Below are 57,671 nucleotides of genomic sequence, written 5' to 3'. Positions count from 1 at the left end.
ATAGCTAGTTGGGCCATCCGCAATGTGGATAAGGTGGATCTCACTTAACCCTTAACGCCTTCGCTTGTCCCAATTCGCTTTCATCTTCTCCTGAAGAACATCTTTAAAATGAACCGCCTTCTCCCGGGTGTCGACTTTTCTCGAAAGAGAATTGATCGCCGCCCTCGGATGCTGGGGATAACACGGTAAAGAATGGTGAACGATAATGTTCATCATTTATTCAATCCCTCCTCCTAGAACCCTACTTATAATGACCTATGTATAATCCTATTTATAATCTATATGCTCGAGCTAAGTAAGTTAATCTAACTTACCCTTTTTCCAGGCGTGTTAAACATAATTCAACTCCTTTTTTACGATTCATAAGCCTCACCTCCGCCAGTATGATGAAATATAGCAAATTTTATTGCCTGCACAATCTCCTATCTTTTATTGGACGGATAAATTTTAGCTGAGCTCCTCGTTATAGTTTAAAAATTTGTTTAAAATAAGGTCATTAACCCGGACATCCTCTACCGGAAAAAGGTTACAATATAGTTGTAGACATAAGGAGAGGTGGATGAATCATGCCAAACAACTCATTCCGGATCGAAAAGGACTTTCTCGGTTCCTTGGAAGTTCCAAAAGAGGCTTATTACGGCGTCCAAACGATGCGTGCGGTAGAGAATTTTCCCATTACCGGGTACAGAATATATTCCGAGCTCATCCATGCGCTCGCCCTGGTGAAGAAAGCAGCCGCCCAGGCGAACATGGACATCGGCCAGCTCGACCCTGCGATCGGCAATGCAATTATCCAGGCAGCGGACGAAATTATGGGCGGACATTACCATGATCAGTTCATTACCGACCCGATCCAGGGCGGCGCAGGCACTTCGATCAACATGAACGCCAACGAAGTGATCGCGAACCGCGCACTGGAGATTCTCGGAAAAGAGAAGGGCGATTATGCTGCAGTCAGCCCGAACAACCACGTGAACATGTCCCAATCGACGAACGACGCCTTCCCGACAGCGAACCATATCGCCATTCTGAACCTGCTCGACCGGCTAATTAAGACGACGCGGTCGCTGGCCGATACGTTCAAGAAGAAGGCGCAAGAGTTCGACAGCGTCATCAAAATGGGACGGACGCATTTGCAGGATGCCGTGCCGATCCGTCTCGGACAAGAGTTCGAAGCCTACCGGCGTGTGCTGGAAAGGGACATTCGCAGAATGGACCAGACGAGACAAGCTTTATTCGAAATCAATATGGGGGCTACAGCGGTCGGCACCGGACTAAACGCGGATCCGAAGTATATCCAACGGGTCGTCAAGCTGCTGGCCGAGCTGAGCGGTTATCCGATGTTCTCGGCTGCCCAGCTCGTCGACGCCACCCAGAACTGCGACGCGTATACGGAGACGTCGGCTGCGCTTAAGCTTTGCATGATCAACATGTCCAAAATCGCCAACGATTTGCGGCTGATGGCCTCCGGACCTAGAGCGGGGTTCAGGGAAATTTCCCTGCCGGCCCGCCAGCCCGGCTCCTCGATCATGCCGGGCAAAATCAATCCGGTCATGGCCGAGCTGATGAATCAGGTGGCCTTCCAAGTCATCGGTAACGACACCACCATCAGCATGGCGGCCGAAGCCGGCCAATTCGAGCTGAACGTGATGGAGCCCGTGCTCGTGTTCAACCTGATGCAGTCCATCAGCATCATGAACAATGCCTTCCAATCGTTCCAGAAATACTGCCTGGAAGGAATCACGGCGAATGTGGAGCAAGCCAAAGATTACGTGGATCGGAGCGTCGGCATCATTACCGCGCTCAACCCGCATCTGGGTTACGAAACGGTCAGCAAAATCGCTGCCGAAGCCATTGCGACGGGCCGTTCCGTGCGTGAGCTATGCCTTGAATATAAAGTGTTGACCCCGGAAGAGCTCGATGAAATCCTCGATCCCCATGAGATGACCTCGCCGGGAATTGCCGGGGCCAGATTCCTGCATCATACCCCTTCCTCCGGGAAGTAAGGGCTGGCGGGGATGACGATCTGCACCGTCGTCCCCATTCCCAGCCTGCTGCCGATCGTTACGCCGTATTCAGCGCCAAAATGGAGCTGGATGCGGCTATTTACGTTGCGGATGCCGAAGCCGACGTTCTGGCCTTCCACCGGGTCGAAGATCCGGTGAATGAGCGCAGGAGGCATGCCCAGGCCATTATCGATCACCTTGAAGACGATATTGTCGCCGATCTTCTTCACCTCAATCCGAATATGAAGGGCATCGCCGAACCAGGCATGCTCCAGCGCATTTTCAATAAAAGGCTGTAAAATCAATTTAATAGTCACATATCGCACGATCTCCGGATCGAGGTCATAGGAAATCGTCACCTTGTCCCCGTATTTCGTTCTCTGGATATTGAGGTAGGCTTCAGCCTGCTCCAGCTCATGGCGAATCGGAATCACCGTCCTTCCTTCATTTAAGGAAAGACGATAGAACTTGGCGAGATCAAGCACCATCTTCTGCAGCTTGTCGATTTCGCCAAATTTGGCCAACCGGCTGATAGAGGATAGCGTATTATACAGAAAATGCGGATTGATTTGCGCCTGCAAGGATTCCAGCTCCGCCTCCTTCTTCTCGATTTGCGTCAGATACACCTGTTCGATAAGATGATCGATGTTCTGTCCCATTTCATTCAGCGCGGAGGCGATTTGCGAGAATTCATCCTTGCCCTTGTAGCGCATCCGTTTGTGCAGGTCGCCTTCGCGGAAAGCGTTCAGTACGGAAACAATCTTCATGACGCGCACCGAGAAATACCGTGAAATGAACATGCCCGCGATCGAGAATACGATCAGTAAAACGACACATGTCCCCAATATAAACATGCTGACCCGCGCAGAATCCCGCTCCATAATCGTCATTGGCACATAGGCATACAGCTGCCAATTCCCGTCATTCAAGGTTTCCGTGATGGTTAAATAATCTTTCTCCGATAGTTCTTCCATTCTCCAGCCTGCGGGGACTTCGCCCGACTGATATAAAATCTTCCCCTGCTCATCTCTAAGCAGCAGTATGCTGCCCTCCCCGATTTTTAAATAGTCCATCGCTTCGAACAGCTCCTGAATTCGAGCGCTAAAACGCATAAACCCGACTTCCTTGACCTCCAGCGGGAATACGTCAACCATGCGCCGCAACAAGGATATACGGCCGAATTCCTCATCACGCTGCACCTTTTTCCAGACCATCGTTTTCCCGTATTCCTCTTCAGGATAGGTCCTGTACCACTCTTGATCAACTAGCCGGTCCAAATGATATATGTTGTATTTGCGTTCCAGCATATCCAGGTTCTCTTGCTCGAAGGAGCCATAATAGGTTTCGTTAAAATGCTGATTCTGCAAAAAAATGAACATGGCAATATTAATCCGCGCCGCCTGCATCGCGTTTTGGAACTTGGGCCTGAGAATTCTCATCGTCCTGTCATAGGTATCCCATCCGTTGTCGAAATGGCGCAGCTGAAAAACCAAGGAATAATCATCATATATAATCGAAGAAACTCGTTCCACATCCTCTAGTTTATATTCGATATTATCCCGAATTTGCAGCAGCGTGGCCTGCGTATTCGTCCGGGCATGCTTGCGGATCGACTCCTGATACATGGCATTCGAGAAATAGCCGATGGCGATGACAGGAATGACGATAAAGAACATATATGTAAGCATCAATTTGTAGCCGAACGGGATATACGGCCTTTGTCTTTTTTTCTCCATCACAGGGATCATCATGTCTTCCTCCTGCATTACTCTCGTTTGCGAAACTCCATTGGCGTCATCCGGTAGGTTTCTTTAAATTGCCTGCTGAAATAAGGGATATAACGATAACCAACCTGATCGGCTACCTCATAAATTTTGAGCGTCGAATTACGCAGCAGTTCGCTCGCTTTTTCCATTCTGAGTTGAACCAGCATTTCGCTGAAGGTCTTTCCCACTTCTTCCTTAAATAAATGGCCCAAGTAATTCGGCGAGAAGGAAAATTTATGAGCAATATCCTTCAATGTAATGTTCTCATGCATCTGTTCCTGCATCGTGCTCAATATATCACGGATCAGCCTGCTGCACTGGGAACTCCCCCTTTGCCGCAAAGTTTCGGAAATTTCGAAAGCTTTACGTACGAGCCAGGAGCGAATATCGTCCATCATTTCAAATTTCAATACAATATCCAGACTAGAAAGCTCGAAACCAAGCATTTTGGATAGATCTTCATCCAGCGTGCTCAAATAGTGCTCCAGCTTGAAGACGATATAAATCGCCAGGTTGTAGATCGTAAACTTGGAGCGCAGCGTCGAGACCGATTGGAATAAATTATCGATTTCATCATGTATTTTAACGAGCTCGTAATTGGACATGGCTTTAAACAAAGCGTCCAGGCGAATGTCTAGCGTTCTCGCATCCTTCATTTCCGGGGTACGTCGAACCTCTTCATATTTAATGAGATGCCCCCGGCCAATAAACATTTTGCCATCCAGCGCTTCAAGCGCCTGTTTATAGGATTGCGGGAGCATGGATATTTCCTGAACCGGCTCTCCAAGACCTATCGTTACGGAAACGGCCAGTTTCGAGTTAACCGCATCATATAATGCCGTAAAGCTTTCATTCACTCGATCTCCCTGCATAATGACGGCTAACCGCCGTTTGGACAGCTTGCAGGCATGCTCCATGCCGCACTCCTGCAGCAGCTTATGGATTTTCTGCAGCAAATGATCAGAGTGTCCGGTCTCTTCTGACCTGCTGCTCTGATGTTTCCAATCCAGTTCGTCAATTTCAATGACGGCCGCCCGCAATGGTCCTTGAAGTGCAAATAATCCATTGGCTGCAGCTAGCTGAGCCAAAGCCTCGGACTCATCCCCCTGCAGCTCGCCCTCCAGTAAGCGAATGAGAAGCTCATTTTTGGCCATGGGGATCATACTTTGGTAATGCTTCTCGGCTTCCTTTCGTTTACCTTCGAGCTCAAGCTCCTGCTTGATCGTCTGGAGGGATGCGATCAGTTCATCGTCATCCACCGGCTTTAGCACATAGCTGCAGGCCTTCATCGATAACGCCTGCTTTACGTAATGGAAATCCTGGTAACCGCTTACAAAAACAATGCGAATGTCCGGCTTCTTCTCGATGGCCTTTCGTGCCAGCTCCAGCCCTGACATGTTGGGCATATTGATATCCGTCACCAATATATCCACCGGCCGATCCTTGATCACTTCGCAGGCAGCGAATCCATTATTCACGGCATCAACCACCTCAAGCCCCAGCTCAGACCAAGGGATGAACTGCTTCATGCCTTCGAGGTCCAGCATTTCGTCATCCGCTAACAGCACTTTATACATAGCGCTACACCTCCAGAGCCATTTTCTTGGGTTCTATAACGATTGTCTCAACATGCAGGCAACACAATGAGGGGTCCCGCAGGCCCCCCCAAATGACAATTATTGGTTTCTATTAATCATAGCCTTATTCTCTTCCCACTTCATTGTATAATAGTCAAGCACCTTTTGAAATCCAGCTTTCATGGAGTCCTCATGGGCCTTATCCAGCAGAGCTAATGCCTCTTCATCCGTTTTCGCATACATGGACTGCGCTCTCACCTTCAACCAGATATCGCGAATGCGCTGGAAGGCGATTCCTTCCTCGGAATCCGGCATCGGGTGCATGTTTACAAACTCCGTGTAGTCGCCTTGCGTTTTCCAAGTAATTTTATATTGCCAGTAAGTGGCCCAGTTCCGATCCTCTTCCTTCAAGGTTTCTTCGTATTTCCCCTTCATATCGTCCAGGTATACGGTGTTGCCTACCCATTGAAACGGATCTGTCATTTTCTGATACTCCGCCAGTTCATCCCTTTGCGTTACATATTTCTCCGTAAATATCGGTGTAGTTCCATCCTCTTGCCAGCCTTGCCAATACTCCCCTTCAACTCCGTAGTATTGCAGGACCATACCCTCTGGTCCCGTCCACCAGTCAAGGAATGCGAATACAGCTTCAGGATTTTTGGCGCTGGTCGTAATCACCGCAGCGTTCCAGCCCAGTTTATTATAAGTACCCGGATAAATTTTGTTTTTGTCCAGGCCTTCCTTATGGATTGGCCAAACCATGAAATAGCCATCATTCGGATCTTTCTTTCTTAGCGCTACATCAGCTTCCATAGCATATACCGTAGGATTTCCGGAAGCATACACGGCTACGCGGCCGGATACAAGCTTCTCCTGAACCTGGTCGCGGGTTTGCGTCATGGCATCTTGTGTGATCAGGCCTTCGCGGAACAATTTAGCCGTATAGACGACAGATTCACGGAATGCTTCATCCTTATAAATCGATTCCATCTTGTCGCCAACAGGAACAGCGTAATATCTTTCGGCACTCAAGTTATTTTCCTTAAATGCGGAGTAAATTTGGCTAAGGCCATGTCCTTCCGAAGCCAAGTCCGTTTCGAATGGAATGACGTTCGGATATTTCTCTTTCACCATTTTCAAATAGCTGTACAAATCATCGGTCGTCTCCAGTTTAGGAGAACCGAGCTCCTCGTACATTTTCTTATTCACTACCCAGCCCGCGTTACCGTTCGGACGGTTTGTATACCAGTTCGGAAATTGATACAGCTTCCCGTCAGGTGAACGCAGCATATTCAATGCTACAGGGTCGATCCATTTCTGCAAATTCGGATATTTTTCCAAATAATCATCCAGTGGCACAAGGAGTCCAGCTTCCCGAAGACGCTCTACGTCTGCCCCTCGTTCTCCCCATACAATGTCCGGCAAGTCGCCGGAAGCAATCATTGTATTAAGCTTTTGAGCGTTATTGCCGCCGTTCGGAATTTCCTTGACCGTAACCTTTTTGTTGTCTTGAACCCATTTCGTCATGGGATCTGCTCCCCATTTCGGCATCGAATACCACTCGTAATTCCCGAAGATAGAAATTTCAAGCGGTTCTTTGCCAAGCTGATACAGGTTCGACTCCTTAGGGGCTTCCTCCCTTTGCTGTTCTCCTCCACTGTTGCTCGGTGCGGCCGTTTTGTTGCCGCCATTACCAGATGAGCACCCCATCATGAGCGAAAAGATCATTACCACAGACAAGATACTGATGAACCAGCTTCTTTTTTTCATCCTGCTGCTTTCCCCTTTCAAATTCTTATTTATGTTTAAAGCGTTATGCTCTAAACTAAAGTCCATTTCAAGCAGTTTTACGCTGTCTACTCTTTCAGTGAACCCACAAGAACTCCTTTAACGAAATGCTTTTGGACAAATGGATATACTGTGATAATCGGAAGTGTGGCTACCATCATCGTTGCCATGGACAAAGACTTGCTTGTAATCGTTCTCACCCTGTCCATATGCGCCAAAGCCGAGGAATCAAGTCCCCCCTGGTCCGATACAATATTCGAAAGCAGAATCTGCCGCAGAATCGTCTGAATCGGATATTTATCTACGTCAGAAATATAAATCCCCGCCAAAAACCATTCATTCCAATGCGCTACCGCCGTAAATAAAGACAACGTCGCGATGACCGGACCCGACAGCGGAATCACGATCCGAAAAAAAGTCCCCCAATTCCCGCAGCCATCTATTTTAGCCGATTCCTCAAGCCCTGTCGGAAGCCCCTGAAAGAAAGTGCGGAATATAATCATATTCCAGACGCCAATCAAGGAAGGGATAATAAATACCCAGAAGGAATTCATCAACCCAAGATTACGAATGAGCAAAAATGTAGGAATCAAGCCGCCCCCGAAGTACATCGTAATAATGCACATAATCATGTAATATTTGCGGCCGATCAATTCTTTTTTTGACATGCCAAATGCAAAGATCGCCGTACATAATATCGATGAAAACGTACCGATCACTGTACGCAGAACCGAGATCATAAAACCGTTAATCAGCCTTTCGTCTTTAAACACAACATTATAATTTTCCCATGTGAATACTCTGGGCCAAAGCGTAATTCCGCCTCTGGAAGTATCCATTCCTTCGTTAAAGGAAATGGCCAGCGCATTCAGGAATGGATACAAGGTTGAAAGCGCCAGTAAAGTCAAGAAAACATAAATGCTAATCACCATGATTCGATCGCCAAAGCTGTCACGTACCATATCCGCATTCCTCCAATTGTGTCTCACTTACCACAGACTATTGCCAGACCTTCTAGCTATCAAGTTAGCCAATGTCAAAAGTCCAACACTGATCACTGCTTTGAACAGCCCCACCGCTGTAGCGTAAGAGTAACGGTAGTTTTCAATCCCCACCCGCACGACATACGTATCGATAACATCGGAGACGTCCCTGATTGCCGGATTTGCAGCAAGGATCAGAATATCTTCAAAGCCTGCGCTAAGCAGATTGCCGATCGCCAAAATCATAAAGATCGTAACGACGGGCATGATCGAAGGAAGCGTTATCAAATAGATTTGTTTAAAACGGCTGGCCCCATCGATAGACGCCGCCTCATAAGTATGGGGGTCAACCCCGGCAATCGCCGCCAAGTAAACGATCGAGCCGAAACCAATCTCCTTCCACACATTTGTGGTTACGAGGATCCCCCAGAAATATTCGGGCAAGGACAAGAAATTAATCGGCTGGGAGATGAAGTTCAATCGCTCCAGCAGCATATTAACGGTGCCATTGTCTGCTGACAGCAGGGAGCTCACAAGACCGCCAACAATAACCCAGGACATAAAGTACGGCAAGTAAGTAACTGTCTGGACAGTTCTCTTAAAAGCCATCTTCCGGACTTCATTCAGCATCAATGCCAGGATGACTGGCGCCGGAAATCCAATCAGGAATTTAAGCAGGCTAATGATAATGGTGTTGCGCATGACCAGTCCGAATTCCGGTGAGCTGAAAAAATAACTGAAATGTTTCAATCCCACCCAAGGACTGCTTGAGAAGCTGCTGCCGATTTTATAATCCTGGAAAGCGATAATAATTCCGTACATCGGAATGTACGAGAAGATAAATATAAGCGCTAGAGCCGGGATGACCATTAACTGCAAATCCCATTGTTTTGAAAATCGCATCAGCCCGCTTTTTATTTTTGTCTGCGGCGGGTTTGGCTGCAAATTTTTCTCTATGGAAAGCTGTGACATATGTTGTTCCCTCCTACTCCGTTTTCCAACGTCACTGAAGTAATCCACACTTATATCTTAAAAAAGTCGGAGGGTATTAACTACTTGCCTAATCAACTAAATCTGATACAAATCACTGTCTTTATAAATCCTTAGTCAAAAAAAGAGATGCCCCTTTCGCCATCGTTGATGACTATTGGGACACCCCCTGATTATCGTAAAGTTTAAGCAAAAAAGTTCGGCAAATAATGGCGATGCGCTTCCAGCATCTCATTCAGGAGTATTTTGGCCGCCGAGACAGAAGGGACAAGCGGGTGGTGGACCAATGCTTGAAGCGCCCGCGCCCGATCACCGGTAACCGCTGCTTCTATCGCTAATCCTTCATAGGTCTTCACCGCATGCAATAGGCCCTTGATATGAGGCGGCACATGTTTTGGCACGAGCGGAATTGGCCCACCGGAGGTCACGACACAGTTTACCTCGATGGAGGCATCTTCAGGCAAGAAATTATAGATTCCCCCATTGGCCACATTCAGCGTCTGAATGTCGTTGCGCCCCAGGTAGAGCGACTGCATCAGCCTTACTGCCGACTCGGAATAATAAGCTCCGCCGCGTTGCTCCAGCTGCTTTGGCTTCTCCTCCAGCGTCTCGTCCTCGTAGAGCTCGAACAATTCCTTCTCTACCTGGCTGACGATATCCGCACGCGTTCCGTTCTGCTGCAGCGACTCTTGCATTTCCGCAAACATCTCATTTTGCATGTAAAAATATTTGAGATAATAGGTGGGCACAGCGGCCAGCGATTGCAGGAACTCTGGATCCCAGCCGAAAGTGGGAACGTTCGATGCGGTATACTCGCCGCCCTCCCCCGCGAGGAGCTCGGGCAGAACCTCCTTGCCGTTCACAAGGGCGGAGGTTACCCAGTGGAGATGGTTAATGCCAACGAATTCTGGCAGCACCTTCTCCTCCGGTACGTTATAGGCCGAGGCCAGCGACTTCTTGAAATTAATCGGCGAGTTGCACAGACCAATCGTTTTAACGTGCGAATATTTCTGAACCGCCTCGGTGATCATGCCCGCCGGATTCGTGAAGTTCAGCATCCATGCATGCGGAGCCAGCTCCTCGATATCGCGGCAAATGTCCAAAATAACAGGGATGGTACGCAGCGCCTTGAACATGCCTCCGGGGCCGGTCGTCTCCTGGCCGATCACGCCATGCTGGATCGGAATATGCTCATCGAGCTTTCTCGCTTCCAGCATGCCGACGCGCATCTGCGTCGATACGAAGTCCGCGTCCTTAATCGCTTCCCTCCGGTTCAGGGTCAGGTGCACCTGAATAGGCAGCCCGGCCTTGTGAACCATCCGTTTGGCGAGATTGCCGACGATATCCAGCTTCCGCTTCCCTGCCTCGATATCGACCAGCCAAATTTCAGCAATTGGCATTTCCTCATAACCGTTGATCAGCCCTTCCACCAGTTCGGGGGTATACGAGGAGCCCCCGCCGATGACGGCTATTTTGAGACCACGTCTGTCACTCATCCTTTGCCACTCCTTTCAGATCGCTGAAGCTTGTATTGCGCAAACGGCTCATGATTTCCTCACTCACCTCATGCCCCGCCTTATCCATTGCACTTAATACCGCGCCTGCTACCGGCTCCATCGTAATACGCGCAACCTTTGCCCGGGGAGCCGTCAGACGGACGGTCCTGGCCAGCGCGTCGGTCATAATCGTACTTCGGCCCTTGGCAAGAATGCTGCCGCCGAGCACGACCTCGAATTCATCCTTCTCCATGCCCAGTCGGCGAATCAGCGCTGCGGCCGCATTTCCCAGCTCGCTGCCCTGCTCCGCCAAATGGCTGGCGGCAACCTCGTCGCCTTGCTCAGCCGCAGCAAATACAACCTCCGCCAGGGATAGCGGAGGAACATAGCCTTGATCCAGCGCTGCGTCGAGCATTTGCGGGACGCTTCGGAAACCCGTCGCCATTAGTACGAGGTCATGCAGAGCCGTGGGTTTGCCGCGCAAATCCCAGGCCCTTACCGCAGAACGAAACGCGAAGTTTGCCAGATCTCTGCCCGAGCCCTGGCCATCGCCATAAATATATCCGAACCCGCCATACTGTAACTCTTCGCCGGCAAGATTTCGAGCGGCGGCATTGAACCCCGTACCGCTGATGACGACAGTCCCGTAGGGACGTGCCGTGCCCGAACGCATCGCAACCATCGTATCGCAGGCGATGGAATATTGTGGGAAGCCCAGCCTTCGAATCATCGGACGAAGCACCGCATAATCGGGCTCGCGATCCGCTCCGGCGAGGCCGAAATAAGCATGTGTAATATTTTCTGTGGATAAGCCTGCTTCCCGGAGCGCCTGATGGCAGGCTGAAGCAATATTATTCTCCGCGTGGACCGGGTTAGTCTGATGATTTCCATTGCCGCTTGCACCGCGGCCGAGTGTCTCGCCCTTCTCGTTGACGATGAGGCTGTAAGTCTTGCTGCCGCCAGCGTCGACACCCAAAAAGATGTTCATAGGTCATCTCTCCTTCTCTTTTAGGATACGAGGATAACCTGCCGATTTCTTCTGTAATCAAGCTTAAAACTAATACAATCTTACTGTTTTCGATCGCCCGGAGTTACGATTTTGGATCATCCGCAGAAGATTTGGCCGCCTCCTCCCCCTGCAGCCGCCTTCTCATGGCGGTCGGAGTTACGCCCAAATAATTCAGAAACAGCCGGTTAAAGTTCGAAAGATTTCTGAATCCGCACTGCTCGGCAATTTCCAGTACGCTTCGCTCCCCCTGCTCCAGCAGCTCGACCGCATGATCGAGCCGAAGCTGAACGAGATAGTGCAGCGGCGAGGTCCCGACCACCTGGTTAAACAGCGTGCTGAAGCGGGACGGGCTTAAGTGAGCGATCTCAGCCATCTCCTTCAACGTCCAGGGGTGGGAAATTTCGGACTCCAGCGCCACAATGACCGCTCTCATCTGCTCTAATTGTCTTCGGCCAGAGGCAGAGCGGCTTGTATTTATGCTTGTAGTTGTACTTGTGTTCGTACTTGTACTAGTACTAGGGCCTGTGTTTGTACTTGTGTTTGTGTTTGGGCTTGTACCCGGTCGGTTGCCTCCACCGGGGGTTATGTCTTGACGCTTGAAGCTTCGGTTCACCTCGCCAAGCAGCTGCAGCAGCAAACCGCGAATGATCGAGGCATGCGACGGCTTTTTGGCCGCAAATTCGGCATAGATCGTTTCGATGTATCCGGCCAGCCGCTTGCTTCCCGGCAGTTCATGCGAAATCTGATTTGAGAAATGAGACCCGATGTCGCGGAACGGAAGCAAAATTTCCGGATCATATCTTTGCTCGGTGGCAAGCAAGGCCGGCTCCATCATCAGGATGACCATCTCCAGGTCATTCCCTTCGTAGGCCCGATGCAAATCATCCGAATTGATCAGGAAAATATCGCCCGAGCTGAACGGATATTCCTGCCCATTGATGACATAAATTCCGCTGCCGCGAGTAATCCAGTTGATCTCGAGCGCACGGTGCCAGTGAAGTCGCTGAAACAGCGGGGATACCCCTTCTGTTTTCGAAACATGCAGCGGAAATTGCGGGGGCAGGGTGATTTGATCCCGCTGAATGGAATGGGTTGAGGGCTTCATTTTTTACCTCCTATCGCCGGGTTTGTTGTCTTGATAAATATGGAGCCTGAATATGAATTCTGTTAAAACTGTTGCCAACCGGAACTCCTTGGAACAGTCTTAACTATATAAGTTGAACTTATATAAATGGATTCGTAGTATTTAATTTCTGCGAAAAAGAAGGGAAAGTAAATTTAAATGTATCAGATGTCCTTAAAAGTAGGGAGACTTCCTATCATGGGCTGGATCCTTGATATTAGTGCATAGAATCCATCTAATCCCCTGAAACATTCGTTTAGAGCATAATTAGATACATGAATTCCATTTATTGCGCAACAACTTGGTCTATGCATCTTAGTGTGCGGTAGCTAAATATAAGACAGCTTGTTGAGCAACAGCTACCTTTTGAACATTTACGCACTTACCCCATTACCCACATCCATTATCACTAGTTCAACTTATATAGTTTTGTAAAAAATCAATTTCGCAAAGAGTTGGTCTTAGCATAGACATCCTGCAGTTTCATTGTATAAGGAGAAAGTCCCGCATTGTCAACTATGCTGAAGGCTAACATTTCCATAATCATCAGGTTCAATCCAGCGACTGCTAGCTTTCCAGCTGCGCGAAGCATGTTACAATAAATAGAGATCAATAAAACCGGGTGGGAGAAACCATGGAACTTCAACAGCTTCAAACCGAATATATTCCCTTAAAGCCGCCGCTGCGCATACGCTTTGGCCGCAGAATCCGCGAAACGTACCGCTATGATACCGCGTTTTGGCGAATGGCCGTTGTCGGTCCCTGGGGAGCGGCGATGTTCGTCTTTGCTTTGGTTGCGCTGGGCATGCCTACCGGCTTTGGCGCTTTGACAGATATACTGGCCTTTATTTCCGTGGGGACGACAGGGCTGTTTATCGCCGCCCATTTGGCTGCCGTGCTGCTTGCGATAATCGGCCTGCCGCTTCCCCGGCTGTATGCCGGCTCAGTGATCTATACGATTACGGTCATTTTCTTTATTTTTTGGCAGGATCATGATGTGGCAATTTCCGCTGTTACTGCAACTGTCCTCACGCTGGCGGGCATTGTAGCAGGAATCGGCGCCGGTCTGCTTCGTACCCGATTTAGCCGGCGTTTAAGATTCTTGGTCACTGCCGCACTTGGAGTCTTGTGCGTATCTGCTGCGGTGTGGCCGGCAGACAGCCCGGCGGCAAATCCGAGCATAACAAAACACGCAGCGCCCATTGAATCAGAGAACCCTGCTGAGCCGGGAAATTACGGCTATATCACGTTCGACTACGGAAGCGGAAACGACTATTGGCGAACGGAATTCGGCAAGAAGACCGACCTTATTTCGACCCCGGTAGACGCCTCCGCGTATATCGAGAAATGGTCTGCTTTCCGTACCCGTTACTGGGGATTCGACCAAAGCTCGCTTCCCCTGAACGGCAGGGTTTGGATGCCTGAAGGGGAAGGTCCCTTTCCGCTGGTGCTCATGGTCCACGGCAACCATCTGATGGAGGATTTCTCTGATGAAGGTTACGGCTATTTAGGCGAGCTCCTGGCTAGCCGAGGCTTCATCGCTGTATCGGTCGATGAAAATTATTTGAATTATTCCGTCTGGACGGGCATTCCGAACAACGACATGAAGGTCCGGGCCTGGATTTTGCTAAAGCATCTGCAGCAGATCGAAGGCTTTGCAGACGATGCGGCAACCCCTTTTTATCAGAAGGTGAACTTTGCGCAAATCGGATTAATCGGACATTCCCGGGGCGGACAGGCGGTGGCTATGGCGAAGGACGCGGGACACTGGTTCAGCACGGACGAGACGCTGGGGAGCTTGGAACGTTACAACATTCAAGCCATCATCGCGATTTCGCCCACGGACAAGAAGGTGGATGGGGAGCTTGCCAGAATTAAGAACGTCAGCTATTTGGCTATACAAGGGGCGCGGGATGCAGATGTGAACGATTTTGACGGTGATCGTCAGTATATTCGAACTTCCTTTACGAACCCATCGACTCATTTCAAGTCTTCCATATATATCGCAGACGCCAATCACAGCCAATTCAACACCGAATGGGGCTTTCGGGATATCAGCTTTCCGAAGGGAATCTTCTTAAATCAGCAAGCGATCATCGGGCCCAAAAAGCAGCGGGAAATTGCCAAAATATACGTTTCAGCCTTCCTGGAATCAACGCTTCACGGAAATGGGAGCTATTTGCCTTTATTCCGGGATTACAGGACAGGACTTCACTGGCTTCCGGCGGATACCGGATATTTCAGCCGCTTTGAGGGCGCCCTTTTCAATAAAATGGCCTGGTACGATGAAGATTTGAACCGGCGCACGCTTCCGAGCGGCGGCTTGGCCCAAGGCAATCATTTGACCTGGGTGGAAGAAGAGGTGAAAAACCGCAAATCCGTAAGCAAGGGAACCCGGGGCATAACCTTGGAATGGGTGGAGAGAGAATATAACGAGGAGCCTGCTTCCTATTCGTTATCATGGCACTCTTCCTTCCTGCCAAGGAGGATGACCAAACCGCCGGAAATCCTTTCGTTTTCAATTTCCGACCGCAGCTTCGAGCTCATCGAGCCTTCGGCATCCTCTGCCGGACTGCAGGCTGAGGTGGAACTGCAGAGCACGAACGGAGAGTCGGCCCGCATCCCGCTAACCGACTATGTAGAGATTGCATCTCCACCGGATGTTGCCTTCACCATTCTCCCTTGGGTGGAGAAGCGTCTGTCGGGCGGTAAATACAAATATCCGCAGGAGGCAGTATTTCAGACGGTAATGCTAAACTTGTCGGAGTTCGTCAAGGTCAATCCTCAGCTCGATTTGTCCGCGCTTAAGGGGATCACCTTTTACTTTTCCAAGGGTCCGGGCAAGATCATGCTTGATGATATTGGTATCTATTAAAAAAGCGCAGAAAACGCAGCAAAAAACCGCCATTCCTGCAGCATCGGTGCCGGGGATGGCGGTTTTGTTGCGGCTGATTGCCGGCTTAACTATAGGCCCTACTCTTTCGGAACAAGCTGGTATATCTCGCCGCTTTCCATCGCATCGATCAAACGGTCAAGCCACTCGTAGTATTTAACGGCATCGATCATTTTGTTGCGATCCTCCTCTAGAATAGCCGTTAGGGCTTCTTCCGGTTCAGAGGCCAGCCATTTATTTATCTCCTCGATCGACCTGCGGAGGATGAGGATGTTGGATTCCACCGCTTTTCTCCATTTGATCGCGAAATAATCTGTAAAAGTCTGATGCCAGTCGTACTCGACCTCATATAAATCCTTGCGGGAGCCTTTTTCCCACACTTTGTTCACCATTTTAAGATCAAGGAGAGTTCGCACGCCCGTGCTCATGCTTGTCTTGCTCATCTTCATCTCCAGACCCATTTCATCCAGCGTCATCGGTTTATCTGCAAAAAAGAGCAGACCGTAGAGATGACCTGTCGACAACGAAATCCCGTATAAATCCATGTTTCTGCCAATGGCTTCAATTACGCGCTTGCGTACTTTCATTATATCCGCCTGCTGCTCTGGGGTGAGCTGGTCCAAGCCCATGCTTGCAACCTCCTATCAAGATACTTCTTATATCTTAAAAAAAGGCCCGATAAAAGTAAAGTGGCGGCTTAGCGAGCATTTGTAAGGATAAGGGAGCATACGCACCATTCACTCCGTACAGTTTTTTCTGTACATTCTATATGAACCGTATTAACGGTTGTTTAGATTCCCTTTTTTTTGTTAGACTAAGTACCATGTGAGGCTACAGGCCCGTGTCAGCCTTAATATTTCATTAGAAAAGGAGTGGATAATTTGGATGAACCCATTCTAGAAGTAAAGCAAGTTACTAAATTGTTTGGCCCGAATGCAGAGCAGGGACTTCAGCTGCTTGAGCAGGGGCAAACGAAGGAACAATTGGCTGGTCGCGGCATCACTGTTGGTGTGAATCGAGTTAGCCTGGACATCCGTCAGGGAGAAATCTTTGTCATTATGGGACTGTCGGGGAGCGGTAAGTCGACCCTCGTCCGGATGCTGAATCGGCTGATCGAGCCGACCTCAGGTCAAATTCTCATTAACGGTCAGGATTTGCTGAAAATGAACAAAGCACAGCTGCGAAAAATACGTCAAAAGAGCATCAGCATGGTGTTCCAAAAATTTGCGCTGTTTCCACACCGGACAGTGCTGCAAAATGTCGAGTATGGCTTGGAAATCCAAAAGATCGACGCGAATACCCGGAAAATGAAAGCTGAGCAAGCTCTGGAACTTGTCGGGCTCAAGGGCTGGGGCGACAAAATGCCGGATGAACTCAGCGGCGGCATGCAGCAAAGAGTGGGCCTCGCCCGAGCCTTGGCCAATGACCCGGAGGTGCTGCTGATGGATGAAGCATTCAGTGCTCTCGACCCTTTAATACGCAGGGATATGCAGGATGAACTGATCGAGCTGCAGGATAAAATGAAGAAGACGATCGTCTTTATTACGCATGACCTCGATGAGGCCTTGCGGATCGGGGATCGGATCGCCTTGATGAAGGACGGCTCGCTCATCCAAATTGGCACGCCTGAAGAAATGCTCACTCAGCCGGCTAACGGTTACGTCGAACGATTTATTGAAGATGTGGATCTCTCCAAGGTACTGACCGCTTCGCATGTGATGCGCAGACCCGAGACGATTACGCTGGATCGCGGCCCCCGCGTGGCCTTGCAGTTGATGCGGGAACGGGGTATCTCGAATCTCTTCGTCGTCGATCGCTCCATGCGCTTGCTTGGCGTCATTACGGCGGAAGATGCGTCCGACGCGAACAAGACAGGCAAAACGCTATCGGATATTTTGATCTGCGATGGTCCGCAAGTATCGCCGGATACTGTTCTTAGCGACTTATTTGAAGCGACCAGCTTGGCTAAAGTGCCGCTGGCTGTCGTCGATGAACAACGGCGGTTGCTGGGCGTAATCGTACGGGGTGCCGTGTTAGGCGCGCTTGCAGGAGATGTGCGCGAGATGGAGGTGAAGCAGCATGAACTTCATTCCTAAAATGCCTCTCGCGGATTGGATCGAATTAATAGTAGATTGGATGGAATCAAACCTGGGTGGTTTTTTCGAGGGGCTGTCCAAGATCATTGAAAGTGCTGTCGAGTTCTTCTCATGGTTGTTTCTCTTACCTCACCCGCTTCTATTCATCGCTATATTCGGCGTCCTGGCCTACCTGATCGGAAGAGTGCCGCTCACGTTATTTACGGTGATTGGCTTCCTATTGATCGACAATCTCGGCTATTGGACGGAAACGATGAATACGTTAGGCCTCGTGGTCACTTCCGGCATTATTTCAGTGGTCTTAGGTATCCCTATCGGAATATGGAGTGCCTATAGCAAAACTACTCACCGCATTATTTCACCTTTGCTTGATTTCATGCAAACGATGCCTGCATTTGTTTATCTTCTGCCTGCTGTGACTTTCTTTAGTCTCGGGGTAGTACCGGGAGTCATCGCTTCCGTCATCTTCGCTATTCCGCCGACAATCCGCCTGACCTATCTCGGGATCAAGCAGGTTTCCGGCGAGCTTACAGAAGCTTCCGATGCCTTCGGTTCGACCTCGTGGCAGAAGCTCTTTAAAGTGGAACTGCCGCTGGCAATGCCTACGATGATGGCCGGCATCAACCAGACGATTATGCTGTCCCTTTCGATGGTCGTTATCGCTTCGATGATCGGCGCGCAAGGAATTGGAGCGACGGTATATCGCGCGGTAACCCAGCTCAAGATCGGTCAGGGCTTCGAAGCCGGATTGGCTGTCGTTGTGCTTGCTATTGTGCTGGATCGCTTTACGCAAAATTTATTCAAATCCAAAAAAAGAGGTGCATAATTTATGAGGAACAAAAAAACGAATTTATGGATAATGTTGAGCTTGGCAGCCGTACTGCTGCTGTCGGCCTGTGGAACTTCTGGAAATGCCGGAGGGAACACCGGCAATACTGCTGGAAACACCGGAGGCAAATCACTGGGCGAGCAAGTGAAACATGAAATTATCGGCATTGATCCTGGTGCCGGCATCATGAAGGCGGCTAACGCTGCCATCGAGGAATACGGCCTTTCTGACTGGACACTGATCGAAGGCTCCGGCGCGGCTATGACGGCAACGCTGGCGAAAGCGATCAAATCCGAGCAGCCGATCATTATTACGGGCTGGACGCCGCACTGGATGTTCGCCAAATATGATCTAAAATACTTGGAGGATCCGAAGAATGTATTCGGAGAGGCGGAGGAAATCCATACTGTCGTCCGCAAGGGGCTGAAGGAAGCTCATCCGGCAGCCTATGAATTTTTGGACCGCTTCGAGTGGACCTCGGACGAGATGGGTGAAATTATGACGGCCATCCAGGAAGGACAGGATCCAGCGGAAGCGGCTAAAGCTTGGGCTGAAAGCCACAGCGACCGTGTTGACGCTTGGACGGCGGATATTCAGCCAGTAGACGGCGACACCTTTAAGCTCAGCTATGTAGCCTGGGATTCCGAAATCGCCAGCACGAATCTGCTTCAATACGTTCTGGAGAACCGCCTGGGGTATAAGGTAGAAGCGCTGCAGGTGGAAGCAGGCCCGATGTGGACGGGCGTTGCCAACGGCGATGTGGATGCAACGGCTGCAGCTTGGCTGCCGCTAACCCATGCCGATTACTGGGATAAGTTCAAGGACCAAGTAGAGGATCTCGGCGCGAACATGACAGGAGTAAGAACAGGACTAGTCGTTCCTTCTTATGTAGAAGCCAATTCTATTGAGGACTTGAATCAATAATCAAAATCATTTAAGCCGGTTTAGCCAATAATCGGTTTAATGAATAATCGGTTTAAACAAATCATCAGCATAATTAAATAAATAGGCGCACTTAAGCATGGAACCCATCCCGCTAAGCGGGATGGGTTCCTTGTATAAGAAAAGGGAGTACATCTACCTTACCACCCCTTCCTTAAAGCAACATTACGGCAACCTGAAAACGAAATTAAAAAGATGAACGCATGGGGACCGCACCACAATTTGATCTTATCCTACAAATGCTTTATCTTGTCGAGCGTAACCTTCTCAAACTCTCCTAGTCTCCACAATACAAAGTTGTAGTAGCCCGATTGCCCGGCAACGTCAATCCACTGGGTTATCGTTTCCGCATCTGCATACCAAACCGTATGCTTCTCCCCGCTGCTATCCTTGTAAGTAAAATACAGACATCCGCTTGCGGCATCCCGCTTCGGTTCGGCCTTACTCTGCTGCAGCAATTCTACCGCCTGCTTCTCTGTCAAGGACTTGACCTGCCCTGAATCAGCCCAATCGAATCCGCCCACGGACAGGGCAATCGCGTTTTCTCCAGGCAGCTGCTCCATGCGGCTAGCCAGCTTGGCAATGAAGGCATGGTCTGCTTTCGGGCCTGGACCGCTATGGTTGCCAAACAAATTGTAGGCCATCATCACATATACCGGACCCTCCGGCAGCCTCAATCGCTCGATAGGTGTCCGCGGCTCAAGAATGACACGCAGCGACTTTTCCTTCGCCTGCAGCTGCTGATAGAGTTCTTTGTAAAAAATACACACGTTTTCCCAATCGGCTTCGCCAATTTTCTCGTAATCTATTTCTACACCGTCGAAGTCGTACTTATTTACTGCATTCATAATTTCCTTAATATGCTGGGCCCGACTTTCTTTCGTAGCCATAATTCTACTAACAATAGCCGGATCCTTTTGAACGGCCGTCCCGTCCTCATTCCAGCGGTCGTTGACAACCGTCAGATCAACATACGGCATGTTCTCTTTTCTGGCCGTCTCAAAAATACGAGGCAATCCCTTCTGGAAATCCTCCGTAAAATATAGCCGATCCTTACTGTCGAAATAAACAGCAAACATTTGCAGGCGGCTAAGATTGCCGGCGATTTGCTGAAAATCAGCCAAGCCGGACTCCCATTTCCAATCGACGATCCACGCGGATAAGTCCACTTCAGGCTTGTCATGGACAGCCTGAAGCGTCTGATCCGTTCGCCCCTGTCTCGTCATCCATATTACAGCAATTATAAGGATTATGATGAAGCCAGCTATAACGTATATCCATTTTTTTGTCATTAGTTTCTGACACCTTCCTCCACTTTCTTCAACCGGTCTTTTAGAAGGTGTCCATCACCCAGTTTATAGCAGTGTTGATGCCTTTTTTAATACGATGAACAATACCTTGGAATCCCTTAATTTGATTGCTGAATACTAGATTGGATTCACTGCCCTCTTGCTCTAGTAAGACCATCTCAATATCCTCGAATACGCCATCGTAAATATCATCCTTCTTATTCTGCTTGCTGTATTCCGCTTCAATGGCAAGGCCTCCTGAGCGAATTGAATCGTCAAACTCCTGTCGGTCAGCGATCACTTCGCCGTCTACCTGGACCGTCATCCGGTTCGCTTCCAATTCAATCTGCACCGCTCTGGTCTGTTGAATGTTAATCGGGTATTCCTCTTCCTTCGATCCCGCTGTGGCGACAATCTGCTCTTTTGTATAGACCGAAGCTTTATTAAAGGCGAGGTCCTCCTCACTCCATTGCAGCGGCTGCAGTTGGCCAGAGAATATGCGTTCGACCTCACCGCCTGCTCTCCTCTGTTCGATGTGCAGTTTATTGTCCGCGATAATCACCCGAACAAATGCCCCGCTCGCTTTGTCGTACCGGGCGTAAACCGTCTGCTTGCCTACTACGTTGCCCGCCAACTTCAACGCTATCACCGCGTCCTGGCTGTTCTCGCTTTGCTGCAAATACAGCATCCCCGGTGCGGCCGGAGGCGAGGTCAGTACGATCTGATTGTCGGTAAACTGCGCTGCTCCGCCAATAAGCTCCCATTGATCGGCAAGCTGATCATCACCGCGAACAAATGTCATCCCTTCACCGGTATCTTTCTGAATTTTCATCAGCAGATGATTGGTATACCAGTAAGGTGCTGCCTGAACTCTCGTTAAATCATGGACATCTCCATCGCGGGAATTAAAGGCTTCCCCTTCCCGGTTATAATGGATGCCGAACATTTCCTCGATATTTTTCGTGTTAGCATTCGCGACCAGGGGGTTCATTCCATTATACAAGGCGTTTGCATGCATGATCATATACACGTTCGGCACGAATCCCAGCTTGCTGCTGTAAATGTTCTTCATCGCCTCATAATCACTATGAATCCGCTCTTCCATTTCTGACCGGTTCTCTGCGGGAATCATATTCTCATCCCGGATAAAGTCCATCAAATAATGATTATAGTATTCAATATTCTCTTTGTTGGTCAGCTCATTCTCTTCCTTCATTCCAATGAAACGACCGTCATGATCGAAGATGTTAATATATGTAAGCCGATTCCCGTTCGTTCCAAGCTCCCAATAGCCTGACTTCATCATCTTCAGCATTTCTTTAGGCTGCACAAATTTGCGCTCGCTATTGCCCATCTTATTGGCGTAAGTGAAGAAGGTCGCTTTATAATTGTACTTTTCCAGCAGCGATTGGGAGAATAGGCTGGAATCATTCCGGCCATCTTCAAAGGATAGGAAAAGCGCCTTGTCCGGCAAAGGTTTATTACTTTGATAAAAGTCTATAACATCCTGCTGCGAAATCGTAACATAGCCCTGATCATAAAGTGCCTGAAGCTGTTGATCGAGCTGGCTCTTTGCCACTAATTTGGGAGTGGAATTTCGGCCTACACCAAAATAGGACAAGGCGATAAACCCTTCCTTATTCGTCCACTCCGCTTTGCTGGGCTCCTCGTACCTGCGAAGCCCGAATAGGGCATTGACGAGCAGGAAGCCCACAATCAACAATATCGCACTTTGCACAATAGTTTTTGTAACCTTACGCCGGTTTTTCTTGCGATAATCAAGGGCAGAACTCCGCTTCTTTTTTAACATTTCTGCCATCCTCACTATATGAATCTTCGGACGATTGCATTAGAACGGCAATCCGATTCTATTTTTATTTTTTTGCTTTCTTGCTTCTTTTTTCTGCCGTGCTTCAATATCCTGCGGCGTCTCCCTCGTCCCCCATGTCGACTTCCAGAAGGTGACCCAGGCGACAGGCATTTGCCATAGCAGCACCGCTTCGTAAAATAGACAGAACACCAGACCGTATAGCCACAGCTTGCTTTTGCGGAACAATAAATGAGCGAGACTCATAAGCATTCCCATCAATAGCAAGCCCATCAAGAAGGTACCGGGAAAAACATGATGAACGATCGGCACATAAACTAAGTTGTACAGGACTACAATAGGTGCGGCGATCGGCACGATTACACCTACGTAGAAGAACAGCGACATAAAAGGCTCCTTCCGCCAAATAAATCCGGCTGCGCGCAGCGACTCACGCAGCCACGACCGCTTCCAGCGCATTTGCTGCTTCAGGAAAACGCTCATTTTCGAAGGCACGATCGTAGAACAGATCGCGGCGTCCTGATATGCCGTGCGATGGGTTCTTAAAATGAAGTTCGTCATGCTGCGGTCGTCACCAAAGGTAGCCGGCTGTCCAAGAAACTTCTGATTCAGCCAAGCTTCGGAATGCTGCAAAATAAGATCCTTCCGATAGCAGGATAGCGGGCCGGACAAGCAGGTGACACTATCAAACCACGATTCCGCCGCTTTCATAATACGAAACGCGATATAATAGCGCACGGTTTGCAGCTTCGTAATCGAGTTTGTGTACTTGTTCTCTACGTCGGTCCGGCCAGCAACGCCGCCCATACGCGGATCCTGGAAAGGCTGCACCAGATGCTTGATCGCTGTCGGTTCCAGAAAGCTGTCGGAATCCACAAATACAACGAGATCATGCTTGGCCATTTCGACACCCTTGACTAAGGCAACTCGCTTGCCGCCGTTCTCCGGCAGCACGACCATCTTTAACCTTTCTTTCGTTGCATAGCGCTCCGCTTCATTGTGAACCATTTGAATTGTCTTTTGGATCTGCTCTACGGAGTTGTCGGTCGATCTGTCATCAACGACAATAACCTCCAGTTTGTCTATCGGGTAATCCTGGTTAATACAGCTTAATATCGTTCTGTGAATCCATTCGGCTTCATTAAAGCAGGGTATTACAATCGTTACACCGGGGGTGTAGTCCGGATTCACCGGCACATCCCGGTAAAATGCGCCAAACAAATAGCGGCTTAACAAAAATATAGCGGCGATCAGACTGTATAAATACAGCCAGAGATTATATTTGAAATAGATGACACTTTCCACGCGCATCAACATAATGACGGCGACAGCAACAAACATTAGCCCGCTTGCGGTATAAATCGAATAACCCCATCGTTTCTTCTGAAAATAATCCGTCAGCGGCTGCACGAATTGCAGCGCGGCCATCAGCTTCTCCTCACCATCCGCTTGCCGGGTAAATGTCCGGACGACATCCGCATCGATTTTCACCGAGGATTCAAACCCTTCCGGCATCGTTCCTTGAGGAATTTGAAAACGGACCTGCAGACGGTCTCCAGCCTCAAGCTTGCCTGCTGCGGGATCGATTTGAAGCAGCACTCCTGTGGATGAAATATCCACCGCCCGAGCTTTCAGGCCTGCTTTCCTTTTCTGCTTTTTTCCGATAAGCAGCACGTCAAAATCCGCGACATACCTTAAGCTGAGCAGGCGCAGCTTCTCCCTCGCTTCGAGGTCGTTGTCGTCTATATCCAGTCCCAGATCCCGCAAGCCGCGGCGGTCGAGGCGTCCGCGAATATTTTCCGGATCCGGTACGTGAGACAAAGTCCGCCTGTCCGTTTTGGGCACAGTCAATATTTCTTCCTTATTCCTCTTACTATTAATCACTGTTTGTGTCCCCAATCCATTTATTGGTCATAGCTACAACCTCCAATAATAAAACCCGTTTTGCTCATATTCTAACTTGGAATAAATCCCCTTAATATCGATCATAATTTTTATCTCGTTGCCATTGTACATTTCCTTGAAATCATCGATGCCCATCTCCGCAATCGCTGTATGGGGCACGGCGACAATGATGACGTTCAAATCCTTGAAGGAGGACATGTCTGACAGCTCAATGCCGTATTCTTCATACGCTTGACTTGGATCAACCAAAGGATCGGCAACCAGCGTCGTCACCCCATAGTCTTGCAGCTCCCGGATGATATCGGTTACCTTCGTATTCCGGATATCCGCGCAATTCTCTTTGAATGACAATCCGAGCAGACCGATTCGGGTATTTTTTATATCCAGCTGCAACCTGACTAATATTTTTATGATTTGATCGGCAATATAGGTTCCCATACTATCATTGATGTGGCGGCCGGCCAGAATGATTTTGGAATGATAGCCGGAGTCCTCCGCTTTATACGTCAAGTAATACGGATCAATGCCGATGCAATGGCCTCCAACTAATCCAGGTGTGAAGTTGAGGAAATTCCATTTCGTTCCCGCCGCGCTCAGCACAGCCTTCGTGTCGATGCCCATCCGATGGAATACCATGGACAATTCGTTCATAAAGGCGATATTGATATCCCGCTGCGCATTCTCAATCACCTTGGCCGCTTCGGCTACCTTGATGCTCTCTGCCCGGTATACTCCCGCTTCGATTACAAGCTCGTATACTTTGGCGATAATGTCCAGCGCTTCTTCATCTATACCGGATACAATCTTCACGATGCTTTCCAGCCGGTGAACCTTATCTCCCGGGTTAATCCGCTCGGGCGAATAGCCGACTTTGAAATCTTCCCCGCACCGGAGTCCCGACTCCGCTTCGAGAATAGGTATACAGACATCCTCTGTCACTCCCGGATACACCGTTGATTCATATACGACGACTGCGCCTTCGGTCAGTTTTTTCCCGACGATCCGGCTCGCGCTCTGCACATATTTCAAATCCGGGACATTTCCGCTCTGAATCGGAGTCGGTACGGCCACGAGGAAAAAGGGAATCCCCTGCAGCTTTTCCTCATCGGAGGTGAAATCAACCTCACATGCGCGGATGATGTCATCTCCCAAATCTCCAGTTGCATCGAATCCTGCCAAATAGCCGTTCACTTTAGCTTGATTGACATCAAAGCCGACCACCTTTGTCTTTCTGGAAAAGGCAACGGCTATAGGTAATCCAACATAACCAAGCCCAACTACGGCAATTCCCTTTCGCCGATCGACGATATCCTCATACAATCCCATTTTGCTCCATCTCCGTCTGTCAGATTGTTTACTCGATCAAATCTTTCATCTTCACGAATGTGTAGCCCTTGTCCTGTAATTTCTCCAATACTGTGGGCAATGCTTCTGCCGTATGGATTCCGTCGAGAATATGCAGCAGTATTACACTTCCGCTCTGCGTCTTCTTCATAATCCCTTTCACGATATCCTCCGCGCTATTGTTTACGTCCCAATCGAGTGTCGTGACATCATACATGGCAATTCGCGGATAACCTGTAGCGGCGATAATTTCTGCCGTTGCATCATCCACAACCCCGGTCGGCGGCCGGTAAAGCATAAGCGGCTGCTCTTGAATCGCCTCGGTAATCACTTGGTGCGCCTTGACTACATCTTCCTGCAATTGTTCAGGAGTTAACGTCGTCACTACCTGGTGGGCGTAGGAATGGTTCGCCACGTCATGCCCCTCTTCGATCATAGCTCTCGCCAGATTAGGATTTTGCTCCACCCCTTGCGCCCGCAAAAAGAAAGTGGCCTTGACGTCGTATTCAGCCAAAATATCCAAAATCTGTGTTACCGTTTTGTCAGTAGCCCAGTCGTCGAACGTAAGAGCGATTTCCTTCTTCCTCGTTTTAGCTTTGTAGACCAGTTCATAGGAAGTTCCTTTATAATCCGGATTGATTTTAGCCGCGTCATATCCGGGAATTTGCTCCAGCGGCTTACGCTCTCCGCCGCGCTCCACCAATTCGCTAAGCGTGACCAGCTTATAGCCGATATCCTCTGCAGCCTTAGCGATAAGGCCGACCGAAGGAATCACCTCTGGATTGATGTCGGTATTCAGTGAAATAATACTTCCCCTTGATATATACCTGGCTACATAATCACCGATTTCCTGAGCGCTTTTCATATCACGGTCCTTCGGATTGATATTGTAGCTGACAACTCCCTCCATGCCGAGCTGTGCTGCTACTAGACGTATATCATCCGAATAATCGCCTGACTTCGTTCGTATATACTTAGGAGTTATGCCTGTCTCTTTCTGAATGACCTCATTGCTGAGCTTGATTTCCTTATAAATCTGTTCATATTCCAATGTTGTCAAATCCAGATGGTTTAACGTGTTGTTCTCGATTTCATGTCCTCGGGAAATAATATTTTTGGCGATGTCCGGTTCCTCCGCCACTCTGATTCCCGGTAGGAAAAAAGTAGCTTTAATATCGTACTTGTCCAGCTCATCAAGCAGTCTTTCCATCGTCTGCTTGTCACCCATTCCATTAAATGTAAGACTGAAATCTTTTTTTGCAGTATACACATATGAAATGATTCTGCTTTTCTCACCCGTATAGCGTATAATTTCCTGTCCTGCCTGGCCTAAGTCCCCCTGACTGTCTGCCGAATTGCTGCCGGAACCAAACATACCGCAGCTGGTAAGCAATGCCAAAACAGTTAACAAAGCCGTTAATCGCGCAAACGAATGAGTTCGTATAACACCTTTATAACTCTTCATTCTCTTGCTCCTTTTTGCCAAATAATAGATTAGATGCTCTCTTAATTCCTTAATCGTCCTAAATATAACAATGCTTTCTGTACATTTTCTGAACATATGTAACGAGTAATTAAGGTATAAAATGGTGAAACAATTATTTCATAGGTAGTATAACCTATCATTTAGCGGATGAGGAGGTCCAAAGACTCAAGAAACCCCGTCCAAATTATGAAAATTACGGATTTCCCGATGATCAAGCCTATCCAAAAATATAGTATAAAACAATAAGGCTGCCTCCCGTCATGGGTGACGGAAAGGCAGCCTTATTGTTTACAACGTATGTTTACTGCGTATTTTCTACTGCTTATGCTATATTAAATCATGCGTTTTATGCTCAGATTTGGCATTGGACGGCAAGTGAATGGACTCGGTTACTCTATCCTCAGCGACATGAACTTGATATGTTCTGCCCATAGAAACGAATTTGAACAAGCCGTTGTTAAAATCCGTCCCTATCTCTTTGTAGAAAATCCCTTCATAACTAATGTCCTTTTGACAAGAGAAACACAGCCGGTAGCTGTCTCCCTCCTTCAATAAATAACTGCGCACTCCCGCTTCGTACTCAATTTCCTCTTCCGTTTTAATTGTCCGGTCCAAGGATACGATATGGATGTCGACGAAAGTGATCTCTCTTAGAAGTACATTGGCAAAGGAGCCCTTCGTAATTTCCTCCCAGCGGTTCTGGGCAGTTTGTCCGATTACAATTTGCGTAACATTATATCTATGGGCAACCTCAGCAATTGCTTTGGCGATCGGCCGCTTCTCATTATCCATAAGAATAAACTCTTCAACTTCACATTCTTCAGCCAGCTCTCTCCATCTGTCGATGTAGCCGGATTTTTCCGCGTCGAATTCATCATACGGCAGCGGATCTACCGTCAAAATATATAATGGACAGTTCAGCATGCTTGCCATTTTATGACCGCGTCTGATCAACCGTTCACCATTTGGACCGTAATATACACAAACGAGAATGCTCTCATCCATACGACCCTTTACTTTCTTCATGACAAAAATTCACCTCATTAAATAATTCATTAAATTTTGCTGCCAAATACTCCATAATAATGTAAGCAACGGACGACTTCTTGAACAACATCTATAAGAAAAGCTTATGCATGGAATGTACAATTGTACAGCATGCATATTTATATTGTATAATTATATTATTATTATAATTTTTCCTTATCATTTGTTAGGAGGTCCGAAGTTGTCGATTTAGCTGCTTTGAACAACCAAACTTAAAGCTGCCGGCTTCTTTCACAGAACTCCCAATTCACTTCCTAAGCGAAGTCCTCTCTTTGATACCATAGGCCATCACAGGACTTATGGTTTCCTATTATCCCGCTTATTGACATAGGAGTCAAGCCCTGCGGGAATCCTTCTTGAAATGCTGGTTTTACTGCGTTTGGAGAAGATCAGTCTAAGAGCTTACACTTTCATTTTATCTAAAAAAAAGTAAGCCATCCTGCACAAGTATTGTACCGTCGAAAAATGTGCAAACTTTAACTAATCATAAGCTGCAACCATCATGAAGAAATTGGAGGTTTGACTTTGTTATCTGTGAACTTAGCCATTATTATTCCTTTTCTTGCTGCTGTAATCATACCACTTCTGTATACAAAGGTTTCACGCAATCATATAGGCTGGTTCGTCCTTATTGTTCCGGTCGTTCTGTTTGTTGCCCTCGCCCGCTATATCCCGTCGGTGGCCCAAGGAGCAACTTATTTAAGTACTATGACGTGGATTCCATCCTACGACATTCATTTTAACACTTATCTCGACGGGCTCAGCCTAATATTCGGTCTCTTAATTACCGGTATCGGCAGTCTTGTCGTCATCTACTCCATATATTATTTGTCCTCGGAGGAGTCCCTTAATCACTTTTATATTTACTTGCTGTTATTTATGGGGGCCATGCTTGGCGTAGTCTTCTCCGACAATTTGATGGTGTTCTATGTTTTCTGGGAGTTAACGAGTATTTCGTCCTTCCTGCTGATCGCCTTTTGGTATCACCGCAAGAGATCCCGCTATGGAGCAAAGAAGGCTCTATTAACTACGGTCACTGGCGGCATCGCCATGCTGACCAGTTTTATTATGATTTATGTGATGACAGGCACAATGAGCATCCGGGAAATCATCGCGGACATCGATCCCAATCATATGCTATTTGTACCCGCGATGCTACTGCTTCTTGTTGGAGCCTTCACCAAATCGGCCCAATTCCCGTTCCATATTTGGCTGCCCGACGCAATGGAAGCGCCGACGCCAGTTAGCGCCTATCTCCACTCCGCCACTATGGTTAAGGCTGGTATTTATTTGGTCGCCAGGTTCACGCCCGTTTTCGGCAGCCATGAAACCTGGTTTTGGCTCGTCAGCAGCGTCGGGATCATTACGCTCTTCTGGGGCTCCTTCAACGCCGTACGCCAGACAGATCTCAAGGCTCTGCTCGCCTACTCGACCATTAGCCAGCTCGGTCTCGTAATGAGCTTGTTCGGTATCGGCTCAGCGGCATTGTCCATGGGAGCTGGCAAAGAGACCGTGATCTATACCCAGGCAACCTTTGCCGCTTTGTTCCACCTGGTGAACCACTCGACCTTTAAAGGAGCACTGTTTATGGTGATCGGCATTGTGAACCACGGAGCTGGCACCCGTGACATCCGGCGGCTTGGGGGGCTCATGTCACTGATGCCGATTTCATTTACGATCGCTTTGATCGGCAGCTTTTCAATGGCGGGCCTGCCTCCTTTTAACGGTTTTTTAAGCAAGGAGATGTTCTTCGAAGCCGTAGTTAGTGTAAGTCAAACCGGCATCTTCTCTTTGCATATATCGAAGGTATTGTTCCCTGCCGTCGCCTGGATTGCCAGCGTGTTTACATTTATTTACTGCATGATCATCGTATTCAAGACGTTCCTGGGTCCTTACCAGCCGGAAAAACTGGATCATGAAGCCCATGAAGCGCCGCTTGGCATGTTAATTTCGCCGATCATTCTGGCGATTCTCGTCGTAGGCATCTTCTTCTTCCCTAACGTGCTGGGCGACTATTTGCTGCGTCCGGCGATGGCAAGCATTCTGCCTTCACTGCAGCTCGAAGGCATGGTTAAGCCGATTTCTGCCTGGCACGGATTTAATACAGCTCTGCTGATGACGATAGGGGTCATCGTTATCGGTACGTTATTATATTTGTCGATCCGGCGCTGGAAGGGAATTTATTCGCTGCTGCCTGAAAAATGGACGCTCGACAACCTGTACAACAACAGCCTGATTCAAATAGAGAAAATCTCGAACCGGTTAACTTCCTTTTATATGACGGGTCATCTGCGAAGTTATTCGATTTATATTTTCCTTTTTTTCATCGCCGCAGTCGGAGGTACGCTGCTGTTGACCGGAGCCTATTCTTTCGACTTTGCGGGCGATGCCGCGATCAGTGTATATGAAGTCGTTCTCGTACTTATCATGATCGCTGCCGGGCTAGCGATTCCAATGGCAAAATCGCGTGTGAACGCCATACTCCTCAATGGAGCACTCGGGTATTCCATGGCCCTGTTCTTCGTTGTGTTCCGCGCGCCTGACCTTGCGCTGACCCAGCTTGTCGTGGAGACAGTATCGACGGCCTTGTTCCTGCTCTGCTTTTATTATCTTCCTGAATGGAAGAAAGAGAATGCACCCCGCCGGACGAAACGAAACAACCTGATCATTTCCATCGCTGTAGGCGCGATCTTTGTATTAGTTGCGCTCGCGGTTCGGGGCGGCAAGCTGTTCGAGACGATCTCCGGCTACTTCGAGAACGCATACGAGCTTGCCGGCGGCAAGAACATCGTCAATACGATTCTCGGCGATTTCCGTGCGTTCGATACAATGCTTGAGGTTATCGTTCTCTTCATCGGCGGTTTGGGCGTCTATACGCTAATTAAGCTAAAGGCAACGAAGGAGGAACAGAAACTTGAAGATCAATGACGTTATTTTACAAACGGTTACGAAAATCGTCGTGTTCATTATTTTGACGATGGCTGTCTATTTATTCGTATCCGGGCATAACAGCCCCGGCGGCGGCTTTATTGGCGGGCTCGTGCTTGCTTCCGCACTCGTCCTGTTATTTCTTGCCTTTGATACGGAAACTATTATGAAGCGGATTCCCCTGGATTTCAAAATGGTCGCTGCTGTCGGCGCCTTCATTACGGTCGCTACGGGTGCCGCTTCCTTGTTCCTGGATATCCCTTTCTTAAGCCATGCTTATTCTTATGTTAATCTTCCTGTCTTTGGAAAAACGGGCCTCGCTACAGTTACGATCTTTGAACTTGGCGTAGCCCTCGGAGTCGTCGGTGTCGTAGTTACGATTATTCTAAGTATTAGTGAGGATGTGTAAGTGTATGGAAACGTTGATCATCATCCTGACGGGAGTGCTGGTGTCCGTTGCGACTTACTTGTTTCTCTCCAGGAATGTTATTCGGATCATTCTAGGAACGGCCGTGCTGACGCATGCAGCACATTTGCTAATTATGACGATGGGCGGACTAAAGACCGGAGGCGTGCCCGTGCTTGGGGAAGAGACAAGCACTTTTACCGATGCCCTGCCGCAAGCCCTGATCCTGACTTCCATTGTGATCAGCTTTGCAGTCACCGCCTTTCTTCTCGTACTCGCATACCGGTTGTACCAGGAGAGCAGAAGCGATGATTTAAGTGAATTAAGAGGTATGGTTAATGAGTAATATTCTTGTGCTTCCTGTCGTCATCCCGGTACTAATCGGTATTATTCTTGTATTTTTCCGGTCGCAAATCCAAATACAAAGATGGCTTAGCCTGGCCTCCATCCTGTCGGTTACGGGAATAAGCCTCTATACGCTAAACATGATTCAAAGCGAGGGAATCCTCCGCCTTGACTTCGGGGGCTGGCAGCCTCCGTTCGGCATTCTCTTTGTTGGCGATTCCTTCTCTCTGCTGTTAGTGTTTACGACGAGCCTTGTTGCCGCGGTTTGCCTAATCTATGCCTTCTACTCTATCGGGGAAAAGCGGGAGCGAATGTTCTTCTACCCGTTTGTGCTGCTCATGGTGGCTGGCGTCAACGGCTCCTTCCTGACAGGGGACTTGTTCAACCTTTATGTGTGCTTCGAAGTCATGCTGCTCGCTTCCTATGCGCTCATTACGCTTGGAGGCACCAAGCCTCAATTGAGGGAGTCCATAAAATACGTAACGATTAACGTGCTTTCCTCCTGGTTTTTTCTTGTAGCGATCGCTTACCTGTACGGTACGGTTGGCACGTTAAACATGGCCCATCTTTCCGAGCGGATTGCCGAAGCCGGGCAAACTCCGCTGCTGACCGTAATCAGCATACTGTTCCTGCTCGTCTTCGGCTTAAAGGCCGGCCTGCTGCTGTATTTCTGGCTTCCGGGATCATACAGCGTACCGCCGACAGCCGTAGCCGCATTATTCGGAGGGCTGTTGACCAAGGTCGGCATCTATGCCATGTTCCGTATGTTCACCCTGCTCTTCTATCACGAGCCAGCGATCACGCATACGATCATCGGCATCATGGCAGGCATTACGCTGATCGGGGGCTCCTTCGGGGCAATCGCTTATAAGGATATTCGCCAAATCGTATCCTTTAACGTCGTCATTGCCGTCGGTTTCATTCTGGTGGGTCTTGCAGCCGCCACTCCGGCGGCTATCGAAGGGTCAATTTATTATCTGGTGCATGACATGCTCGTTAAAGCAGCCTTGTTCCTTATCGCTGGTTCCATGGTTGCTCTTACCGGTACGCCGATGATCGACCGGATGAGCGGACTCATTCGCCACTATCCGATGTTAGGCTGGTCGTTCTTCATCATCATGCTGGCTCTTGCCGGCATACCGCCCTTGAGCGGTTTCATGGGAAAATTCCTGATCGGTCAAGGTGCCATAGAGAGCGGAGCGTATATTTTGCTTGCCCTCTCCCTTATATCCAGCATATTCGTGCTCTATTCCCTGCTGCGCATTTTCCTGAACTGCTTCTGGGGAGAATCCACGACCAGCGAGGAGGAAGTCGTTCCCCTCAGCAAAGGCTGGCTGGTCCCTTGCGTTCTGCTTACAGCCGCTTCCATCGGACTTGGGCTGGGAGCGGAATTCGTTTCGCCTTACGTCGCTGATGCGGCCAAAACGCTATCGAATCCTTACATTTATATTGATGCCGTCTTGAACAAATAATTGAAGCTATTGAAACTGACCTAAAGCGAAGTGAATGGCCCAGCTAATTTGCGCGAGATGAAGGAAGGGGGGATGTAAAATGCCTGCTCAATTTCTGCTCAATTTATTTATAGCTTTTCTATGGATGGTGCTCAATGATGAAGACGAGCTGAGATTTACGACATTTTTTGCCGGTTTTCTTGTCGGGGTAGCGATTATTTTCGTCATGCAGCGCTTTTTCGGGAAGCAATTTTATTTGCATCGGTTCTACCGGGTCGTCAAGCTGATCCTGATTTTCATTTCCGAGCTGTTCCAATCGGCTTTTGTCGTCATGAAGCATATCATCAGTCCAAAAATAGATATTAAGCCTGGTATTTTCACCTATCGGACAGCCCTGAAAAGCGACTGGGAAGTAACCACACTGGCTCTGCTGCTCACGCTTACCCCGGGCTCGGTCGTTATGGAAGTTTCGCCTGAAGGAGATACATTCTATATCCATGCGCTCGACATTGAACGTTACAAAAACGATCTTATCCGCTCTTTGGGACGGTTTGAAAAAGCAATCATGGAGGTGACTCGATAATGATCAAAATTATGCTGGGTATTTCGCTTACCCTGTTCAGCGTGGCGATCGCCATTTCTCTCTACCGTATTATCAAGGGGCCATCCCTGCCTGATCGCGTCATCGCGATGGACATGATCGGCGTCAACCTGATTTCCGGCATCGCCGCGGTATCTATAATGCTGAGGACCAAAGCTTATCTGGAGGTTATTCTCATCCTGGGCTTACTGGCCTTCATCAGTACGATTTCGCTCTCCAGATTTATCGAGAGAGGTGTTATTATTGAACGTAAACGCAGTGGGTGAGTTTGTCGGAGCCTCGCTGATTTTAGTCGGCAGCATTATTAGTGTAATTAGCGCCATTGGAATTATTCGCTTTCCGGATGTTTACACGCGCGCGCACGCAGCAACCAAAAGCTCCACCCTTGCTGTACTTTTAACCCTTATCGGAACGTTTCTCTACATTTGGTTCAGTGATGCTTTTATCAGTGTTCGGGTCATTCTGGGAATTCTGTTTGTTTTCATTACAGCTCCCGTATCCGGACATCTCATTATCCGGGCTGCCTATCGTTCAAATGTAAAGCTTTCTGATTCAACAATTGAAGATGAATTGAAGCCGGTTCTACGACCGCAGGAGCAGAAGCAAGAGCTGGAACAGATTTGACCAGCAGATTTGTAAAGCATATGAATGATTAAAAGAACGTCACCTCCCTCTCGATTGAGGAATAGGGGCGTTTTTTATCGTTACATTGTGGGATATAAGATGAACTAAAATATGGGAGACAAGCCGTCCTGGAAACATTGGAAATTACCAAGCGGCTTGACTTATCACAGAAACCTTTTGAACGAAGAGCGAGTAACCAGCTTAACACACATGAGTACAGTATTGATATTATTAATCGCCGGCAGCTTAAGCTGGAAGCTGATATGGAAAATTTAAAAAATAAAACCGTCTGATCCCTGTTGTTTCATATTAGAAATTCCGTCCTGCTCCCGCTTGGGGGCTTTTTATGTTAAATGGGGAAAGCTGCGACATCATACATGTACACACCGCCCGCGTATCGCTATTATTTCTTCAATACTATTAAATAGTGAATGGCGGCAGACAAGCCTATTTATCACAGAATCATTTATTTCCCAAATTATTCGCATGCTTTTATTTTTTTGTTCGAATTTCTGAGTTTTGCGTTTCACCATGGTATAATAACTAGGGAATCTGTTTAAGATTTCACTACTTGTTTAGAAGGAAAATAACATCGAGATGATTATTGAGATTGTAATGGATGTCGTTCTGCCCATTTTTGTGCTGATTGGACTCGGCGCGCTCATGCATCGTGCCTTTCAGCTCAATTTATATACTTTAGCGAAAATCAACTTTTATTACATCACTCCTGCTGTTGTATTCCTGAGTATGTACCAATCTGAAATGTCCCCTTTACTGTTAGGCAGTGTCACCTTATTCTATGTCTTATACGTTGCGCTGCTGTATGCTGTAAGCTCCATCGTCTGCTGGAGAAGGAAATTTAAACCGGGAATGAAGGCGGCGTTCACCAACAGCCTCATCTTGGACAATTCAGGAAACTATGGGCTCCCGATCAATCAGCTCGCATTTAAAGGCGATCCGCTTGCCGCTTCTATTCAGGCGCTCGTGATGACCTTTCAAAGCTTGGTAACCTTTACCTACGGCGTTATTTCGGTTCAACGCGCCAAATCTGGAGGGACGCTGAAGGCGGCGCTGATCGGATTTTTTAAAATGCCTGTTCCTTACGCGCTTGTTGCCGGACTAATTTTCCACGTCTTTCGCTGGCCGTTGCCTGAATTCGCCGCCAAGCCGCTAGGCTATATTGCCGATTCCATGGTTAGTATCGCCTTGCTGACGCTGGGCGCCCAAATTATCCAATATCCGCTGCGGCTTGATCGGTTAGATGTGTATATCAGTGTTGGCTTGCGGCTGCTGGTCGGCCCCGCCATCGGCTTGTTACTCATCAGCATTATCGGTTTAAAGGGGATTCCAGCACAAGCACTGCTGATCGCTTCAGGCATGCCGACTGGCGTTAACAGCACTATACTCGCTGAAGAATATGATAATGAACCTGATTTCGCTTCCCAAACCGTGCTTATTTCAACGATCTTGAACATTATTACGATTACAGCTCTGATCTCCTTAGCCAAATATGTGGCATAGGACAATCCGATCTAGCTTTCTTTCTACTAATGAAAAAAAAGCTCCCTGACGGGAGCCTTTTTCATTTACATTTTTAATTACCGGATAGTTTTCAACGCTGTGGACCATGGAATCAATTGATCGAGCATTTGATTTACGGAATCTTTTTGCACATCTTTAGGTTTGAACGTACCGTTCTCGAAGTCAGTGAATAAGGACAATGCCGGATGTACGCGTACATCCGCGACCAACAATTCGCCTAAAATACCGCGCAAATGCTCCGCTGCACGCGCCCCGCCTACAGAACCGTACGATACGATCCCCGCAGCTTTGTTATTCCACTCATCACGCAAGTAATCCAAAGCATTTTTCAGTGCGCCTGTAATGGAATGGTTATATTCTTGAACGATGAATACAAATCCATCGCAACCGCTGATTTTAGCGGACCAGCCTGCTGCGCCAGATGCATCGCCGCCGGGCTCACCTAACAGTGGCAGTTTGAACTCTGCGATGTCGATAATTTCATACTCCGCATCCCCGCGCAGATCTGCTACTTCTTTCACCCAGGCGCCAACTTGTGGACTTACACGACCTTCACGAGTACTTCCTAAAACAATTCCGATTTTCAACATTTCATTTCCTCCTATTTGCTCTTCATTTGAATTTGTATTTGTATTTAATCCGAATATCTTTCTGATAAAACTCATGATTATACCTCGTATTCTTTCGCAAAATCGATTGTGCTTCTTACTGTGTCGATGGGCCGTACAAACTTCTCAATGTGCGCTCTCTTTGGCTCCAAAAATGGGGGCAATGACAGCTTCTCACCCAATGTTTCATATTCCTCATCCCCCATAAACCCTGGTCCGTCTGTCGCCAACTCAAACAATATTTGAGGTGCAACGCGTGCATAAAGAGATTCAAAGAAGTAACGATCGATATGACCCGATGTTTGGAAACCAAAGCCTTCCAAGCGTTCCTGCCATTCATCTAACACCGCACGATCCTCTACGCGGAAGGCAGCGTGATGAACAGTACCGAAACCTTGCCGTGCATTTGGAAGCACCGTGTTATGCTCCACAACGATTTGCGCACCGTTTCCTCCCTCACCTCCTTCAAATAAATGATATGATTCCTCCTGGCCAATTTCTTTAAACAGCATAACTTTTTCAAGCACTTGTTTAAAATAATTGAAATCAGCAACCCGCACAAAAATCGGACCTAAACCTGTAATGGCATATTCCAATGGAATTGGCCCATTCTTCCAAGGGGTTCCCGAGGCCACACCTTCGTTAAACTCATCTGAAATGATTTGATACTGTTGATCGTCAAAATCAACGAAGGATACTGTCTTTTTCCCGAACTGCTCCTTAACTCCATTATGCTTTACTTGGAGCCGGTCAAACCGTTTGACCCAATAGTTTATTGCCTCATCTGTCGGTACCCTGAACGATGTTTTTGAAATTTCATTTGTGCCATGTATACCTTTAGGGATGTTAGGGAAGTCGAAAAATGTCATGTCTGTTCCGGCATTTCCCCTATCATCCGCAAAAAACAGGTGATACGTTCGAATATCGTCCTGGTTCACTGTCTTTTTCACCAAACGCATTCCTAATACGTATGTAAAAAACTCATAGTTTTTTTCCGCACTACTCGTGATGGCAGTAACGTGGTGAATTCCTTTTAAATGATTCATTTTTAACATACCCTCCTTTTAAAAACTCCATTCCAATATGATGTCAATAAAATGACATTCATATAAACTGTCTTAAATTAAACTATCTTCACTTCAAGATATGGGAGAAAAAAATTTTACTGGAAAGCATTCACCGCATGGCCACCTTCACCACAGCGCAAATGCATAACATGCTCTTTTGATTTATTTCGACATCAAGTATCTTTAATCCGAGATAAATTTAACACGATTCCTTGGCTTTGTCAATAGAATCCCTTTTAAGTTTTATGAAGCGGCTTCGGTAATAAACTATATTTTCTTCTATTAATTTGATAATCATTCTATAATTTGAAATTTAAAATCCGATATATAAATAGTAAATAAAAATGAAATGAGGTTATTTTTCTTGAAGAAAACAGTCAGTAGTATCATCGCTTTAGCAATCCTTATTTTGAGCAGTGCCGCCTATGCATGGGTCACTTACAATTGGAGAGATATCATTCCAATTTTCCCGCTTCTGCTCACCCTAATCATCTTTTTCTGTGTTAATATGGTCGCAGAAAAGAAAGGTCAAGCATTCATACTGGCCATATGTATGAGCGTAGTAGCTTGTGCCGCCCATCTATTTACAGGGATGGAGCTATTAAAAAGAGATTTTCAGCAGGAACTCGTTCAAATGGAGTATATTGCAGCTGATGACCCAACCTTAAAATCAGTGGCTAATGAATTATTGAATGAGTTTCTAATGGAATCGACCGGGTATGATGGAATCGTTGGTTATACAGTCAGTTTGACGATCGGCGAATTTACCGGAAAACGCGGACAAACCGTTTCTGATGAAGAACCAGGTGCAGCCGGAGCAATATTTCAAATTGCTAAATTCGGCATCATTTTAATCGGGCCTCTGTTCGCCATTGGGAAAAGCTTCCGAAGGGAAGAAAAAGAAGATACGGAAAGACAGCAGGAACAGGACCAAGAGCATAACAACGCTACAGAGCTTACATAACTAATTTAATGAAGAAATCTGTTTGATAAATACATATACTTAATGACAAAACCCGAAAGAAGACACTTTTAAAAAAACGTCTTCTTTCGGCTTACACTTCACTTTCACACATGGATCTTTTATAACAGCAAATTAATTATAATGATAGCTAACAATACATAAATGACGACAAAAACAATTTTATATCACATACCTGAATAAACAAAAATAACCCGCCCAGGTTAGCGCCAAGGTACGGGTTATTTTCAAGCTTATTCTTGGAGGTATTCCACCCAGGTGTTGTACCGGGAAGGCTGTGGCGCAGCCTCCTTGTTTCTATTTTTATTAGCATATTGCGGTTCATACCTCAACATCGTATGAAATTAACCGAACTTCGTTCTCGAGGAAACACTTCCTATTTGTCGAAAGAAGTAATTGTGGATTACAACTCAAAAAAGATAAAAGAAGACGAGAAGAAGTGAGCAAATACCTCAGCCGATGAGGAACATGAAAGAGAATGAATATAATTGAAATGCCTAAAACTAGCAGCATTCATTTTTACTGCCGTAGTAATCATCACGGCTTGTGGAAATGATAACGGAAAGATTGCCGAACAATCTAACAATGCTACTACAAAACAATTTGCAACCGAAGCGGAAGTGGCAGCTGATAATGACCACGAAATTAATGAATACCCAGCTTTGCTAATGGAGGCAATTACCAAGTTATATTCTGGGGAAAGTATGGATCATAAAACAATTATCTACCTATTTGACTATCCTGAACTTTTTCCTGCTGTTACCGCCGAAACGAAAAAAACAACTGATAAACAAGTAAACTCTGAAATTACAACAAGTCATCTTTTTAAAAACATCTCTCGGTATTTAGATACAATGGTGGAGGTTAGCGGACACGTTGTACAGATTAAGGAAGTAGAAGATCCTGATTCAGGAATTACAGCAGAAATTCGTATTATAGATGACAACGATAATTCCATTTTTGGTATTTACTCAAATTCAACTGGTGATATACTTGAGGGTGATTTTATAACTATGCGTGGCTTACCAACTGCGTTATTCTCGATTGAGAATATCGATGGTGGAACTACCGACACAATACTTTTAGCAGTTTCTACTATTCAAAAAAAATAGAAATACTACATATCAAATTTGATCGCCATGAAGAAGAACAACCTTAAGTTGTATTGCCGGAAATGTGATTTTTTATGTGATTTAATATAAAAGGGCTCCCTCTTGGGAGCATTTCATTCCTAGAAAATTAGTTCGATAAATCCGTGTGAGTATGATGTGTGGGTAGAGTTTGTGGGCAAATTGTGGGCATGAGATTGTTCTATTGTTGGTTTATGTATGCGGGAAGAGACCTCGTTGCTGCGGCTTCTGTTATGATTACAAAGCACCACATAAAATCATGATTTATGAGGCTATCGAACAATTCTATGGTCTTGACGGAAAATTAGAGGTCAAGTTTGTAGATTCCGAAGGAAACCAAATTAGACCGCTACGCTAAATAGCTTAAGTATTTATTTTATTCTCTGCCTGTTTTCCAATACCAGAATTTAGATCCCTGTGCAATTATAAATCGCTCTAACCAGGTTTCAAAGTTACAATAAAAACTGCTTGCTAAGTCAACAGGATTCATGCTCTCACAGAGCAGTAAATAATGTTCTTCGCCGTTTCGCCATCGACTCAAATCAATTACAATCCGATCATCGACTATATTTGCAACAACGATCTTATCGAGTTGGTAAGTAGTATCATTATAAAGAATGACGTCATCGATTGAATATATGATGTTTTCGCCACCATATTGAGGGTTCTCGAATAATGAAGCACCGTTACAGCATTTTAGAAATTGGATATAATCGTATGGAAATTCAGATGAAAAATGAATTGTTAGTTTCTGAATCTCTTCATCGATAGCTGGAGGGTTGAAATGACTACAAGCATTCACAATATCACCTCCGCTTATAATGATTTCATCACAGCCCCCATGCATTTCTTGCCGTTTTTTTAATTGAACAATTAGTTTCTGTAACATCTGTATCATCCTTTCAAAAAAAACTGACTCCATAGGCTAATATCAAAATCGTAGCACTGAAGTCAGTTTATCAGATTAATATGCAACAAACCAAGGAGTAACCACGGTTTGATGGAGCACAGTTGAGATCGGGATTAGATTATCAAAAGCATTGGTTCCACCTAAGTTACGAGGTCTTATATGGTGTATATTTGTTACACTTCCCGACCAATCCCAGGTTGTTGTTAGGATATAACTCACTATATTTCAAGCATGATTTGGTAATTCTTAATGTTCACTCTAGTTGTATTCTATCTTAAACTTATGATCATCCAGAAAATCTTGAAAAGCAAATATCAAAAATACAAAAAACCACTCCTTAATAAAATTATTAAGAAGTGGTCATTGCTTCATTTATAATTTATAACAGTGACTGCTTCACAGCTTGAAGTTAAAATAACCTCAATTTTAGAAGCTAGATGATTAAGCTGAAAGACTCGGAAGCCTTGTCAGTCTTACATCATGCCGCCCATTCCACCCATATCTGGCATAGCTGGTTTTTCTGGCTCTGGTTTGTCCGCGATTACCACTTCGGTAGTCAGGAACAATCCTGCAACGGATGCTGCATTTTGCAGAGCAGAGCGAGTAACCTTCGCAGGGTCAACGATACCTGCTTCGATCATGTTCACCCATTCGCCAGTAGCAGCGTTGAAGCCGATGCCTGGTTGTTCTTTCTTCAGGCGCTCAACGATGACAGAGCCTTCTTCGCCTGCGTTCGCGGAAATCGTACGAATTGGCTCTTCCAGAGCACGCAATACGATGCTCACGCCAGTTTTCTCGTCGCCTTCCACTGCAAGCGCAGCTACAGCATTGTATACGTTAACGAGGGCTACGCCGCCACCGGATACGATACCTTCTTCCACTGCTGCACGAGTCGCATTCAGGGCGTCCTCAATACGCAGCTTGCGCTCTTTCAATTCAGTTTCTGTTGCTGCGCCGACTTTAACTACAGCTACGCCGCCTGCCAGTTTAGCCAGACGCTCTTGCAGCTTCTCTTTGTCAAACTCGGAAGTTGTTTCTTCCAGTTGAACACGGATTTGGTTGACGCGAGCTGTAATATCGCCTTTGTCTCCGCTTCCGTCGACGATTGTCGTATTTTCTTTCGTTACGATAACTTGGCGAGCATTACCAAGCTGCTCGATGCCTGTACCCTTCAGGTCAAGACCCAATTTCTCCGTAATCACTTGACCACCTGTCAGGGCAGCGATATCCTGCAGCATCGCTTCACGGCGATCACCAAAGCCTGGCGCTTTCACCGCTACTGCGTTGAACGTACCACGCAGCTTGTTGAGGATCAGCATCGCTTGTGCTTCGCCTTCGATATCTTCAGCAATGATCAACAGCGGTCTGCTTTGCTGTACGATCTTCTCCAGAATAGGCAGAATCTCTTGTGTGCTGCTGATTTTCTTATCTGTAATCAAGATATACGGATTTTCCAGAACCGCTTCCATCTTATCTGTATCAGTAATCATATATGGCGAAATGTATCCGCGATCGAACTGCATACCTTCAACAACTTCAAGCTCAGTCAAGAAGCCGCGGGATTCTTCAACCGTAATTACACCATCTTTGCCGACCTTTTCCATTGCTTCAGCGATCAGTTCGCCAACTTCTTCGTCACCAGCAGAAATCGCCGCAACTTGAGCGATCGATTGCTTGCCTTCGATTGCTTTGGAAATCTTCTGCAGCTCTTCCACCGCTGTACGAACCGCTTTGTCGATTCCTTTACGCAGACCGATTGGGCTTGCACCTGCAGTTACGTTCTTCAAGCCTTCGCGAATCAACGCTTGAGCCAATACAGTTGCTGTTGTCGTACCGTCACCGGCGACGTCATTTGTTTTGGTGGCGACTTCTTTAACCAGTTGAGCACCCATGTTCTCGAATGCATCTTCCAGCTCGATTTCCTTCGCAATCGTTACGCCGTCATTCGTAATAAGCGGGCTGCCGAATTTCTTCTCCAGCACCACGTTGCGGCCTTTTGGACCAAGAGTTACTTTTACTGCATCTGCCAAAGCATCTACTCCGCGAAGCATCGCACGACGGGCATCTTCATTAAATTTAATGTCTTTTGCCATAATTCAATTACCTCCCTGAATAATTTGTTCGTTCATTGTATTCCTTAAAAATAAAGCTCATGTACACTTAACCCACAATCCCGTGGATATCGCTTTCTTTCATAATTAAGTATTCTTTGCCTTCGTATTTAACTTCTGTTCCGGCATATTTGGAGAACAGTACGCGGTCGCCTTCCTTCACTTCCAACGGAATGCGCACGCCGTCCTTCAAGGCTCCGCTGCCTACAGCAACGACTTTGCCTTCCTGTGGCTTCTCCTTGGCTGTATCTGGCAGCACGATGCCAAGTGCAGTTGTTTCCTCTTGCTCAATCGGTTCTACCAATACGCGCTCACCTAAAGGTTTGATCATGAAAATTGTCCTCCTTTAAATATGTGATTTTTAAATTTAATAGTGTAACTTATTCATTAGCACTCGACATGCGTCAGTGCTAACAACCACTTAATATGATACTCAAAATGAATACGGATTTCAAGTTCCATGCTGCATTTTTTTCAATTTTTTATGTCCATGCCGTCATAAGCCCTTTTCATCATATCCCCATAACTCCATAAATATTCCATAATAGATAGCTCTGCACTAAGAAGAAAACAGCTTTAATAACTAGAAAACACACCTCATAAAAAGGTGTGTTGGCCGATAAGTCTGTTTATTGGTATTTCGCCGCTCGCTCAGCATCTGCTGCAACCAGTTTACGATATACGCGCGAAGACAGAAATACACTTATTTCATACAATATAATGAGCGGAATGAGGACGAGAAAAGCCGAAAGGAAATCCGCCGGCGTAACCATCACAGATATAACCACCAGGGCAAAATAGGCGACTCTCCGCATTTTTTTTAACAGCCCCGGATTCAGTATTCTTAGCTGCGTAAGGAATAAAATGATAATAGGCAGTTCAAACAGCAGGGAAATCGGCACGATAATGTTAAATAGAAAATTGAAATAATCGGCCATGCCATACGTTTCGATAAGCCCAAGCTCCTTATTGACTTCACCGGTAAAAGTCATGGCAAGCGGGAACACCACATAATAGCCGAACAGAATACCGATGATGAAGCATAGAAACACATAGGGTATATATTTTACCGTAGCTTTGCGTTCAGCCGGCTTCAAGCCCGGACTGACAAACGCCCATATTTGATAAAGGGCAAATGGCAGCACCACGCCAAAAGCGACCAGCATCGCTATTTTCATGTATACCCCGATGCCGTCCCAAAATGAGAAAGCATTCAGATTAATGCGGACTCCCGATATGGCATTGACTGTCACATAGTCGTAAATCGGCTTTACCACGAAGAAAGAGGCGACCAGCACGATTACAAACAGGAAGAGTATCCAAAAAACCCGCCGGCGAAGTTCCGTTAGATGTTCAACTATACTTTGTTGTCTCTCCTCGGCCATTTGCCGTCCTCCCCATCAAATAAATAACGTCTGTCTGCAAACAAAATCCCTCCCAAAGGAAGGGACGTTTCAATATCTATCATGAACGGATCTGCCTGTGAAAACTACTCCGGCAGCCGTCTTTCTTCCGCTTTCGAAGACTCCTCCGTCAGGGCGGGGGCCGCAGGTTCAGTGGACTCTGCCATCCTCACTTCGGGCTTATCTTCTACAACGCCTTCTGCCGCTTCCTTAAATTCGCGAAATGTACGGCCCACAGCTCGACCGAGCTCCGGCAGTTTATTGGGTCCAAATATAAGCAACGCTGCAATGATGATCAACAACAATCCACCTGTACTCATGTTGGTTCTCCTTCCATAGAGCAGCTAAAAGTACATTGACATACTTTTGCACAGTTATTTCTATCGCCCACATCATACCATAACTAATGTCACAGTAACAGTATTTTGTAAGGCAGATTTAGCAACACCGTGCCCGGTATTTCAACTACAGGCGGAATTGACCCGTAACCATCAGCAGCGCCTCAGGAAGCTGATCCATAATTGCGGCCAAATTTTCATGTACGCCTTTCGGGGTGCCTGGCAAGTTGACGATTAGCGTCCGTCCGCGAATACCGACAATACCGCGGAACAGCATCGCCCCGGGATTTTTTTGCATAGCTGAGTAACGCATAGCTTCCGCCATCCCTGGAACTTCCCGCTCGATAACCCGTCTGGTTGCTTCAGGCGTAACATCCCTGATTGCTAATTCAGTACCTCCTGTAGTAATCACAAGGTCTGCCTGAAAATAATCTGTCATTTCAATTAACGCTGCGATAATTTCATCCGGCTCATCGGGAACGATGCGGTATTCGACAATTTCACCGCCCAGTTCTTCCTCAACTAGCTCCCGGATAACCTGGGCACTCGTATCTTCGCGTTCGCCCCTAGAGCCTTTATCGCTCGCCGTCAGAATCGCTGTTTTCCAAACCATGAAGTCACCCTCCTCATCCAATTAGGAACTCCGTCTATAATGTCTGAATTCTCTCCTGCAAAATGACGACTTATATAGTAGTAATACGTAAACAATAGCTGCAATTAAAACGATGCTGAGTAGTCCCCGCTTTTCCCTCCTGTTTTGGAACGAAGGAGTGTTGGACCGATAATCATATCCTTTTGTAAGGCTTTACACATATCGTATACGGTCAGCGCTGCAGCAGATACAGCTGTCAGCGCCTCCATTTCTACGCCCGTCTTCCCTTCCGTCCTAACCGCAGCCTCGATATACAACTGATCAGTTCCATTATCCGTGAATTCGAGGTTAACACCAGTTAACGGAAGGGGATGGCACATCGGAATCCAATCGGAGGTCCGCTTGGCCCCCTGTATGCCGGCAATCTGGGCTACAGCAAGCACATCTCCCTTGCCGATCTTGCCTTCCTTGATCGCCTGAAGTGTAGTTGGCAGCATCGTCACTGTACAGACGGCAACTGCTGTCCGGACCGTAGCCTGCTTCCCCGAAATATCGACCATTTGCGCTCTGCCTTGCTCATTAAAATGCGTTAATTTCTCTCCACGGGTTTCCGAAGACATAATGTTTCACTACTTTCATCTTATATATATCGTTCCAGCAGCCGTAAACAAAAGATCCACCCTGAAATCATGGGGCTCCATCGGAATACGCTGCGCCAATATTTGCTCTTGAAAAACAATCGCAGCAACGATCATCTCCCTGCCATTATTCTTCAAAAGCTTCAGCTTGCTCATAAACCGATCGTAATATCCGCCGCCGAAGCCGATCCGTCCGCCAGTCTTGTCGAATGCGAGTCCCGGCACGACAACGAGATCAATTTCCTGCCAGCGGCCCTCGGGCCATAGGCTGGTATGCTTTCCGGGCTCTGGAATTCCCCATGCTCCGGGCAGCAAGTCACTGGTTTTATGCAATTCATGCAGCGTAAATTGCCCCGCTCCTACTATTCTAGGAACCAACACCCGATCGTTCTGCATCCAGCATTGCTCCATGAAATAGCTGGTATCAGGCTCATCCTGAAATGACGCATAAATGAATACAGTAAGCGGTCTGCCCAGCTTGCGCCGCAGCGGTGCAAGTACCTCGTGTTCAGCCAGCAAGCTCGCCGCTTCAGACTGGTTGCGCCGGGATGCCTCGGATAAGCCTGACCTTTGATTCCTCATAGTATGGCGAAGCGTATTTTTAACAGCGATAATATCCATCATCCTAGCCCTTCTGCCTTCACCAAGATACTCCGTCAATCGGAATTGTTCTATTAAGTCAATCGGAATTGTTCTATTAAATAGTGTCAATATACAGAGTTATGTTTTTATCTAGTTTATCATTGTTGAAGCAAAATGAAAACTAAAGCGATTTCTGAAAAAACAGCAGGAATTCGCACATTTTCATAACTTTATTGCGTCTTTTTTTACAAGGGGATTGACATAAACATAGAACGATGCAATACGGTACAGATTCATGTACACTATGGATAGTAAAAGACCTTGCTGCTGATGATGATAGATGCTGACGATAGATATGGAGGATTAATAAGTTATGCTGCTTCAAGCTACTAATATTACGAAACGATATGGTGTTACAGATGTGCTTACCGGCATTAGCCTGCAAGTTCAAGATCGGGACCGCATTGGCCTTGTTGGGGTCAATGGTGCCGGCAAGTCAACGCTGCTGCAAATTTTAGCCAATGAAATGTCTTATGATGAGGGGCAAATATTCAAGGCGAAAGAGACAACGATCGGCTATCTTGCCCAGAACAGCGGGCTTCAATCGGAACGAACGATCTGGGCGGAAATGCTGGACGTCTTCGCTCCGCTGCTGGACACTGAGCGGGAGCTGCGCGCAATGGAGAAAGAAATTGCTGCCTTGGCGGGAGGCAGCAGCGACAGCGTATATGAGGATCTACTTGAACGATATGCTCATAAGCAGGACTGGTTCAAGGATAACGGCGGTTATGAGGTGGAGACGCGGATTCGCAGCGTGCTGCATGGAATGGGGTTCGGCTCCTTTTCGCCAGATACGATCATTTCCACCCTAAGCGGGGGACAGAAAACCCGGCTGGCTCTGGCACGAATTTTGCTGCAAGCTCCAGATTTGCTTATGCTTGACGAGCCGACCAACCATCTGGACATCGAAACGTTAACCTGGCTGGAAGATTATCTCCGCAATTATTCAGGGGCCCTGCTAATCGTGTCCCATGACCGTTATTTTCTCGACCGCCTCGTAACGGCGATTGTCGAAATTGAACGCCATCAATCCAGGCGGTATACGGGAAATTATTCGCGCTACATTGAGCTAAAGGCTGCCGAATACGAAAGTCAGATGAAAATGTATGAAAAGCAGCAGGACGAAATCGCCCGGATGGAATCTTTTATCCAGCGAAACATCGTTCGTGCTTCCACGACCAAGCGTGCGCAAAGCCGCCGCAAAGCTTTGGAGCGCATGGAGATTATGGATCGGCCGGCCGGTGATCTTAAACGGGCAAGCTTTTCGTTCGAAGCAGAATACATGACAGGCAAGGATGTGCTGCAGGTAGACGGGCTTGCGTTCTCGTTTGCCGCCGGAGAAGAACCGCTGTTTCGCAACGTGTCCTTTGATTTACAGCGGGGCGAGACCGTAGCCCTGATCGGGCCAAATGGAATCGGCAAATCGACCTTGCTCAAGATTTTGACCAGCGATCTTAAGGCGGCCTCTGGCTCCATCAGCTGGGGAACTAAAGTGAAAATCGGGTATTACGACCAGGAACAAACTCATCTGAACCCACGCAATACGGTACTGGAGGAAGTATGGAGCGCCTTTCCGCATATGGAAGAAGCGCGAATTCGCACAGTGCTTGGCAATTTCCTGTTTACCGGGGATGACGTTCAGAAGAAAATCACTGCCTTGAGCGGGGGAGAAAAGGCCCGGGTAGCTCTCGCTAAGCTGATGCTGCAAAAAGCTAACGTCCTTATTCTGGATGAGCCGACGAACCATTTGGATCTGTTTAGCAAAGAAGTGCTTGAATCCGCGCTGCTCGATTATGACGGAACGCTGCTGTTTATTTCACACGACCGTTATTTTCTCAATAAAATGGCCGAACGCATTGTCGAGCTGCATCCTGATGGAGCTCATCATTTCCTGGGGAATTATGACGATTACTTAGCTAAGCTGCAGGAGCTGGAAGAACTGGCGAAGGAGAATGAAAGCAAACCTGTTTCCAAATCAGGCACAACGGGGCCTGCAGCTATATCCAACGCTCACGCTTCTGCTCCAAAGACGGGTGCTGCATCTTTTGAGGCAGAGAAACAAGCTAAACGTGAAGAAAGAATGCGGCAACGCCGGTTGGAGCAGCTTGAGGAGATCATTGCGGAAGTAGAGGATAAAATTGCCGCCATCGAGGCCGAGCTCGCCTTGCCCGAAGTGTATCAGGATTATACCGCCGTGCAAGAGCGACAGCTTCTGATCGATGATCACAAGCTAAAATTAACAACTGCCTATGAAGAATGGGAGTCCCTGGCAGAATCTTAAAAAATATTTTTTTACATCACGTTAACAATAGAGTCAGTTATGCACATGGTTATCCACAAACCCACCTTAAACTGATTATCGATAACGGCCTCTCAGGCCGTTTTTTTCCTTTAAAAACCGTCTTTTTGCGAAGTTATGCAAATTATCCACCGAACTATCCACATTATCCACAGTTTTCAGAAAAAAACATCCACTTTTTCGTAAATTGTTCAACCTCTTGGTACATAAGCTTTCATTCTTTTTTCAGATAGTTAGTCTACAATCTGTGGATAACTTTGTCCACATCTTGACAAGGACAGTACTTTTATAGTAATACTTCGATCCGGTCCAACTAGTACTTCATTCCCTAATTTCAGCTGCCGTTTGTTTAAATCCTCCCAAAGATGCTAAGCTTGTCCCAAAAATGTCTGATGAAAAACAAAGCAGCAGAAAACAGCAACGCTCTAAAACATTTAGCAGTTATTGAAAGTTGAGTTGCATTGTTCGATTAGAAACTCACTAACCTTTGCTCCTGCTTCTTTCTTCCTAATATCGTCCTTGTTTACAAGATCCGGAAAATGCTTGCCCCATCTATAAGCCTATTGCTAGAAACGTTTTAAAATCATTATCATCTTTATAGCTTTTATTCACCCGCTTCGATACTCGTATATAAAAAGCGGGAGCTTACCGACGGAGAGAAATATTGGATAGAGAGCATGATCATTTTATTATGAGAGGAGAATACTGTATGAACACAGTAAAAATCGCCAAGCTCTTAGTTTTAGGTTTTAGTCTAGCTTATTTAGGAGGTTGCCAGAGCAGCAGCACCCCTAAACAACATTCATCCGCAGCAGACGCTGTTTCATTTCAAGAATCAAAACTGCCAGGCGGCGGCATCGCCTTCCCGCACAATGAACGCATTCACCTCTCAACCGACCAGAAATGGATTGCAAGTGAAGGGCATTTATCGGATTTGATCAGGCTGCAATGGACAGCCGAGCGCGCTAAGCCGGCCATTTCCTGGGCTGATGAAAAAGGGATGGACAAGACGGCCATCGTTTCTCATGACAAGGCTAACAATCCCGAGCAGCATGACCATAAACATATTTCGATCGAAACGACAATGTCTCCGGACGGAGAACATAAGGATCAGTTATTCACCCGCTTTGAGATTCCTTACGATACCGATGTTTCGGAAATACGGACCCATTCCTCCAATTTCAATGTAATGGACGGGATTTTGCGGGTGGCCGGCGAAGGCAACCGGGATATACAATTTGCGAACACCGGAGAAAATAATGCGACCACCCCGCTGTGGAGTTTACGGGCTGACGACTCTGGGCTTGCAGGGAACAATGAAGGCGGAGATTTCAACGTAATTCGTTACTCCGACCAAGGGGAGGCGCTCGACAGCGCTCTGTTCGTTAAGCGGAGCGACGGAAATGTCGGCGTAGGAACGAACAAGCCGATGAGTAAGCTGGATGTGAACGGGGACAGCATCGCGATCCGCGAATCGAAAACTCCTGCTTCCTCCAAAGCGCCAGGCAACAAAGGGGATATCGCTTGGGATGAAAATTATATATACGTCTGCGTAGCCAAAGATACTTGGAAACGGACGGAGTTATCCTCTTGGTAAATCACGACTTAGGCGTTTCGGGCCGAGCCGCTCCAAACTTGAAAGTGCACGATTTTACCGATAAAATAGATAAACATACATGGCTCGTTGAAAGGTGATGCACCCCATGTTCCGAAAAGTAGTGAACAGCATTGTTGAGCTTGTCGGCAATACCCCGGCAGTTAAACTAAACCGCCTCGTTGGCCCGCAGGATGCCGAGGTTTATGTGAAGCTGGAATATTTCAATCCAAGCGGCAGCGTCAAAGACCGCGCAGCATCTCATATGATTTACGAGGCGGAAAGAGCTGGTTTATTAAAGCTTGGATCGACAATTATCGAGCCGACGAGCGGAAATACAGGTATTGGGCTGGCCATGACGGCAGCTGCCAAAGGCTATCGGGCCATTCTCGTCATGCCGGACAATATGACCAAGGAAAGAATCAATATATTGAAAGCTTACGGCGCAGAGGTTGTGCTGACTCCTTCGGCCAAACGGATGCCGGGCGCCATCGAGAAGGCGAAGCAGCTGCTTGCAGAAATCCCGGACAGCTTCATGCCGCAGCAGTTTGAGAATGAAGCCAACCCGAGCGTTCACCGTCTGACGACAGGTCCAGAAATTGTACAGCAAATGGACGGCCGCCTCGATATGTTCGTCGCCACTTCGGGGACAGGCGGCACGATTACAGGAACAGGCGAGTATTTGAAGGAACACCTCCCGGGCATACGCATCATTGTCGTCGAACCGGAGGGATCTCCCGTCCTCTCTGGTGGCGTGCCGGGTCCGCACAAGCTTGTCGGCACAAGTCCCGGCTTCATTCCCCCGATACTCAATACAAGCGTCTACGATGAAATCACACAGGTGGCCGATGAGGACGCTCTGGAAACAACCCGGAGCTTGGCAGCACGGGAAGGGATTCTCGTCGGCCCTTCCGCCGGAGCATCGGTCTGGACGGCAATTCAATATGCCCGCAAGCTTGGAGCAGGCAAGCGGATTCTGTGCATTGCCCCGGACACGGGAGAACGATATTTAAGTATGGATATATTTTCTTAACAACATAAAGTGCAAAAATGAATTATAGAAGCGGGGTGCTCTGCCATAAGCAGATATATCGATGGCGTGTCTCATTTAGACACCGTTGAACTAGCCAGTATTTTAGAGGACACGAATGACCGGACGATCATCATTGATGTCAGAGAACCGGAGGAATACAATGAAGCGCACATCCCGGGTGTGCCGCTCATTCCGATGGGCGAAATCCCTAACTACATGAACGAGCTCGACAAGAGCAGAGCATACGTCTTCGTATGCCGCAGCGGACAGCGAAGCTTTAATGTAGCGAAATACTTCCAGCAGCTCGGCTTTCGAGAGGTGCACAATTACGCTGGGGGCATGCTGGATTGGGATGGAGAAATCGCCTCGGGTCCCGAAAATATTATGCAGCAGTTTGATCCTCAGAAATTGGAGCGTTCCTAATATTGAAGGTCAAAATCTCTCCGCTAATTAAGCAGCCGCGAGGCGCTTCGCAATGCTGCTAGCGGAGAGATTTTGTTATGCCGCGTGTAAGCCCCCCTGTAAGCTGCCTGTAGCTGCCTTAGGCCTGCTCAGCTACTGCACCGGACAAACATTAACCCTCTTGCCTCATATGGCCGCAAAGCTGCAAGCTGCCATTGCCTGCCCTTCGCACCGCTTTAGGCCAGGCGACGGCTATCCAAGCATGTCCCGTCCCCGCTTCGGGCGCACAGTTCGTGCGCAGAGGAAGTAATGCGCACGAAGTACAAGTCCACAGGCGGTATGCACATCTGTTAACGTTGCTTTTTTCCTGGAATTCCGAAATATTGAGAAGCGTTGTTAAAGCAGATGTCCTGCACGATTTGCCCAATGTAATCGTAATCTGCCGGCAGGTCCCCTTCCTCTATCCACTGTCCGAACAGACGGCATAACACACGGCGGAAATATTCGTGCCTTGGGAAAGACATAAAGCTGCGCGAATCCGTCAACATGCCGACAAAGGTGCTGATTACCCCGATCGAGGACAGCGCTTTTAGCTGTTGAAGCATTCCTTCCTTCTGATCATGAAACCACCAGGCTGAGCCAAGCTGCAGCTTGCCCGCTTCTTCTCCAGACTGGAAATTGCCAATCGCTGTAGCGATCATCTCGTAATGATAAGGATATAGACTGTAGACAATCGTCTTTGGCAGACGATCCTCCGTATCAAGCTCATTCAGGAATGCATTCAGTGATGCTGCCAGGTGATAATCGAGAATGGAATCGTAGCCGCTATCCTTGCCGAGCTTCGCCAGCATGCGGGTGTTACTGTTCCGTACCGCACCGATATGCAGCTGCATCGTCCAGCCACGGGCATGATACATCTCCCCTAATCGCAGCAGGGTGAACGTCCGATATTGGCCCTCCTCGGCAGGCGTGAGCTTCTCATGACGAAGAGCTTTAGCAAATAAGCTCTCTACCTCCCGTTCGGTCGCATGCTCAAATGGGAATTCGCCAAATCCGTGATCGGACAATCGGCAGCCTGCAGCATGGAAGTAGTCCATCCTGTTCTCCAATGCCTGAAGCAGCCCGGCGTATTTCGTAACCGGAGCACCGGCTTTTGCCCCCAGGTTTTGCACATATTCAGCGAACGCCAAGCTGTTAATATCTAATGCCCGATCCGGTCTAAAGGTCGGTAGAACGGCAGTCATAATCTCGTCATTATTCTGAATTTCCAAATGCGCAGCCAAATCATCAACCGGATCGTCTGTTGTACAGGCGACGCGGACATCGAATTTGTTCAATATTCCTGCGGCGTGAAGCGACCGCTCCTGCAGCTGTTCATTACAGCGGTGCCATACGCTCTCCGCATTGTCTTCACTGAGCCGCTCTTCAATCCCGAAATGCCGGGACAGCTCCAGATGACTCCAATGATACAGCGGATTTCCGACCAAGCGCGGCACAGCCCGGGCCCAGGCCATAAATTTGTCCTGATCGCCCGCATTTCCCGTAATCAGCGATTCGTCAATGCCCAGCCAGCGCATAGCGCGCCATTTGTAATGATCCCCTTCGAGCCACAGCTCGGTCAGATTACGGAATTGCTTGTTCGCCGCGATATCCCCGGCATTCAAATGATTGTGATAATCATAAACAGGCATGGCTGCTGCATACTCATGATAAAGTTTTCTGGCGCTCTCATTTGTTAGCAATAAATTTTCCGTGTTAAAATGCTTCATGCTCCGTCCTCCCAAGATTCATATTATCGTTCATATTATTAGCTATTATTTGTTGCTAAATATTCAGTTCCATACTACCATACAAGTGTGGTAGTATGGAAGGAGTAAGGAGGTGATCGATTGAGAGGAATACATGCTCCCATGCAAGAATCGGCTGGGAATACGGTGTACTACCAATTAAAAAAGCAAATCGTCAATATGGAGCTCCCTCCAGGCACCGCATTGTCCGAGAAGGAAATGTCGATCACTTTCAATGTCAGCCGTACCCCCGTAAGGGAAAGCTTCGTCCGGCTCGCACAAGAAGGGCTGGTGCTTGTTCTTCCTCAACGCGGTACACGAGTCTCTCTAATTGACCCGGATCTCGTCCTGGAAGCCCAGTTTATGCGCGAGCAGTTGGAGCGAGCGGTTATACGGCTAGCCTGTAAGCAATTTTCGCCAGAGCGGCTGGACGAACTGAAAAGCAACTTATCCCTCCAGCAGGAATCTTTTCTGCAGCATGATGGAATGGCGATGTTTGAGCTCGACGAACAATTTCACCGGATTTTGTTCGAGGGTGTAAACAAGCTGGGAACATGGACGGTAATTCAACAAATGAATGCCCATTTGAATCGCAGCCGGATATTGTGGATGAGAACGGAACCCCGTTGGGAACATTTATTCGAACAGCATCGTGATATGTACGAAGCGATCTGCCAGAAGGATGAAGCCTTGGCCGATCGTTTGATGGAGAAGCATCTCGCCCTCAGCATATATAATTTGGGCTTGCTGCAGAAAAAGTTTCCTGATTATTTCAAACAACCAACAAATTAATTACTAATTCAATTAGGCGGTGAAGGCATGCGTATGGTATTTCGCTGGTTCGGCGAGAACAATGACACAGTTACGCTGGATCAAATTAAACAAATCCCGGGAACAGAGGGCATCGTGTGGGCACTGCATGATGTGCCTGCCGGTGAAGTATGGCCGTTGGATAAAATTACGGAAGTCCACGATTTAGCGAAGAAATATGGCTTGCATACTGAAGTCGTTGAAAGCGTTAACGTGCATGAGGATATTAAGCTTGGACTCCCTACGCGCGATCAATATATCAAAAATTACATCGAGACGATTGAAAACCTGGCCAAAATAGGCGTAAAGGTTATTTGCTACAATTTTATGCCTGTGTTCGACTGGGCAAGAACCGATCTGTTCAAGGAATTGGAAGACGGCTCTACCGCCCTGTTTTTTGAGCAGGACAAAATTCACGGTGTGGATCCGTTCGATCTGGTAAAACTCATTAACCAGAACAGCGATCTGACGATGCCTGGCTGGGAGCCAGAGCGGCTTGCACATTTAACATCTCTGTTTGAGGCTTATAAAAATGTTACAGAGGAAGATCTCTGGGACAACTTGAAATATTTCCTGGACGCCATCATTCCAGCTGCCGAAAAGAACGGCATCCTGATGGCAGTTCATCCCGACGATCCGCCATTCCCTATCTTTGGACTGCCGCGGATTTTGAACGATCAGCCTGGATTCCGGCGTTTGCTGTCCCTGCATGACAGCCCGGCTAACGGCATTACGCTGTGCACCGGCTCGCTGGGGGCGAAACCAAGCAATGACATTATTTCTATGATTCATGAGTTCCGCGGACGCATTCCGTTCACTCATATTCGCAACGTTCGCGTCATGGACAACGGAGATTTCATCGAAACCTCCCATAAAACCTCTGACGGTACAGTCGATATTACCGGCGTTGTGGAAGCATACCATGACACCGACTTCACCGGTTACTGCCGTCCGGACCATGGAAGACATATTTGGGGCGAGCAATGCCGTCCAGGATACGGCCTTTATGACCGTGCCCTTGGCATCATGTACTTATGGGGGCTATGGGATGCTTTCTCTTCACAGAAGAAGTCATCCGCAGGCGCAGCCTCAGGGGAGGGGAAATAAGATGTCACACCTGCCTAAGCATCCTTCTCTCGAAGGAAAAACAGCGGTGATCACTGGAGGTTCCGGCGTACTTTGCCGGGCGATGGCGCTAGAGCTCACCCGGCAGGGCGTCAAAGTTGCCATTTTGAACCGGACAAAGGAGAAGGGCGAAGAAGTTGCCGCAGCGATTGCACAAAGCGGCGGCGAAGCGATCGCTGTAGCCTGTGACGTAACGGATGAAGCCAGCGTCCGGGCGGCGGAACAAACGGTCCGGGAACGCTTCGGCCCTTGCGACATTTTGATCAACGGTGCGGGCGGAAATCAGCCCAGTGCGAATACGACGAACGAAACGTTCAATCCAGCGGATCTAGCGAACAAAGATATTACTACTTTTTTCGATTTAAGTATTGCCGGCGTAAGAACGGTCTTTGATTTGAATTTCGTTGGCACGCTGATCCCGACGCAAATTTTCAGCAAGGAAATGATTGGGCGGCCAGGAGCAGTCGTATTGAACATCTCCTCGATGAGCGCGCCTTGCCCGATGACCAAAGTACCCGCCTATAGCGCGGCCAAAGCGGCCATCAACAACTTTACCCAGTGGCTTGCCGTACATTTGGCGGAATCCGGTATTCGTGTCAATGCAATTGCGCCTGGCTTCTTCCTGACAGAACAAAACCGCAACCTGCTGAAAAATGCGGATGGATCGCTAACCGAGCGTTCGCACAAAATCATTACCCATACGCCGATGCGCCGCTTCGGCGTACCTGAAGACCTGCTGGGTACGCTGCTCTGGCTTGCCGATGCGGATACTTCGGGATTCGTTACCGGCACTGTTATACCAGTGGATGGAGGATTCATGGCTTACTCCGGGGTGTAATCTAGTTTACTCAAGCTTTAACCTCTTCCCAATGAAATTATTTACCAATTGCTTGCCGTGCACTGCGGATTTGGATGGCCGATCCCACAGTTGTCCGGCAAAAAATCGTCATCAATACAGGCGGGCAGAAGCTAAGCTTGCTTGGACCGCCTGAAGCTATTATGGAGGCAAGACAGTGACACAACCACATACTACAGAACTGGAAACGAAATCACGAGAGGAAGGGGCTTTCGATCCGTATATTGTACCTGGTGCCCTTGGTGAATGCTGCTTGGCTCCCGAAGGGCCGCTGGATATTTTCGTCCAGCAGAGCGGCCTGTATACGCTGAAGCTCGCTGCCATCGTTAATCCGGGCGATACTCCGATGCTCAGGTTAAATGTAGACGGCCAGTACCTTCCGGGGCCGATCTGCCTTAAACCGGCAGAGGATAAAGCCGGATCGCTGCGGTACCTCGCGGAAGGCATCCCGCTCACGGCTGGCCGGCACTTGCTGCAGTTAACGGCTGAATCATGCCGCGCTCTGCACGGGGAGATGCATCTTACGCTGGACACGCCGGATTGACTGCACCTCGTGCCAACCTTACAGCGGGACGCCTGCTGCCGGGGAAGCCGTTTGTTGCGCAAATCGGATTGATAGCTTGCAACGAAGCACCACGCGCTGGGAGCTGCGAAGCTTGCCGTCACCTATGGTGGAACCACACGTATTTATATATCTGAGTGGAGCCTTCAATAGCTTATCATTCAGATGAACAACGTCTTATTAAAAGTTGATACAAATCATGGAGGCTGGGACAAAACCCTCCGCTAACGAAAAATAGCCGGCAAGCTTTTACGATGAGTAAAAGTTTACCGGCTTTTATTATTTTTGACGTAAAAAAGGACACCTTCTGATAAAATTAAGTTACCACACAAAATCCAATCAGAAAGAAGTGTCCTTATGTTTAAAGATTATAACATGAATCAATTGGTTTTGCCGCTAGATTTAGAAGTTAAATTACAAGAAAATGACATTGCTTTTTCGATCCACCATCTAGTCGACAGTATTCCACCCGATGCCCTTGATTCTTT

53 protein-coding genes (1 of these 53 running past the window's edge) are annotated in these 57,671 nt (G+C 47.6%); 25 read left to right on the top strand and 28 right to left on the bottom strand.

Features of this window, described 5'->3' with window-relative positions; genetic code table 11:
• Positions 1-48, top strand: the 3' end of a protein-coding gene (locus tag G358_RS0115830) for an ABC transporter permease (RefSeq protein ID WP_019638216.1). Its footprint begins 642 nt before the window's first position; only the last 48 of its 690 coding nucleotides appear in the window; its start codon lies beyond the left edge, outside the window; its stop codon occupies positions 46-48.
• 3 nt (positions 49-51) lie between these two features.
• Here the strand turns inward: G358_RS0115830 and G358_RS33135 are convergent, their stop codons facing one another.
• Positions 52-216, bottom strand: coding sequence for a hypothetical protein (locus tag G358_RS33135; RefSeq protein ID WP_019638215.1), 165 nt, complete (start codon positions 214-216; stop codon positions 52-54).
• Between the two features lie 350 nt (positions 217-566).
• Here G358_RS33135 and aspA point away from each other — a divergent pair, with 350 nt between their 5' ends.
• Complete coding sequence (gene aspA / locus G358_RS0115820; RefSeq protein ID WP_019638214.1) at positions 567-2,006, top strand: aspartate ammonia-lyase; 1,440 nt, start codon at positions 567-569, stop codon at positions 2,004-2,006.
• On the opposite strand, the gene G358_RS0115815 is transcribed toward aspA, so the two are convergent.
• The 8 genes from G358_RS0115815 to G358_RS31785 form a co-directional block, all read right to left on the bottom strand.
• Positions 1,982-3,754: a sensor histidine kinase gene (locus tag G358_RS0115815; RefSeq protein WP_019638213.1), complete on the bottom strand. Its 1,773-nt coding sequence runs from the start codon at positions 3,752-3,754 to the stop codon at positions 1,982-1,984. The two genes, aspA and G358_RS0115815, sit on opposite strands and share 25 nt — an antisense overlap.
• A 17-nt stretch (positions 3,755-3,771) precedes the next feature.
• Entirely contained in the window at positions 3,772-5,349 is a 1,578-nt protein-coding gene (locus G358_RS0115810; RefSeq protein WP_019638212.1) for a response regulator, read from the bottom strand.
• A 99-nt stretch (positions 5,350-5,448) separates the two neighbouring features.
• Positions 5,449-7,119: an extracellular solute-binding protein gene (locus G358_RS0115805; RefSeq protein WP_019638211.1), complete on the bottom strand. Its 1,671-nt coding sequence runs from the start codon at positions 7,117-7,119 to the stop codon at positions 5,449-5,451.
• An 86-nt stretch (positions 7,120-7,205) separates the two neighbouring features.
• On the bottom strand, positions 7,206-8,099 hold the full coding sequence (locus G358_RS0115800; RefSeq protein WP_019638210.1) for a carbohydrate ABC transporter permease: 894 nt from the start codon (positions 8,097-8,099) through the stop codon (positions 7,206-7,208).
• A 27-nt stretch (positions 8,100-8,126) separates the two neighbouring features.
• Positions 8,127-9,092, bottom strand: coding sequence for an ABC transporter permease (locus G358_RS0115795; RefSeq protein WP_019638209.1), 966 nt, complete (start codon positions 9,090-9,092; stop codon positions 8,127-8,129).
• Positions 9,093-9,295: 203 nt separating this feature from the next.
• Complete coding sequence (locus tag G358_RS0115790) at positions 9,296-10,606, bottom strand: 6-phospho-beta-glucosidase (protein WP_019638208.1); 1,311 nt, start codon at positions 10,604-10,606, stop codon at positions 9,296-9,298.
• Positions 10,599-11,594 carry an N-acetylglucosamine kinase gene (locus G358_RS0115785; protein WP_019638207.1) on the bottom strand — a complete coding sequence of 332 codons (996 nt, stop codon included), beginning with the start codon at positions 11,592-11,594 and terminating at the stop codon, positions 10,599-10,601. The genes G358_RS0115790 and G358_RS0115785 overlap by 8 nt, the downstream gene beginning before the upstream one ends.
• A 103-nt stretch (positions 11,595-11,697) precedes the next feature.
• Entirely contained in the window at positions 11,698-12,720 is a 1,023-nt protein-coding gene (locus G358_RS31785; protein ID WP_019638206.1) for an AraC family transcriptional regulator, read from the bottom strand.
• A gap of 652 nt (positions 12,721-13,372) precedes the next feature.
• Between G358_RS31785 and G358_RS0115770 the strand changes: the two genes are divergently transcribed.
• Positions 13,373-15,613: an alpha/beta hydrolase family protein gene (locus G358_RS0115770; RefSeq protein WP_019638204.1), complete on the top strand. Its 2,241-nt coding sequence runs from the start codon at positions 13,373-13,375 to the stop codon at positions 15,611-15,613.
• A 98-nt stretch (positions 15,614-15,711) separates the two neighbouring features.
• On the opposite strand, the gene G358_RS0115765 is transcribed toward G358_RS0115770, so the two are convergent.
• Positions 15,712-16,260 (bottom strand): GbsR/MarR family transcriptional regulator, encoded by a 549-nt coding sequence (locus tag G358_RS0115765; RefSeq protein WP_019638203.1) that lies wholly within the window; start codon positions 16,258-16,260, stop codon positions 15,712-15,714.
• Positions 16,261-16,512: 252 nt separating this feature from the next.
• On the opposite strand from G358_RS0115765, the gene G358_RS0115760 reads away from it, so the two are divergent.
• Genes G358_RS0115760 through G358_RS0115750 form a run of 3 tightly spaced genes read left to right on the top strand, consistent with a single transcriptional unit; the run spans position 16,513 to position 19,480 of the window.
• On the top strand, positions 16,513-17,727 hold the full coding sequence (locus G358_RS0115760) for a quaternary amine ABC transporter ATP-binding protein (RefSeq protein ID WP_019638202.1): 1,215 nt from the start codon (positions 16,513-16,515) through the stop codon (positions 17,725-17,727).
• Positions 17,711-18,553, top strand: a complete 843-nt coding sequence (locus tag G358_RS0115755; protein ID WP_019638201.1) for an ABC transporter permease — start codon at positions 17,711-17,713, stop codon at positions 18,551-18,553. Before G358_RS0115760 ends, G358_RS0115755 begins: the two co-directional genes overlap by 17 nt.
• 3 nt (positions 18,554-18,556) lie before the next feature.
• A complete protein-coding gene (locus G358_RS0115750; RefSeq protein ID WP_019638200.1) occupies positions 18,557-19,480 on the top strand; it encodes a glycine betaine ABC transporter substrate-binding protein in 924 nt (307 codons plus the stop codon).
• Between the two features lie 251 nt (positions 19,481-19,731).
• On the opposite strand, the gene G358_RS0115740 is transcribed toward G358_RS0115750, so the two are convergent.
• The 6 genes from G358_RS0115740 to G358_RS0115715 form a co-directional block, all read right to left on the bottom strand.
• Complete coding sequence (locus G358_RS0115740) at positions 19,732-20,790, bottom strand: glycosyl hydrolase family 18 protein (RefSeq protein ID WP_019638198.1); 1,059 nt, start codon at positions 20,788-20,790, stop codon at positions 19,732-19,734.
• Between the two features lie 40 nt (positions 20,791-20,830).
• Complete coding sequence (locus tag G358_RS0115735) at positions 20,831-22,597, bottom strand: polysaccharide deacetylase family protein (protein WP_019638197.1); 1,767 nt, start codon at positions 22,595-22,597, stop codon at positions 20,831-20,833.
• Positions 22,598-22,636: 39 nt separating this feature from the next.
• A complete protein-coding gene (locus G358_RS0115730; protein ID WP_026342288.1) occupies positions 22,637-24,499 on the bottom strand; it encodes a glycosyltransferase family 2 protein in 1,863 nt (620 codons plus the stop codon).
• Positions 24,500-24,532: 33 nt separating this feature from the next.
• The gene (locus tag G358_RS0115725; protein ID WP_019638195.1) at positions 24,533-25,846 is read right to left on the bottom strand and encodes a nucleotide sugar dehydrogenase; all 1,314 of its coding nucleotides are present in this window, start codon (positions 25,844-25,846) and stop codon (positions 24,533-24,535) included.
• Positions 25,847-25,874: 28 nt separating this feature from the next.
• A complete protein-coding gene (locus G358_RS0115720) occupies positions 25,875-27,329 on the bottom strand; it encodes a polysaccharide deacetylase family protein (protein ID WP_019638194.1) in 1,455 nt (484 codons plus the stop codon).
• 348 nt (positions 27,330-27,677) lie between these two features.
• The gene (locus tag G358_RS0115715; protein ID WP_019638193.1) at positions 27,678-28,376 is read right to left on the bottom strand and encodes a universal stress protein; all 699 of its coding nucleotides are present in this window, start codon (positions 28,374-28,376) and stop codon (positions 27,678-27,680) included.
• Between the two features lie 546 nt (positions 28,377-28,922).
• On the opposite strand from G358_RS0115715, the gene G358_RS0115710 reads away from it, so the two are divergent.
• The 8 genes from G358_RS0115710 to G358_RS0115670 all read left to right on the top strand — a co-directional run bounded on the left by G358_RS0115710 (position 28,923) and on the right by G358_RS0115670 (position 36,273).
• Positions 28,923-31,325, top strand: coding sequence for a Na+/H+ antiporter subunit A (locus G358_RS0115710; RefSeq protein WP_019638192.1), 2,403 nt, complete (start codon positions 28,923-28,925; stop codon positions 31,323-31,325).
• Positions 31,312-31,734, top strand: coding sequence for a Na(+)/H(+) antiporter subunit B (locus tag G358_RS0115705; protein WP_019638191.1), 423 nt, complete (start codon positions 31,312-31,314; stop codon positions 31,732-31,734). The genes G358_RS0115710 and G358_RS0115705 overlap by 14 nt, the downstream gene beginning before the upstream one ends.
• Before the next feature lie 4 nt (positions 31,735-31,738).
• On the top strand, positions 31,739-32,077 hold the full coding sequence (locus G358_RS0115700) for a Na(+)/H(+) antiporter subunit C (RefSeq protein WP_019638190.1): 339 nt from the start codon (positions 31,739-31,741) through the stop codon (positions 32,075-32,077).
• Complete coding sequence (locus tag G358_RS0115695; RefSeq protein WP_019638189.1) at positions 32,070-33,548, top strand: Na+/H+ antiporter subunit D; 1,479 nt, start codon at positions 32,070-32,072, stop codon at positions 33,546-33,548. Before G358_RS0115700 ends, G358_RS0115695 begins: the two co-directional genes overlap by 8 nt.
• Positions 33,549-33,627: 79 nt before the next feature.
• Positions 33,628-34,110, top strand: a complete 483-nt coding sequence (locus G358_RS0115690) for a Na+/H+ antiporter subunit E (RefSeq protein WP_019638188.1) — start codon at positions 33,628-33,630, stop codon at positions 34,108-34,110.
• The gene (locus tag G358_RS0115685) at positions 34,110-34,394 is read left to right on the top strand and encodes a Na(+)/H(+) antiporter subunit F1 (protein WP_019638187.1); all 285 of its coding nucleotides are present in this window, start codon (positions 34,110-34,112) and stop codon (positions 34,392-34,394) included. Before G358_RS0115690 ends, G358_RS0115685 begins: the two co-directional genes overlap by 1 nt.
• Positions 34,372-34,752, top strand: a complete 381-nt coding sequence (locus G358_RS0115680) for a Na+/H+ antiporter subunit G (RefSeq protein ID WP_019638186.1) — start codon at positions 34,372-34,374, stop codon at positions 34,750-34,752. The genes G358_RS0115685 and G358_RS0115680 overlap by 23 nt, the downstream gene beginning before the upstream one ends.
• Before the next feature lie 597 nt (positions 34,753-35,349).
• A complete protein-coding gene (locus G358_RS0115670; RefSeq protein WP_019638184.1) occupies positions 35,350-36,273 on the top strand; it encodes an AEC family transporter in 924 nt (307 codons plus the stop codon).
• A gap of 77 nt (positions 36,274-36,350) precedes the next feature.
• Here the strand turns inward: G358_RS0115670 and G358_RS0115665 are convergent, their stop codons facing one another.
• Both G358_RS0115665 and G358_RS0115660 read right to left on the bottom strand, forming a co-directional pair.
• Positions 36,351-36,959, bottom strand: a complete 609-nt coding sequence (locus G358_RS0115665; RefSeq protein ID WP_026342286.1) for an NADPH-dependent FMN reductase — start codon at positions 36,957-36,959, stop codon at positions 36,351-36,353.
• 2 nt (positions 36,960-36,961) lie between these two features.
• The gene (locus G358_RS0115660) at positions 36,962-37,948 is read right to left on the bottom strand and encodes a ring-cleaving dioxygenase (protein WP_019638182.1); all 987 of its coding nucleotides are present in this window, start codon (positions 37,946-37,948) and stop codon (positions 36,962-36,964) included.
• 385 nt (positions 37,949-38,333) lie between these two features.
• On the opposite strand from G358_RS0115660, the gene G358_RS0115655 reads away from it, so the two are divergent.
• Together G358_RS0115655 and G358_RS0115650 are read left to right on the top strand one after the other, a co-directional pair.
• Complete coding sequence (locus G358_RS0115655; RefSeq protein ID WP_019638181.1) at positions 38,334-38,933, top strand: hypothetical protein; 600 nt, start codon at positions 38,334-38,336, stop codon at positions 38,931-38,933.
• A 506-nt stretch (positions 38,934-39,439) separates the two neighbouring features.
• Positions 39,440-40,063, top strand: a complete 624-nt coding sequence (locus G358_RS0115650; RefSeq protein ID WP_019638180.1) for a hypothetical protein — start codon at positions 39,440-39,442, stop codon at positions 40,061-40,063.
• A gap of 394 nt (positions 40,064-40,457) precedes the next feature.
• Here the strand turns inward: G358_RS0115650 and G358_RS30275 are convergent, their stop codons facing one another.
• The 9 genes from G358_RS30275 to G358_RS0115610 form a co-directional block, all read right to left on the bottom strand.
• On the bottom strand, positions 40,458-40,970 hold the full coding sequence (locus G358_RS30275) for an SMI1/KNR4 family protein (RefSeq protein WP_019638179.1): 513 nt from the start codon (positions 40,968-40,970) through the stop codon (positions 40,458-40,460).
• 75 nt (positions 40,971-41,045) lie between these two features.
• The gene (locus tag G358_RS34575) at positions 41,046-41,210 is read right to left on the bottom strand and encodes an HNH endonuclease (protein ID WP_169447441.1); all 165 of its coding nucleotides are present in this window, start codon (positions 41,208-41,210) and stop codon (positions 41,046-41,048) included.
• 254 nt (positions 41,211-41,464) lie between these two features.
• Positions 41,465-43,084 carry a chaperonin GroEL gene (gene groL, locus G358_RS0115640; protein ID WP_019638178.1) on the bottom strand — a complete coding sequence of 540 codons (1,620 nt, stop codon included), beginning with the start codon at positions 43,082-43,084 and terminating at the stop codon, positions 41,465-41,467.
• A 67-nt stretch (positions 43,085-43,151) separates the two neighbouring features.
• Complete coding sequence (gene groES / locus G358_RS0115635; protein ID WP_019638177.1) at positions 43,152-43,433, bottom strand: co-chaperone GroES; 282 nt, start codon at positions 43,431-43,433, stop codon at positions 43,152-43,154.
• 298 nt (positions 43,434-43,731) lie between these two features.
• Positions 43,732-44,487 carry a twin-arginine translocase subunit TatC gene (gene tatC, locus G358_RS0115630; protein ID WP_019638176.1) on the bottom strand — a complete coding sequence of 252 codons (756 nt, stop codon included), beginning with the start codon at positions 44,485-44,487 and terminating at the stop codon, positions 43,732-43,734.
• A 104-nt stretch (positions 44,488-44,591) separates the two neighbouring features.
• On the bottom strand, positions 44,592-44,825 hold the full coding sequence (locus G358_RS0115625; protein WP_019638175.1) for a twin-arginine translocase TatA/TatE family subunit: 234 nt from the start codon (positions 44,823-44,825) through the stop codon (positions 44,592-44,594).
• A gap of 145 nt (positions 44,826-44,970) precedes the next feature.
• Entirely contained in the window at positions 44,971-45,456 is a 486-nt protein-coding gene (locus G358_RS0115620) for a MogA/MoaB family molybdenum cofactor biosynthesis protein (RefSeq protein ID WP_019638174.1), read from the bottom strand.
• A 104-nt stretch (positions 45,457-45,560) separates the two neighbouring features.
• The gene (gene moaC / locus G358_RS0115615) at positions 45,561-46,055 is read right to left on the bottom strand and encodes a cyclic pyranopterin monophosphate synthase MoaC (RefSeq protein WP_019638173.1); all 495 of its coding nucleotides are present in this window, start codon (positions 46,053-46,055) and stop codon (positions 45,561-45,563) included.
• A gap of 15 nt (positions 46,056-46,070) precedes the next feature.
• Positions 46,071-46,697 carry a 5-formyltetrahydrofolate cyclo-ligase gene (locus G358_RS0115610; RefSeq protein WP_019638172.1) on the bottom strand — a complete coding sequence of 209 codons (627 nt, stop codon included), beginning with the start codon at positions 46,695-46,697 and terminating at the stop codon, positions 46,071-46,073.
• Between the two features lie 331 nt (positions 46,698-47,028).
• On the opposite strand from G358_RS0115610, the gene abc-f reads away from it, so the two are divergent.
• From abc-f to G358_RS0115590, 4 genes are all read left to right on the top strand, one after another.
• On the top strand, positions 47,029-48,996 hold the full coding sequence (abc-f, locus tag G358_RS0115605) for a ribosomal protection-like ABC-F family protein (protein WP_019638171.1): 1,968 nt from the start codon (positions 47,029-47,031) through the stop codon (positions 48,994-48,996).
• A gap of 727 nt (positions 48,997-49,723) precedes the next feature.
• A complete protein-coding gene (locus tag G358_RS0115600) occupies positions 49,724-50,611 on the top strand; it encodes a hypothetical protein (protein WP_019638170.1) in 888 nt (295 codons plus the stop codon).
• Positions 50,612-50,717: 106 nt separating this feature from the next.
• On the top strand, positions 50,718-51,641 hold the full coding sequence (cysK, locus tag G358_RS0115595) for a cysteine synthase A (protein ID WP_019638169.1): 924 nt from the start codon (positions 50,718-50,720) through the stop codon (positions 51,639-51,641).
• Positions 51,642-51,707: 66 nt separating this feature from the next.
• Positions 51,708-52,064, top strand: coding sequence for a rhodanese-like domain-containing protein (locus G358_RS0115590; protein WP_019638168.1), 357 nt, complete (start codon positions 51,708-51,710; stop codon positions 52,062-52,064).
• Positions 52,065-52,393: 329 nt separating this feature from the next.
• On the opposite strand, the gene uxaC is transcribed toward G358_RS0115590, so the two are convergent.
• Positions 52,394-53,812, bottom strand: coding sequence for a glucuronate isomerase (gene uxaC, locus G358_RS0115585; protein WP_019638167.1), 1,419 nt, complete (start codon positions 53,810-53,812; stop codon positions 52,394-52,396).
• Positions 53,813-53,953: 141 nt separating this feature from the next.
• On the opposite strand from uxaC, the gene G358_RS0115580 reads away from it, so the two are divergent.
• From G358_RS0115580 to G358_RS0115565, 5 genes are read left to right on the top strand one after another with little or no spacing between them, the layout of a single operon-like run.
• On the top strand, positions 53,954-54,622 hold the full coding sequence (locus G358_RS0115580; protein WP_033404122.1) for a GntR family transcriptional regulator: 669 nt from the start codon (positions 53,954-53,956) through the stop codon (positions 54,620-54,622).
• A gap of 27 nt (positions 54,623-54,649) precedes the next feature.
• A complete protein-coding gene (gene uxuA, locus G358_RS0115575; protein WP_019638165.1) occupies positions 54,650-55,747 on the top strand; it encodes a mannonate dehydratase in 1,098 nt (365 codons plus the stop codon).
• 1 nt (position 55,748) lies between these two features.
• Positions 55,749-56,603, top strand: coding sequence for an SDR family oxidoreductase (locus tag G358_RS0115570; protein WP_019638164.1), 855 nt, complete (start codon positions 55,749-55,751; stop codon positions 56,601-56,603).
• Between the two features lie 47 nt (positions 56,604-56,650).
• Entirely contained in the window at positions 56,651-56,782 is a 132-nt protein-coding gene (locus G358_RS33495) for a hypothetical protein (protein WP_420836065.1), read from the top strand.
• Positions 56,779-57,165 (top strand): hypothetical protein, encoded by a 387-nt coding sequence (locus G358_RS0115565; RefSeq protein ID WP_019638163.1) that lies wholly within the window; start codon positions 56,779-56,781, stop codon positions 57,163-57,165. Before G358_RS33495 ends, G358_RS0115565 begins: the two co-directional genes overlap by 4 nt.
• Positions 57,166-57,671: the final 506 nt, after the last annotated feature.

Source organism: Paenibacillus fonticola DSM 21315, assembly GCF_000381905.1.
In the GTDB taxonomy this organism is placed as follows: domain Bacteria; phylum Bacillota; class Bacilli; order Paenibacillales; family Paenibacillaceae; genus Fontibacillus; species Fontibacillus fonticola.
Note: the sequence above shows the minus strand (reverse complement) of the source record. Positions and strands in the feature narration are given on the sequence as shown.

What these genes read in the sequence shown, in the direction of transcription:
- G358_RS0115670 (WP_019638184.1), top strand. Translation starts at nt 35,350, where the DNA reads ATGATTATTGAGATTGTAATGGATGTCGTTCTGCCCATTTTTGTGCTG.
- G358_RS0115755 (WP_019638201.1), top strand. Translation starts at nt 17,711, where the DNA reads ATGAACTTCATTCCTAAAATGCCTCTCGCGGATTGGATCGAATTAATA.
- uxaC (WP_019638167.1), bottom strand. Translation starts at nt 53,812, where the DNA reads ATGAAGCATTTTAACACGGAAAATTTATTGCTAACAAATGAGAGCGCC.
- G358_RS0115800 (WP_019638210.1), bottom strand. Translation starts at nt 8,099, where the DNA reads ATGGTACGTGACAGCTTTGGCGATCGAATCATGGTGATTAGCATTTAT.
- tatC (WP_019638176.1), bottom strand. Translation starts at nt 44,487, where the DNA reads ATGGCCGAGGAGAGACAACAAAGTATAGTTGAACATCTAACGGAACTT.
- G358_RS0115795 (WP_019638209.1), bottom strand. Translation starts at nt 9,092, where the DNA reads ATGTCACAGCTTTCCATAGAGAAAAATTTGCAGCCAAACCCGCCGCAG.
- G358_RS0115720 (WP_019638194.1), bottom strand. Translation starts at nt 27,329, where the DNA reads ATGAAGAGTTATAAAGGTGTTATACGAACTCATTCGTTTGCGCGATTA.
- groES (WP_019638177.1), bottom strand. Translation starts at nt 43,433, where the DNA reads ATGATCAAACCTTTAGGTGAGCGCGTATTGGTAGAACCGATTGAGCAA.
- G358_RS0115625 (WP_019638175.1), bottom strand. Translation starts at nt 44,825, where the DNA reads ATGAGTACAGGTGGATTGTTGTTGATCATCATTGCAGCGTTGCTTATA.
- moaC (WP_019638173.1), bottom strand. Translation starts at nt 46,055, where the DNA reads ATGTCTTCGGAAACCCGTGGAGAGAAATTAACGCATTTTAATGAGCAA.
- G358_RS0115600 (WP_019638170.1), top strand. Translation starts at nt 49,724, where the DNA reads ATGAACACAGTAAAAATCGCCAAGCTCTTAGTTTTAGGTTTTAGTCTA.
- G358_RS0115810 (WP_019638212.1), bottom strand. Translation starts at nt 5,349, where the DNA reads ATGTATAAAGTGCTGTTAGCGGATGACGAAATGCTGGACCTCGAAGGC.
- G358_RS0115620 (WP_019638174.1), bottom strand. Translation starts at nt 45,456, where the DNA reads ATGGTTTGGAAAACAGCGATTCTGACGGCGAGCGATAAAGGCTCTAGG.
- G358_RS0115770 (WP_019638204.1), top strand. Translation starts at nt 13,373, where the DNA reads ATGGAACTTCAACAGCTTCAAACCGAATATATTCCCTTAAAGCCGCCG.
- cysK (WP_019638169.1), top strand. Translation starts at nt 50,718, where the DNA reads ATGTTCCGAAAAGTAGTGAACAGCATTGTTGAGCTTGTCGGCAATACC.
- G358_RS0115725 (WP_019638195.1), bottom strand. Translation starts at nt 25,846, where the DNA reads ATGGGATTGTATGAGGATATCGTCGATCGGCGAAAGGGAATTGCCGTA.
- groL (WP_019638178.1), bottom strand. Translation starts at nt 43,084, where the DNA reads ATGGCAAAAGACATTAAATTTAATGAAGATGCCCGTCGTGCGATGCTT.
- uxuA (WP_019638165.1), top strand. Translation starts at nt 54,650, where the DNA reads ATGCGTATGGTATTTCGCTGGTTCGGCGAGAACAATGACACAGTTACG.
- abc-f (WP_019638171.1), top strand. Translation starts at nt 47,029, where the DNA reads ATGCTGCTTCAAGCTACTAATATTACGAAACGATATGGTGTTACAGAT.
- G358_RS0115765 (WP_019638203.1), bottom strand. Translation starts at nt 16,260, where the DNA reads ATGGGCTTGGACCAGCTCACCCCAGAGCAGCAGGCGGATATAATGAAA.
- G358_RS0115805 (WP_019638211.1), bottom strand. Translation starts at nt 7,119, where the DNA reads ATGAAAAAAAGAAGCTGGTTCATCAGTATCTTGTCTGTGGTAATGATC.
- G358_RS0115660 (WP_019638182.1), bottom strand. Translation starts at nt 37,948, where the DNA reads ATGAATCATTTAAAAGGAATTCACCACGTTACTGCCATCACGAGTAGT.
- G358_RS30275 (WP_019638179.1), bottom strand. Translation starts at nt 40,970, where the DNA reads ATGTTACAGAAACTAATTGTTCAATTAAAAAAACGGCAAGAAATGCAT.
- G358_RS0115690 (WP_019638188.1), top strand. Translation starts at nt 33,628, where the DNA reads ATGCCTGCTCAATTTCTGCTCAATTTATTTATAGCTTTTCTATGGATG.
- G358_RS0115685 (WP_019638187.1), top strand. Translation starts at nt 34,110, where the DNA reads ATGATCAAAATTATGCTGGGTATTTCGCTTACCCTGTTCAGCGTGGCG.
- G358_RS0115715 (WP_019638193.1), bottom strand. Translation starts at nt 28,376, where the DNA reads ATGAAGAAAGTAAAGGGTCGTATGGATGAGAGCATTCTCGTTTGTGTA.
- G358_RS0115785 (WP_019638207.1), bottom strand. Translation starts at nt 11,594, where the DNA reads ATGAACATCTTTTTGGGTGTCGACGCTGGCGGCAGCAAGACTTACAGC.
- G358_RS0115695 (WP_019638189.1), top strand. Translation starts at nt 32,070, where the DNA reads ATGAGTAATATTCTTGTGCTTCCTGTCGTCATCCCGGTACTAATCGGT.
- G358_RS0115815 (WP_019638213.1), bottom strand. Translation starts at nt 3,754, where the DNA reads ATGATCCCTGTGATGGAGAAAAAAAGACAAAGGCCGTATATCCCGTTC.
- G358_RS0115665 (WP_026342286.1), bottom strand. Translation starts at nt 36,959, where the DNA reads ATGAGTTTTATCAGAAAGATATTCGGATTAAATACAAATACAAATTCA.
- G358_RS0115580 (WP_033404122.1), top strand. Translation starts at nt 53,954, where the DNA reads ATGCAAGAATCGGCTGGGAATACGGTGTACTACCAATTAAAAAAGCAA.
- G358_RS33135 (WP_019638215.1), bottom strand. Translation starts at nt 216, where the DNA reads ATGATGAACATTATCGTTCACCATTCTTTACCGTGTTATCCCCAGCAT.
- aspA (WP_019638214.1), top strand. Translation starts at nt 567, where the DNA reads ATGCCAAACAACTCATTCCGGATCGAAAAGGACTTTCTCGGTTCCTTG.
- G358_RS0115570 (WP_019638164.1), top strand. Translation starts at nt 55,749, where the DNA reads ATGTCACACCTGCCTAAGCATCCTTCTCTCGAAGGAAAAACAGCGGTG.
- G358_RS0115750 (WP_019638200.1), top strand. Translation starts at nt 18,557, where the DNA reads ATGAGGAACAAAAAAACGAATTTATGGATAATGTTGAGCTTGGCAGCC.
- G358_RS0115735 (WP_019638197.1), bottom strand. Translation starts at nt 22,597, where the DNA reads ATGTTAAAAAAGAAGCGGAGTTCTGCCCTTGATTATCGCAAGAAAAAC.
- G358_RS0115610 (WP_019638172.1), bottom strand. Translation starts at nt 46,697, where the DNA reads ATGATGGATATTATCGCTGTTAAAAATACGCTTCGCCATACTATGAGG.
- G358_RS0115700 (WP_019638190.1), top strand. Translation starts at nt 31,739, where the DNA reads ATGGAAACGTTGATCATCATCCTGACGGGAGTGCTGGTGTCCGTTGCG.
- G358_RS31785 (WP_019638206.1), bottom strand. Translation starts at nt 12,720, where the DNA reads ATGAAGCCCTCAACCCATTCCATTCAGCGGGATCAAATCACCCTGCCC.
- G358_RS0115740 (WP_019638198.1), bottom strand. Translation starts at nt 20,790, where the DNA reads ATGACAAAAAAATGGATATACGTTATAGCTGGCTTCATCATAATCCTT.
- G358_RS0115790 (WP_019638208.1), bottom strand. Translation starts at nt 10,606, where the DNA reads ATGAGTGACAGACGTGGTCTCAAAATAGCCGTCATCGGCGGGGGCTCC.